A 50,360-nucleotide genomic window follows, 5' to 3' on the forward strand; every position below is an offset into this window, starting at 1 on the left:
GGAGTGCGCGTATGCGTCGTGTCGTCGTCACCGGCTTGGGGATTGTGAGTTCAATCGGAAACAACGCAGAAGAAGTTGTTGCCAGCTTACGTGCGGGCAAGTCCGGGATCGAAGCCAGCCCAGAGATGGTCGAGCACGGGTTCCGCAGCCAGATCGCGGGTACGTTGAAGATTGATGTCTCTGAACATGTCGACAAACGCACCCTGCGCTTTATGGGGCCGGGCGCGGCCTATGCGCATATCGCGATGAGCCAAGCGATTGCCGATGCTGGGCTGTCAGATGATCTGGTTGTGAACGAACGCACGGGATTGGTTGCGGGGTCTGGTGGCCCGTCCACCTCTGCCATGCTGACGGCGCATCAGACGGTGCTGAAATCTGGCGCAACAAAGCGTATTGGGCCTTTCGCTGTGCCTAAATGTATGAGTTCAACGATCTCCGCGAACCTTGCGACAGCCTTTAAGATCAAGGGCATCAACTATTCGATCACCTCGGCCTGTTCGACCTCGTTGCACTGCATCGGCAATGCGGCAGAGCAGATCATGATGGGCAAGCAAGACGTAATGTTCGCGGGCGGCGGTGAAGAGTTGGACTGGACTTTGTCTTGCCTCTTTGACGCGATGGGCGCGATGTCCTCGAAGAAAAACGACGAGCCCACCAAAGCATCTCGCGCGTTTGACCAAGATCGCGATGGCTTTGTGATCACTGGCGGTGGCGGCATTGTGGTGCTGGAAGATCTGGACCACGCGCTTGCACGCGGCGCGAAGATTTACGCCGAAGTCACCGGCTTTGCAGCAACATCTGACGGGCATGACATGGTTGCGCCCTCTGGCGAAGGCGGCGAACGCGCAATGCGTCTGGCACTGCAGACCCTGCCCGAAGGCCGCAAGGTCAGCTATATCAACGCACATGGCACCTCGACCCCAGTGGGTGATGTCGGAGAAGTCCAAGCTGTGCGCCGCGTCTTTGGCGAGGGCAATGTGCCTCCGATCAGCTCGACAAAATCCATGACCGGGCACGGTCAGGGGGCCGCAGGCGCGATGGAAGCCATCTTCTGCCTTCTAATGCTGGACAATGATTTCATTACCCCATCGATCAACGTCGACAATCTGGCCGAGGGCATCCTGCCCGGCGAGATTGCGACCGACTATGTTGAAAACGCAGGGCTTGATAGCGTCATGACCAATAGCTTTGGCTTTGGTGGCACCAACGGGTCGATGATCCTTTCAAAGTATAACGGCTAAGCGGGGAAGACCGAGATGTCTGGACAGCTTCAGGGAAAACGCGGCCTGATTATGGGCGTGGCCAACGAACGCTCTATCGCTTGGGGCATTGCCAAAGCCATGGCCGAGGCCGGGGCGGAATTGGCGTTCACCCATCAGGGTGAGGCCTTTGGCAAGCGGCTTGAACCGCTGGCGCAATCGGTTGGCAGCGACTTTATGGTCGATGTTGACGTCACCAACGATGACAGTCTGGATCATGCCTTTGCCGAATTGCAGGACCGCTGGGAAACGTTGGATTTCGTTGTGCACGCGATTGCATTTTCCGACAAAAACGAACTCACGGGCCGGTTCCTTAATACGTCGCGTGCGAACTTCAAAAACTCGCTCGATATCTCGGCTTATTCGTTTATCGAGGTCGCTCGTCGCGCCTATCCAATGATGAAGGAGAACGGCGGCACCTTGCTGACGTTGACGTATCAAGGGTCCAATCGCGTGACGCCGTTCTACAACGTGATGGGCGTGGCAAAGGCGGCTTTGGAATCAACTACACGCTATCTGGCCAACGATCTTGGCCCCGACGGTATCCGCGTGAATGCGATTTCTCCGGGTCCGATGAAAACTTTGGCCGGCGCGGCCATTGGTGGCGGGCGCAAGACATATCGTCAGACCGAAGCGAACGCGCCATTGCGGGCCAATGCGACTTTGGAAGCGGTTGGTGGCACGGCGGTTTACCTTGCCTCTGATGCCGGTGCCTGCACGACCGGAGAGATCATCCGCGTTGACGGCGGCTATCACGTCCTAGGGATGCCTCAGCCAGAAAACCTCTGAAACGGGCTGGGAAACCTATCAAGAAGCCCGGTCTGTACCGGGCTTTTTTGTTTCTTGTGCGGGCCGCCCGCTGAGGGAAAACTAAGCAAATTCTGGCGCTGACACGGGGGTGTTCATCGCTTCCGCCAATGTCTGCCTCCACTTCATCACGCGGTAGGATTTGCGCAGCCCCGTCGGCCAATAGGGATCAGCGCGCACACAATCGATAACTTCGGCTTCGTCTTCCGCGTTCACGACCCAAAGCCCGCCCGCTTCGTTGTTGTGCAAGTCCGACAGGTCGCCCGCTGCGGCGATCCTGCCAGAGTTTCGCTGCAGGAACTGCACGTGCAAAGGGAGATAGCTGAGGCGCAACGATTTCTCGGTCCCCAAATTGTTCTCAAACAACACGACATATTTCACAGCCTATCCTCCCAAATTTTGCCTGTCGCTTTGATAGCACAGCATATTTGAAGCTTGTTCCGGCATTTATGCTATGTCATTCTGCAAAAATGCAGGAATTTGACTGGAACGACCTTCGTCACCTCCTCGCCGTGCATCGCACAGGGTCCTACTCAGAAGCTGGGCGCAGGTTAGGCGTCAGCGAGACCACGGTCTCGCGTCGCATCGCGGCAATCGAGGCGGCTTTGCGTGTGAAGCTGATTCAGAAACGCGGTAGTGCCGGATATGAGATGACGGACATTGGCCACTTGGTTCTGGAACATGCGGAAGCCATCGAACAGCAATCCGGGAAAATTCTTGAGCTTTCTGGTGGCCAAGCCGCGACAGTGGGAACAGTGCGGCTAAGCGCGGTACCGCTGGTGATTAACCGCATTCTTGTTCCTGAACTGCATAGGCTGCACCGTCGACATCCAGAACTTGTGCTGGAACTGATCCCGGACACACGCAATATCGATCTGACCAAACGCGAAGCGGATTTGGCCATTCGCCTTGCCCGTCCCCAAACGGGTGGATTGAAAACCTCCGCACGCCGGATCGGACAGCTACAATATGCCGTTTTTGGTCGAGCGGGATTGGAAAGCGATAAATCCAATCGCTCTGACTGGATCATTTACGACGACAGTCAAGCGTCTTTTCCTCAGGCCATCTGGCTGAACACTGCGCTTGGTTTGGGAAAAGATGCGGCCTCTCCACTGCGCGTTGGCAATGCGGAAACCGCAATTGAAGCCATTGCTGCCGGCGTTGGAAAATCCATTCTACCGCGACGGGTGGCCGCGATGGACGCCCGCCTTCGGGAATTGGTGCGCCCCACTGGAACGCCCCCTTTACCAACACGGGATGTCTGGCTTTTGTCACACAGCAGCCAGACAGGCTCTGTCGCCGTGAGTGCCGTCAAGGATTGGCTTGACGACATCCCATGGTCGTAATTAGGCGATCGACACAAGTTCCAAAGCGAACGTCAGGTCTTTGCCAGCCAAGTCGTGGTTCGCGTCCAGCGTGACGGTTTCCTCGTCAAACTGTGCGACTTTCACGGGCAGCACATGCCCATCTGGCGACTGCATTTGCAGCGTCATGCCTTGCTCCAGCGGAATCTCGGCAGGGATCTGCGCGCGCGGCACGTCCTGACGCATTTCTTCGCGGACCGGGCCATAGGCATCGGCACAGGGGATGTTGACGGTTTTCTTTTCGCCAACGGCCATACCTGTCACGCCGTCATCAAAGCCTTTGATGACCTGACCTGATCCAAGGGTGAATTCCAGCGGCTCGCGTCCCTCTGAACTGTCAAAAACGCTCCCGTCGTCCAGAGTGCCCGTGTAGTGAATGCGGATGGTATCGCCCGATTTTGCCGCTGTCATTGTCTTTCCTATCTTTGGTTTCGCCCGCGTCGGTCGGGCACAAGAAGGGCCACCCTACTCTGACGTGGGGTCATTGCCAACCGGGCGATTGACTTTGGGATTTGCGCCTCCAAACTGCACGAGGGCCGTTGCGAAGGAAGAGGTCATGCCAATCACAACTTGCGTTTTTGACGCCTATGGTACGCTGTTTGACGTGGCTGCGGCGGCGCGCATTGCGGCGGGTGAGCCTGGGATGGAAGCCTTGCAAGAGCGCTGGCCCCAGATAGCAAGGGACTGGCGGTTGAAGCAGTTGCAATATTCTTGGCTGCGCGCAATCACCGGGGACCACACTGAATTTTGGCAAGTGACGCAGGACGGGCTGGATTGGGCGCTAGAGGCAGCGGGGCTAACAGACGAAAGCATTCGCGCTCGTCTTTTGCAGCTTTATTGGGAGTTGCCCGCCTACCCCGAGGTACCGCAGATGCTCACCACGCTGAAAGACAAGGGTTTGCAGACAGCGATCCTGTCTAATGGTGACCCTAAGATGCTGGGCGCAGCAATCCAAAGCGCCCAGCTTGGACCGCTTTTGGACGACAGTCTTAGTGTCGAAGAGGTTGGTATCTTCAAACCCGACGCGCGCGTTTATGACATTGTCCTCAAACGGTTCTCCTGCCAGCCAGACGAGGTGCTTTTTGTCTCCTCCAACGGTTGGGATGTTGCGGGTGCCGCGGGGTTTGGTTTTGTCACAACCTGGGTCAATCGCGCACAGGAACCAGTTGATCGCTTGCCACACCGGCCCCATCATCTATTGTCCGACCTCAGCGACATCCCTGCCCTGACGGAGACCTAATGCCCAACTTTAAGACCTCTGACGGATTGACGTTGTATTATTCGGATCAGGGGGACGGCATCCCTGTCTTGTGTCTTGCTGGTCTCAGCCGAAATTCCAGCGATTTCAGCTATATCGATGGGCTGCTTGATGGCGTGCGCCTGATCAAGATGGACTACCGCGGGCGCGGGCGTTCGGACTGGGCGAATGATCACAGCAGCTATAACATTCCGCGCGAAAGCATGGATGCGATCGAATTGATGGATCATCTGGAGATCGAGAAATTTGCCGTGCTTGGAACCTCTCGTGGCGGGCTGTGCGCGATCACCATTGGCGCCCTCACAAAGGACAGGCTGCTGGGGGTTGCGTTCAACGATATCGGCCCCGTGGTTGAGGCGGAAGGACTTGCCTATATCGACGACTACCTTGGTCTCCCGCCGGACTGGGAAACCATTGCCGAGGCCGCGATCAAAAGGCCAAAGACAATGCCCGGCTTTGTGAATGTACCTAAAGCGCGCTGGCGTGAAGAGGCAGAAAAACACTATCGCCAAACCGAAAACGGGCTAGCGCTGAGCTATGACCCCAAGTTGCGCGACGCCATTATGGAAGCAAAGCAGCTTGAAGTGCCCGACCTGTGGCCATTTTTCAAGTCGCTTGAAGATATCCCATTGGCCTTCCTGCACGCGGAAAACTCGAACCTTCTAAGTGCGGAAACCTTTGCGGAACTGGCCGAGGCCTTTCCCGCTGCGATCATGGCAGAAGTCAAAGACCGCGGGCATATCCCCTTCTTGGATGAACCAGAATCGTTGGCTGCGTTGCGCGATTGGATCATGCGCTTACCTAAGGCCTAAGCGCCAAGTCTTGGCAGCAGGCGCCTATCGCACGGTTTGTAAATCACATTGCCTGCATTAGGTTGAGGGTATTGGATTTATGACAAGGTGCCGGATGACCCGTTTCACGATTGCCTCTTTCAACGTCAAAAACCTGATCGGCGCTGACACCGAATACTACCGTTTCCAAAGCTACACGCCCGAGGAATACGCGTGGAAAGTCGATTGGATGGCCGACCAGCTTTTGACGATGGATGCCGATATCGTCGGCTTTCAGGAGATTTTCGAAGAAGCGGCCCTGCGAGATGTCATTGCCGAAGCGGACCGGCGTGGGGCGGAATTGAATGCGTCAGTTCTGCCGGGGCGCGACAAACGTTACCACCGGAAGGCTATTTTCAAGAAACTCGGTTCCAAGGGTTATGCCGATGCCGCCTTGGCCTTTGCGCCGAATATACATGACACGGGCCTGCCCGGAAACCGCCGCCCCGGTGTTGCAATCCTCAGCCGCTATGGCTTTGCTGAAGCACCGGAGATCATTCAGGACTTGGACAGCCCAGTGAACATCCCCTTCCAGCAACTTGGCGGGAATGAGGCAGGAGGGATCACGATATCCACCCTCAGCCGCCCTATCCTGAAAGTGCGCATTCCGGTCGGCGATCAGGTAATCACGCTGTTCAATTGCCACCTCAAATCCAAACTCGGAGAGTTCATCACACCAGAAGGAGCGGACTTCGCGCCAGAGGCCGACTTGACCCACTATGATCCCATTGGCCGCGCCATGGGGGCAATGCGTGCGGCCGTGCGGCGAATGGCTGAGGCTTGGGTGCTGCGTCGAGAGATTGTTGCAGAACTGACGGCAGGCCATCCCGTCATGGTCACGGGCGACTTTAACGATGGCGAGCATGCTGTCAGTTCTGAAATCATTTCGGGCGAGACACCATTTAAGAACTATGCTTGGATGCTGCGCCACGATGCCGAAACGCCAAGAGATCGGTATTCTGAAGAGGAAGACGCACAAATCCGCGCGGATATCCTGAAGCTGCAATTGACGCCTGCCGAAAAATTCTTTGCCCGCAAAAGCCTGCGCGACATGGTTTACACCACGGCCTTTGGCGGCGTGCATGAAAGCATTGATCAGATCTACCTCAGCCGCCATTTCCACCCGGATAATGACAGTCGCATTGGCGAGATGGAGTATTTTAGTGTCTTCAATGACCATTTGACGGATGGCAGTCACCCCGAAGCGCCGTATAACAAGCTCGCGTCCGATCACGGTCAGATCATGGCGCATATGCGAATGAATGAGACAAGCGCCTAGGCAGATATGACTTTTCCCAGCGGAGATATTGTCCTGAACACAGAGGTGTCGGGGCCAAAAATCGGTGCGCCTGTGGTGCTGTTGCATTGTATGGGCGGCGACCTGCGTGTTTGGGACAAGGTGCTGCCGCTGCTGCCAGAAACCAACCATGTGATCCGTGTCGATCTGCGGGGGCACGGCCTGTCGTCCTGCCCGCCTGCGCCCTATTCGATGGGCGGTATGATCCGCGATGTTGAACAGGTTTTAGAGCGCCTTCGGGTGCGCGATGCCGTGGTGGTTGGCATCGGTCTTGGCGGCATGATCGCGCAGGGTTTGGCCGTGAAGCGGCTGGATCAGGTGCGCGGGCTGGTGTTGTGCAACACCGCTGCAAAAATGGGCCATCCGCCGCATTGGCAGGCTATGATTGAAGACATTAAAGCCGGGCGACAGGATGATCTGGCGCAGCGCTTTATGCAGATCTGGTTTCATCGAGCGGCACGCGCGGAAGGCTTGCATCACGACATCCAAAAGACCTTTCAGTCCACGGCGGCCGATGCTCTGATGGGCGCATTTCAGGCGCTGATGGGCAGCGATTTCTACACACCGACCAGCGGCTTGCGCTTGCAAAGCTTGGGCATCTCTGGAGCAGAGGATCGCTTTGTGCCACCGGACCTGATGCGCGAAACCATCGACCTTATTCCCGGCTCAGAATTCGCGCTTTTGCACAAGTCCGGCCACCTGCCCCCTGTTGACCAACCCGATGCCTTTGCAAAGACACTGACGGGTTTCCTAAAACGCATCGGGCACGTCTAAGCCCATTTCACACAGAAAAGAACTGAGACCCCATGGCCGCATCTGTTTTCGACAGCCCCCTTTATGCCAAATCCTTCCCCTGCGGCGACGCCCGTCAGTTGTTTACAGACAGCGCCGCCGTGCGCGCTGTGTTACTGGTGGCGGGAACGGCGGCCAAAGCGCAGGGCGAACTGGGGCTGATCCCGCAAGACAGCGCCTTTTTCATCCACAGAAGCGCGATGGAAGTGCAGATCGACCCGGCTGGCTTGGCGCAAGCGCTGCCTTCCAAAGGGTTCGCACCCGCCGTGCTTGAAGCCTTTGAAAAAGCCATGGAATCGCCGGAGCATGCGAAGTTCATCGGGTTTGAAGTCGATTTGATTGCGCTTGAGGCCATCGCGCTAACACTGCGCTTGCGCCAGTACCTCAGCTATTGTGCGGGCAAGCTAGACGCGCTTCAACCAACTTGTCCAACGGTGGCGACGCGTTTGGACGAGCTCAAAACCGCCAAGGACGTCTGCATCGGTTTCGCATTTCCGGGTGACGCAGACGCACAGGTGGCCCCAGCAGTTGCAGCGGCGCTGAACCTGCCTTTGAAAGATGCCATGCCCTCACCGCTACCCATCCTTCACCTCTGTGCAAACATCAGCGCTGACCTCGCGCAGGATGCCCCGGACCACCCGACGCTCCGGCAGTTAGCGGGGCTGACGCGCGGTCTGTTTGCTGCGACCGAAGACGCACCTAGTTTGATGGAGCCCGTGACATTGCCACAAATCTGCCTCGCGGCGGCATCATCGCTTGAAATCGCAATCGCCAACGGCCAAGCTTAGACAGAGGCCCGTTCTGGCCAAATCCGAAAGGCCCCGATGACGTCTCGCCTGTCCAATACCTTTGTGCTTTTCACCGTGGTGATTGACGCCATGGGCATCGGTTTGATGATGCCGATCATGCCGGACCTGATCCGCGAGATCGAAGGCGGCGACATCGCAGGGGCTGCGATTTGGGGCGGCGTGTTGGCGACAGTCTTTGCGACAATGCTTTTTTTGTTTGGCCCCCTGGTCGGCAGTCTGTCTGACAGGTTTGGCCGTAGGCCGGTCTTGTTGACCGCCTTGATCGCAATGGGTTGTGCCAAGCTGCTGATGGCCCTTGCTGGCACGATCTGGATGCTGCTAGCGGGGCGCATTGTGGCGGGGGTTGCCGCGGCCACGCAATCAACGGCGTCTGCCTATATGGCCGATATTTCCCACCCCGACGAAAAGGCCAAAAACTTTGGTCGCATTGGCGCGGCTTTTGGCGTTGGATTTGTGTTTGGCCCTGCCCTTGGCGGCGCGCTGGCCGAATTTGGCACCCGCGCGCCATTCTACGCTGCTGCCTTCCTTGCGTTTTCCAACGCCCTATTGGGCCTGTTCGTGATGCAGGAAACCGTCGACCAAAGCCGCCGTCGACGCTTTGAATGGCGGCGGGCGAACCCGCTTGGGGCGCTGATTGCCATGTCGCGTCTGAAAGGGTTGAAAGAGCTTTTGTGGGTCTTTTTCCTCTATCAGGTTGCTTTGGCGGTCTACCCGGCAACTTGGTCCTTTTTCACCGCTGAAAGATATGGCTGGTCGCCGCAAACCATCGGCATTTCGCTGGCGTTTTTTGGCCTGACCTATGCGCTTGTGCAGGGCACTTTGGTGCAGCCCTCCATAAAGCAGTTCGGGCATCGGGGTACGGTTATGTTGGGCCTGTTGCTTGAGGTTGGTGTTTTGGTGATCTTGTCGCTGATCACCGTGGGGTGGATCGCGCTTATCTTCACACCGATGGCGGCGGTGGCGGCCATTGGGCACCCCGCCATTCAGGGCATCATGTCACGCAAAATACCCGACGACGCGCAGGGCGAGTTGCAGGGCGTTTTGGCCTCTTTAGGGGCCATTTCGATGATCGTTGCGCCAATCGCAATGACCCGCGTCTTTGCGCATTTCTCTGGCCCCGGCGCGCCAGTTTATTTCCCCGGTGCCGCCTTTTTGCTTGCGGCCGCGCTGATGCTGATCGCGACGGTCGTGTTTTTGCTGCGGCCACGCGGCAACGTCGCGGCACGCTCGAACTAGGGTAATGCTCTCTCGCGCTCTGCGTGCACCCATGCTATGACAGAGAGCGAACAAGACGACGAGACCCCGATGCAGAAAGCAGATATCCCGATCTCCGAAATGGAGCGCAACGCAGAAGCTGCGGCGAGCTACCTTAAGGCGCTGGCCCATGGCGGGCGCTTGATGATCCTCTGCCACCTGTGCAGCGGTGAGAAGTCTGTGGGGGAGCTGGAACAACTGCTGGATATGCGGCAGGCCGCCGTCAGCCAGATGTTGGCGCGTCTGCGCGATCAGGGTTTTGTGACAGCGCGTCGTGACGGCAAAACCATCTATTACACCCTGACCGATGACCGCACGGCCGAGGTGATAGGCATGATGTATCGCCTGTTCTGCGCCCCGTCAGAGGACTGAACGCGCGGCCATGAGGTCCCTTCCAGACGCATTTGAAAATTGGTTCCGCCAAAAGGGCTGGCAGGTTCACGATCATCAATTGCAGATGCTAAAGCGATCCCAGGACTCGGCGCTTTTGTTGATTGCGCCGACCGGTGGCGGAAAAACCCTAGCGGGGTTTCTCCCCACATTGGTGGACTTGGCTGAGAACCCGCACGACGGGCTGCACACGCTCTATGTCTCTCCGCTTAAGGCTTTGGCAGCAGACATCAAACGCAACCTGCGCACGCCGGTCGACGAACTGGGGCTGGACATACGGATTGAGGACCGCACCGGAGACACGTCGAATTTTCGCAAAAAACGCCAACGCGCCGACCCGCCGCATATTCTGCTGACGACGCCCGAAAGCCTTGTGCTGATGACCAGCTATGAGGATGCGGCGCGCACGTTTCGCGGCCTCAAACGCGTGGTCGTCGATGAAATCCACGCCTTGGCGGAAAGCAAGCGCGGTGATCAGCTGATGTTGGCCCTGGCCCGGTTGCAAAGCCTCTGTCCTGATCTGAAACGCGTCGGCTTGTCGGCTACTGTGGACCGCCCAGAAGACATCGCTGCGCTGCTGGCGCGCCATCCAGACCCTTGTGACATTCTGCAGGCAGACCCCGGCCCGGCGCCGGATATTGCCATGTTGGAAACCGAAGAGGCCCCGCCGTGGTCTGGCGGCGGCGCGGCCTATGCGATCCCGGCGGTTCTGGAAACCATCAATCAGCACCGCACCACTTTGATCTTTCATAACACCCGCGCGCAGGCCGAGATTTTCTTTCACAAGCTTTGGTTGGCCAATGATGAAGGGCTCCCTATTGGTATTCACCACGGCAGCCTTGATCGGGAACAGCGCCAAAAGGTCGAAGCGGCCATGGTGCGCGGTGACCTGCGCGCGATTGTCTGCACAGGCAGTCTTGATCTGGGCATCGATTGGGGGGATGTGGATCTGGTGGTGCAGATCGGCGCGCCCAAGAACGTCAAACGTTTGGTGCAGCGGATAGGCCGCGCCAACCACCGCTACAATGCGCCGTCGAAGGCGCTGCTTGTGCCCGCGAACCGTTTTGAGGTGATCGAATGCCAAGCCGCGCTGGATGCGGTGTTGGAGCGAGACCTTGATGGCGACCCGTGCGGCGAGGGGCCATTGGACGTGCTCTGCCAACATATCTTGCTGCGGGCTGCCTCTGGTCCGTTTCTAGCCGATGAACTTTATGCCGAGATGTCTTCCGTTGGCGCGTTCGCTGATCTGACCCGCGCGACTTTTGAGGCCTGCCTCGATTTCTGCGCCACCGGTGGCTATGCGCTGCGCGCCTATGATCAATGGCAGCGCCTTCAGCAGCGTCCCGATGGCGCGTGGCAGCTTCGTGACCCACGCACGGCCGCCAAAATCCGCATGAACGCAGGCACCATACAGGACGCCGACCTCCTGAAAGTGCGCATGAAACGTAGCCGCGGCGGCAAGCCCTTGGGCGAGGTCGAAGAGGCTTTCGCAGCTTCCCTTTTGCCCGGTGACACCTTTCTGATTGGCGGGCAAATCGTGAAATACGAAGGTCTGCGCGAGATGACGGTTGAGGTCAGCAAGGACTCTCGCAAAAAGCCCAGGGTGGCGGTCTTTGGTGGCACAAAATTTTCAACGTCAACGCAACTTTCGCACCGTATCCTGCGCTTGCTACAACAGCCGGAATGGCCGGACCTGCCACAACACACTGTCGATTGGCTGACCTTGCAGCGTCAGGTCTCGCGCCTGCCAGAACCCGGGCGGCTCCTAATTGAGACTTTTCCGCATGACGGGCGGCAGCACCTTTGTGTTTACGGCTTTGCGGGGCGCAACGCCCAGCAAACGCTTGGGTTGCTCCTGACCAAACGCATGGAAGACCTTGGGCTTGCGCCGCTTGGGTTTGTCTCAACCGACTACGCGACCTTGATCTGGGGGCTTGATCCGGTCACCGACGCCGCGCCGCTTTTGGATCGCAACGCGCTGCGGTCGGGGTTGGACGGCTGGCTTGCGGGCAACGCCCTGATGAAACGCACGTTTCGGGGTGTCGCGACTATTGCCGGGCTGATTGAGCGCAATATCAAAGGGCAACGCAAATCCGGGCGTCAGGCGACGTTTTCCAGCGACATCCTGTACGACACATTGCTGAAATATGACCCGGATCATCTGCTGATGAAAATCACGCGCACGCAGGCTATGCGCGGTCTGGTCGATTTCGAACGCATCGACGAGATGTTGGACCGCGTCGGCCCTCGCATTGATTTGCTGGCATTGGATCGGGTGACACCCTTTGCCGCGCCGCTTTTGCTGGAGGTCGGCAAGGTCTATGTCGGCGGCAGCGCCGAAGAGCGTTTGCTGGCCGAAGAAGAAGCTGCTTTGATGGCGGCGGCGGGGCTGACTGACCCCTTGCCTCAGACCACGAATAAGGCCACCAAGAGCGCATGAAATCCGTGGAATTCACACTGGCCGGTGCACAGCTGACGGCGCTTGGGTCTGGCGCGCTTTGGTGGCGCGCGCAAGACCTGTTGTGCGTCTCTGACCTCCACTTAGGAAAATCAGAGCGCATTTTGCGTCGAGGCGGCACTGCCCTGCCCCCCTATGATACGCGCGACACGCTGATCCGCTTGGAACAGGACCTGCGGCTCACCAATGCAAAAACGGTTGTTTGCCTTGGCGACAGCTTTGACGACCTTGCGGTTCTGGACGCCCTGCCCGACAGCGAAAGCGATTGGATCAATCGGTTGCAGGCCGGGCGGCGTTGGGTCTGGATCGAAGGCAACCACGATCCCGGCCCGGTTGACCTGCCGGGCAGCCACCTTGCGGAACTACCATTGCCGCCCCTGACATTTCGGCACATCGCCGAACCCGGACAAAGCGGCGAGATTTCGGGGCACTATCACCCAAAGGTGCTACTCCAGACGCGGCTGCGCGGGATATCCCGCCCGGCCTTTCTGTTTGATTCAGATCGGGTGATCATGCCCGCCTATGGCACCTATACCGGCGGCTTGCGCAGTTCGGATGAGGTGCTGCAAAGCCTCTTGCGCCCAGAGGCGCGGGCCATAGTCACCGGCCAGACACCGCGCATGGTTGCGCTTCCGCGTCCGAAACGGGGCTAAGGTTCATGTCTTCGAGTGTGGATCGGTAGTTGCGGCTGACTGGCACATGGTCGCCGTTCTTTAGGACAACAAAGGCCTTGGACCCTTCTGTCCGCAGCCCCTGCATCGCGGCGCAGGCAACCCAATGAGAGCGATGCACCATTGCGCCCGCCACGTCGTCCATTTCGGCCACCGCGTCCCGCATCCGCATGCGCAGCACATGTTCACCTGTATCGGCCATAACGTGCACAAAGTGGTCATTGGCAGAAAGGCGCAGAACCTCATGATGGTGCCCATCTGGCAGACGGCTGATCAAACGTGGGACCATGGGTTGCTCTGCTGGCGAAGGCACCTGCGGCGCTTGTTCCTCAATCTCAGACTGAACGCTTGATGAGATTGCTTCAGACAGCATGGCCCGGGCAGCGATCACCGCGAAAAAGACAAAACCGACCCAGACAAGCAGGTTGGCAAAGGTCACGGCTTCGGGACGTTCTGGATGGAACAAGCGCGCTAATAGGTAGACATCCGTGGCAATCAGAACGGTCCCGACGATGCCGAATATAAACTTACCCTGCAGGTCATGACGGTCGCCTATGACGATGCGGCACAACGCTTGCGCGACGTAACCTAGGATAATCGATGTGGTTGTGATCGTTGTCCAATAAAAGAAACGTTCCGCCAATGACATTGTTGCGAAGGTTCCAAAGGGACCTGCCAAAGTGCTCCCTGCGGTTGCGATGCACCAAATCGTCAGGGTCAGCTTGGAAAACAGCGTCTTGAAAGTGTCTTTAACAGTTTCCGTCATGTGCCTTGTCGTTCGGTCCTTTCGCATATGGCATCTCATACTCAATTAGGTCTCAATTTGCTATGTCTTATACAACATTGATTTCTACGCGTTTTGGCGGTCCGCGTCGCGGGCCGAGGCCTGAAAAGAAACAAAAAAACGCCGGTGAGGTTCACCGGCGCTTTTAAAAGCAATCTGGGCTGTTGTTTAGGCCGTCAGACCTTCGGGCTCTGCCAAACCATTTGCGCGGCAGCAGGCCGTCACTGTGTTTGCCAGCAGGCAGGCGATGGTCATTGGGCCGACGCCGCCTGGAACCGGGGTGATTGCGCCCGCGCGTTCGGCACAGGACGCGAAGTCAACATCGCCAACCAGTTTGTTCTTGCCGTCGCGTTCGATGCGGTTGATGCCCACGTCGATCACGGTCGCGCCTTCTTTGATCCAGTCGCCCGGCACCATTTCAGGGCGGCCAACAGCGGCGACAACGATATCAGCGCGGCGCACAACCTCTGGCAGGTCCTTGGTGCGGGAATGCGCGATGGTCACGGTGCAGCTGTCACCCAGCAGCAACTGCGCCATGGGCTTGCCCACGATATTGGAACGGCCAATGACAACCGCGTCCATGCCCGAAAGGGAACCGTGGTAGTCGCGCAGCATCATCAAACAGCCCAGCGGCGTGCAAGGCACCATGGATTTCTGACCTGTGCCCAGAAGACCCACGTTGGAAATGTGGAAACCGTCGACGTCCTTTTCAGGCGCGATGGAGTTGATGATCAGGTCTTCGTTCAAATGGCCCGGCAAGGGCAATTGCACCAAAATACCATGCACGTTTGGATCGTTGTTCAACTGATCCACAACCGCCAGCAGGTCCGCCTCGGATGTGGCGGCGTCCAGCTTGTGTTCATAGCTGTTCATGCCCACTTCAACGGTCTGCTTACCCTTGGAGCGCACATAAACCTGAGACGCCGGGTCCTCGCCCACCAGAACGACCGCCAGACCAGGGGTGATGCCGTGTTCTTCTTTCAAGCGCGCCACATGGCCCGCGACCTTTTCGCGAACGGTTGCCGCAAAGGCCTTACCGTCGATGATGTTTGCCGCCATTTTCGTCTCCTGCGATTCTTTTGGGGTCAGCGTCATTTGCGCGCCAGACCAACCTCTTCTCGGTCAATCGACCAATCAATCAACTGTCGCCAAAGCCGTTCGATCAGGTCCGGGTCAAGCCCCGTCGCCTCCGCGGCTTGGCGTGCATTGTGGACCACCTCTTCGACGCGCTCAGGAATGCGGGCTGGCCAGCCATTTCCCTGCTTCAATTCGGTCGCCCGATCTATGAACGCTGCCCTTAAAGTCAAAAGGTCCACAAGCTGCCTGTCCAATGTATCGATCCCTTCGCGGACCTCTGCCATTGTGCTGCATTCTTGTGGGTTTTTTGCGACGCTCATCTTGATCTCCTGCGGCCCGAAAGCTCTCGGACCGCAGTAGCTTTTCTGGTGGCTTAGAACAAGCCTTCGATCTGACCTTCTGCGTTCAGACGGATCGATTCCGACGCAGGAACACGTGGCAGACCTGGCATGGTCATGATCTCACCGCAGACAACCACGATGAAGCCTGCACCGGCGGAAAGGCGGACTTCACGCACTGGAACAGAGTGGCCAGTCGGCGCACCGCGCAGGTTTGGATCGGTGGAGAAGCTGTATTGGGTTTTCGCCATACAGACTGGCAGGTTGCCGTAGCCAGCTTCTTCCCATTCTTTCAGCTGATTGCGGATCTTCTTGTCGGCCAGAACCTCGTCGGCGCGGTAGATGCGCTTGGCGATGGTTTCGACTTTCTCAAAGAGCGGCATATCGTCTGGATAGATCGGCGCGAAAGATGCCGCGCCGGAATCCGCCAGTTCCACAACTTTTTCCGCCAGAGGTGCAGAACCTTCAGAGCCCAGCTCCCAGTGGCGGGACAGAATGGCTTCGACACCGTGTGTTGCACAGTAGTCTTTAACAGCTTGTACTTCTGCATCTGTGTCTGTCACGAAGTGGTTGATCGCAACCACAACAGGCACGCCGAAGGACTTCACGTTTTCGATGTGGCGACCAAGGTTCGCGCAACCGTTTTTCACGGCATCAACGTTTTCTGCACCCAAGTCAGCTTTGGCAATGCCACCGTTCATCTTCATCGCGCGTACAGTCGCAACCAGAACAACCGCGGATGGTGCGATGCCTGCTTTGCGGCATTTGATGTTCATGAACTTCTCGGCACCAAGGTCAGCACCAAAGCCCGCTTCGGTCACAACGTAGTCTGCCACTTTCAACGCAGTCTTTGTCGCGATGACAGAGTTACAGCCGTGCGCGATGTTCGCGAATGGGCCGCCGTGTACGAAGGCTGGGTTGTTTTCCAGAGTTTGCACCAAGTTTGGCTGCATCGCGTCTTTCAGCAGAACGGTCATAGCGCCTTCGGCTTTGATGTCGCGGCAGTAAACCGGGGTTTTGTCGCGGCGGTAGGCAACGATGATGTCGCCCAGACGCTTTTCAAGGTCTTGCAAATCGTTTGCCAGGCAAAGGATCGCCATAACTTCGGACGCCACAGTGATGTCAAAGCCGGTTTCGCGTGGGAAGCCGTTGGATACGCCGCCAAGGGAGGCTGTGATCTGACGCAAGGCGCGGTCGTTCATGTCGACCACACGACGCCATGCAACGCGGCGGATGTCGATTTCCTGCTCGTTGCCCCAGTAGATGTGGTTGTCGATCATCGCAGACAGAAGTGAGTGCGCAGAGGTGATCGCGTGGAAGTCACCTGTGAAGTGCAGGTTCATCTCTTCCATTGGCACAACCTGTGCCATGCCGCCCCCGGCTGCGCCGCCCTTCATGCCGAAGTTCGGGCCGAGGGACGCTTCGCGAATACAGATCATCGCGTTTTTGCCGATGCGGTTCAAACCGTCACCCAGACCAACAGTGGTGGTGGTCTTACCTTCACCCGCAGGCGTTGGGTTGATCGCGGTCACGAGGATCAGCTTGCCATCTTCTTTGTCTTTAACAGAGTTGATGAAGTCTTGGCTGACCTTCGCCTTGTCGTGGCCGTAGGGCAGCAGGTCATCATTTGAGATGCCGATCTTTGCGCCGATCTCTTGGATCGGCAGCTTGTTTGCCTCGCGGGCAATTTCAATGTCAGATTTATAGGCCATAACCGCATTACTCCTTCGGTGCGCCGAAACTTAGCCAAGGATTACCCTGCGATTCCACCCGACCTAGTCGCAAATCCGACATTTCGCGCTGAACTTGCGTCTCCGATAATCTCCGATGACGCGCATTGGAAACTTCTGGAAAGCCAATGAGCGCTGGAAAATCCTTAAATGAGAAAACCCCGGCGCAGGATGTCGCCGGGGTCTTGGAAGTGTCGCTTTTTACGCATCAGGAGGTTGGTTCAGGTTCCATCCCACCATCAGATTTTCCGCGAGGCTTGGTTTTTGGGATCGCGGTCAAAGACGGTTTGTCCTCTTTTTCCGGCGCACCGTCGTCATCGTCACCCGCCTGCGGAGGTTCGCCACGCATAACGCGTTTGATCTCTTCTCCGGTGAGGGTTTCATATTCCAACAGCCCCTGCGCAAGGCGTTCCCATTCGTCCTTGTGATCCGTCAAAATCTGCACCGCACGTTCGTATCCAGTTTGGATGAAGCGCTTCACTTCTTCTTCGATCAGGACTTTGGTGTCCGCTGAAACCGAGAACCCACCGGTGTTGCCCTGATATCCCTCGTGGGCCTCGGCGTAGTCGATATTGCCGACTTTGTCCGACATGCCCCAACGCATCACCATCGCGCGCGCCAATTGGCTGGCTTGTTGGATGTCACCGGCTGGGCCGTTTGACACGTGGTCTTCGCCATATTTAAGGATTTCCGCAGCTTTGCCAGCCATGGTCATCGCGAGCTTTTGTTCGCACTCATCACGGTGCCAGTTCAGACGGTCCATTTCAGGCAGCGAAACAACCATACCCAAGGCACCACCGCGTGGAATGATTGTGGCCTTATAGACCGGATCACATTCTGGCAGCTTCAAGCCAACCACAGCGTGGCCCGCCTCGTGGTAAGCCGTCTTTTCCTTCTGGTCCTGCGTCAGCACCATAGAGCGACGTTCGGCCCCCATCATCACCTTGTCTTTGGCGGATTCAAAATCCTCCATCGTGACAAACCGGCGTCCCACGCGGGCGGCCATCAGCGCGGCCTCGTTCACAAGGTTCGCAAGGTCAGCACCAGAGAAGCCCGGCGTGCCGCGCGCGATAATGCGCAGGTCAACATCTGGCCCCAACGGTGTCTTGCGTGCGTGCACGGCGAGGATTTTCTCGCGGCCTTTGATGTCAGGGTTGCCAACCGTCACATTGCGATCAAAGCGGCCCGGACGCAGCAGCGCTGGGTCGAGCACGTCTTTACGGTTGGTGGCCGCAAGGATGATCACACCTTCGTTGGCTTCAAAGCCGTCCATCTCAACCAGCAATTGGTTCAGCGTTTGCTCACGTTCGTCGTTGCCACCGCCGTAGCCTGCACCACGGTGACGACCGACGGCGTCGATTTCATCGATAAAGACGATACAAGGCGCGTTCTTTTTGGCTTGTTCGAACATGTCGCGGACACGGGACGCACCCACACCAACAAACATTTCAACAAAGTCAGAACCAGAAATTGTGAAGAACGGCACACCTGCTTCGCCCGCAATGGCACGCGCCAGCAAGGTTTTACCAGTCCCCGGAGGGCCCACCAGCAGCGCACCCTTCGGGATTTTGCCGCCGAGGCGAGAGAACTTCTGCGGGTTGCGCAGGAATTCGACAATCTCTTCCAGCTCTTCCTTGGCTTCATCGATGCCGGCCACGTCATCAAAAGTCACGCGGCCATGCTTTTCGGTCAGCATCTTGGCTTTGGATTTGCCAAAGCCCATCGCGCCGCCTTTGCCGCCGCCCTGCATGCGGTTCATAAAGTAGATCCACACACCGATCAGCAGCAGGAAGGGCAGAAGGGACAGGATAAAGGCCTGTAGGCCAGACTGTTCCTGTGATTTCGCCTGAACGTTCACGTCGTTTGCCAACAGAAGGTCAGTCACACGCGCATCCTCAGGGGCGATGGTGACATAGTCATTGCCATCTGATCCACGATAGATCACCTGCTCTCCGTCCAAGGTCACATTGGTGACGGTGCCATCTTCGACGGCAGTTACGAAGTCAGAATATGGAATATCGCGGTTCTGTAGTGCGCTGTTGTTGCCGCTGAACAGATTGAACAGAGCCAAAATCAGCACAATGAGCACAACCCAAAATGCTATATTGCGTGCGTTGCCCAAGGCAAGTCTCCTCAAAGTCAATTGCAGCCGGTCCTAGCACAGCTGTCATCTGTGATAAATAGACATCAATCCGGCAGGTTCAATGCGATAATGGCCACCAGTCAAAAGCAGTCCATGAAATCTGGCGATTTCAGTTTGACCTGCCAATGTTCTGAACGGTCTGCAAGCGGCGCGGCGATCAATGTGTCGCCTTTCCAAACGCTGGGCGTCGCCATCAAGGACTTGCGCGGCAAATCCGATTCCCGCCAGTTCTCCAGCCCGGCAAGGCTTGGCTCACCCAAAGCGCGCACCTGCATGCCCATCTCCCACGGGCCTTGCAGAACCCAGCGATCCCAGCCGGGGGAATGTTCGACCAGATCCCGCACGGCATTATATTCGCGTGTTAAGCGGATGCGCGTTTTTGTGACGGTCACAAGGCAACCGCCCAACGCATAGTTTCGCGTCGCTTCGATCGCCTGATCAAGTTCCTGCAAGGACGACCGGCGCGGGGCGTACTCCGCTTGCGACACCCAATTGATGGCCGCCACCAACAAGCGTCTGCGTAGCTCATGCGGGGCCTCTAGATATATGTCCCGAGAGATCAGCAAGTCACCGTGGAACTGGATGGCGCCGCGTTCTGCAAGGGCTGTTGTGTCCCGCTCCAGCACATCGCGCGCATCGCGCAGATTGCGTGCTACGCGGGCAAGGCTTTGCGGCGTGATGCCCAGACCTTCGAGGTGCTCTAGCGTGCGACGCGCACGCACGCGCTGGAACATCTCGTTTTCATTACTGGGGTCTTCGCGCCAGTTGCGACGGTGTCGGGTCAGGAAGGCGCGCAGGTCTTCGCGTGACACAGTCAGTAAGGGGCGCAGAAACAACAGGCCGTCGCGGGAAAAGCGGCTGTCCATTTCGGCCAACCCATCGACACCCGCTTCACGACCCAGTCGGATCAGGAAATTTTCGGCAACGTCATCTTGGGTATGGCCCAACAGAACCGCATGCAATTTACGCCGCTTGGCCCATTCCAGCAACAAGCCATAGCGCGCACGGCGGGCATTGTCTTGCAGGTTGCCCTCGCCTTTCCAGCCGCGCCAGCGGGCGGTCGCGTGACGAATGTTTTGGCCCGCGCAGGCTTTTTGAACGAACTCCGCCTCACTCGCAGAACCGCTGCGTAGCCCGTGGTCAACAGTAATGGCCTCTACCGTGTAGCGTTCGCCAAGCGCTGCCGCGAGATAAAGCAGCGCCATGGAATCACCGCCGCCGGAAACAGCCACGCCAATCCGAGTGGCACCGGCGCGTTTTACTTCGGTCTTGAGAATCGTAAGCAGGTCATTGTCTGACCGTTCTAGCTGCATCCCAGGCTCTGCATTTGGCTCTGCGCCTCAAAGGCAAATTCATGCCCCGGATGGCGGAGGCCAACTTCGTTCAGGGTCACGCAGGCCTCGTTGGTTTGCCCCAGCAGGCCCAATGCGCGGCCCAAACGGTAAAGCGCTTCGGGCGCGACGGCGTCCTGCGGATAGCCTGAATAGCTTTCCAGATAGGCCCGCGCGGCGTCGGGTTGATTGCCAAGCCCCTCCAGCGCTTCCCCACGGCGCAACAGCGCCTCGGCTTCAAGCGGGCTGCCGGGATAGGACAGCGTGAAGGACGCGAATTGATCCGCTGCTGCTTGGAAATCCTGCGCTTCAAGCGCCGCAATCGCACGCTGGAAATCGGCCTCTTCGCCCACGGCGAGTTCACTGCCGGGTGTCTCTGGAGTTGGGTTCACCGGTGCAGGCAGTTCGCCAAAGTCGCCGCCCAAGGTGGTGGTCTTGCCCAACTGGCTGACGTCGCCGCCTTCCAGTTCGACCAGACGAAACTCAAGATCGCCGATCCGGTTGGTGCCATCGCGCACGATCTCTTCGATGCGGAATTCCAGTTGCTCGGTTTTGCCGGTCAACCTTTGCACTTCACTTTCGATGGCATCCAGCCGTTCTAGGACGGACCCGCCCGACACGCCCACCTGCGGTGTGCCTGTCGTCGACAGTTCCCGTCTGAGGCGCTGCACCTCGACATAAAGCACCGAAAGCTGCTGGCGGATGTCCGCCAGCGTTTCATTGGACTGCGCGGCCACCGCAATCGGCGAGAGGCTGCCCATCAAAGCAACAACAAGTGCTATTGCCCGCATATTAAGGCTCCTTAGCTCAGTAGGCCTGCAGAAATCACCGTCACCGCGCGGCGGTTCTGGGTATAGCAGGCTTCGGCGGAACAGATCTCAATCGGGCGTTCTTTGCCATATGTGATGGTTTTCAAACGATTGCTGGCGATGCCTTGGCTGACAAGGAATTCCTTGACCGCATTGGCGCGGCGCGCACCAAGGGCAAGGTTATATTCACGGGTGCCCTGCTCATCGGCGTGTCCTTCGATCACAGCCATGTAGTCCGAATTTGTGATCAGCCAGTTGGCCTGTGCGGTCAAAACGGCGCGGCCTTGATCTGTCAGCGTGGACTGATCCACGGCAAAGAGCACGCGGTCACCAATGGTCTGCTGGAAATAGGCCGGGCTGCGCGGGTCGCTTGCGCTGCCGGGCTGGAAGTCTCCCGCCGCTGCGCCAGAGCCACCACCGCCAAACAGGCCGCCACCCGCCGCATTGGGATTGGTGCAGGCGCTGACGGCCAAAAAGGCCAGAAGAAGGGCAGATTTTCCTAGATGTTTTTTCACGATAATGCTCCCGACGATGTCGCCTCTAATATGTTCTTTGTGTTGGTCTTAACATAGGTGACGACGGATTGATATTCACTGTTGCAGCGGTGACCAGCTGGGGTCCGACCCCCCGCCCTGCGTGCGCACAGGCTTGAGGTTGCGGCCGGAAACATCGACCGAATAAAGCGATGCCGCCCCATTGGCCCCCTGCGTTTCCCGCGTGAACATGATCACACGGCCATTGGGGGCCCATGTTGGGCCTTCATCAAGGAAACTGGCGGTCAGCAGGCGCTCCTCAGAGCCATCGGTGCGCATGACACCAATGTGGAAACGCCCTTTGTTCTGCTTGGTAAAGGCAATCAGGTCGCCGCGCGGGCTCCAGACCGGGGTGCCATAGCGCCCTTGGCCAAAGCTGATGCGCTGCGCCTCGCCTCCGGTCGCTGACATCACGTACAGCTGCTGCGTGCCCGACCGGTCGCTTTCAAACACAATCTTTGTGCCATCCGGGCTGAAACTTGGCGCTGTCTCAATCGACGGGGCAGAGGTTAACCGAGTGCGGGTGCCAGTGGCGATTTCCATGCGGTAGATATCGGTATTGCCGCCATCGGTGATCGAATAGACCACAGACCGGCCATCTGGCGAAAAGCGTGGTGCGAAGCTCATGTCGCCAGACTGCGCTTCAAGAACACGGCGCGTCACCGAGCCGATGTCCAAGATGAACACACGCGGGAAGCCCGTTTCATACGACGTATAAAGCACCCGGTCGCCCGAGGGTGAAAACCGCGGTGCCAGCACGATGCTGTTACTGTCTGTCAGGAACTTCAGGTTCGCGCCGTCATAATCCATAATCGCCAGACGTTTCTTGCGGTCATCTTTGGGGCCGGTTTCCGACACATAGACCACGCGGCTGTCAAAATAACCGCTTTCGCCGGTGATGCGGCTATAGACGGCATCGGCCACCTTATGCGCCATCCGCCGCCAGCCTTCCTGCGTGCCACGGAAGCGCAGCCCATTGCCCAACTCCTGCCCGGCAAAGACGTCATAGACGCGGAACTTCACCGCGATATTGCCCGACGCATCGACGCTGACAGCCCCCGAGATCAGCGCCTGCGCGTTGATGGCTTTCCAGTCGGCGAATTGCACGGGGGACTCAAAGTTCGTAATCGAGCTGATAAAAGCGTCTTTGGAAATCTCACGAAACAGGCCGGTGCCTGAAAGATCTGCCGCCACAACCCGCGCGATATCACGCGCAAGCTGACCAGCGCCGGCGCTTTCTGCAACAAAGTCCGGTACTGCATAGGGCAAGGGTTCGATCACGCCATCGGTGATTTCAATCCGCAAGGGGCCGCTTTGGGCCACCGCCAATGTCGGAGCCAAAGACAGGCTGGTCAGCACCAGCGTTAGGGCCAGGACTAGGTTTTTCATCTGCGCCTCATTTTTTCTGGATTAAACGTGATTTCCACGTTTCGCCAATGATCATATTTCTCTATCGGCAACTTATAGCCACCTTCTTGGCAACGCAAAATCGCGCGTCGCGCCGCCTCATAAGCTGCGCGGGCTGCATTTTCATCGCCGCCACTCGCCCCGAGCTGCTTCAGAGAGCCGCCTACCACCCTTCCGTCACGATCAAGTGACATGCCAACGGTCACGATGACATTCGCGGCTTGGCTGCCGACATCCACGGTCCAGCATTCCTGCACGGAAATACGCAGCGCGTCCTTTTCGCCCTGCGTCATGGGCGGGCCTGACGGAGCTGCAGGCGTCTCGGCTTGTGCCTCTGCCAGTGCATCGGCAATGCTGTCGCTGCTGGCTGTACGGGGTACTTCGGCTGTCGGCTGTGTTGGAGACGGTCGCTCTGTCGGTGTCGGACGGTTCGGGCGCGCTTTGGGGCGCACGGAGCTTGTGACTGCACCGGTTTTCGGCTCGGTCGGAATTTCGGGCGCCGCCTCCTGCCGTGCAGTTTCTTCGCGCGTTTCAACCACTTCGGTTTCGGTCTCGGCTTCTGCGGTTGGGGCCTGATCCACGTCAGCAATCCGCACATCCGGCTGCGGTGTCGGAACGGCCTCTGGCGCGACGCGTGTTACAGGGGCTGCGTTTGGACGGACAGAGGTTTCCGGCGCGGCCTCAGGCGGCGCGGGTGGTGTGATCTCTGGCACGGTTTCGGCGACATCAACCGGCGGCGTGATTGGCGCGGGCGTTTCAGGGTCGGCCTCAGTGTCAGGTGTTTCGGCGACCTCGGGCGCGTTTTGCTCTGGAGTCGGATCAGAATCGATCACGATGGCAGGCGGCGCATCAGAAATTTCGGGGGCAACAGGCACTTCGACCTCATTGGCCGCACTTGGAGGTCGCTCCGAGGTGAATAGCGCGTCGAACTGTTCGCTGGTGATAATGTCAACGCCAGTCACCACCGGCGGCTCTGGTTCAGAGCTGAACACGCCACCAAACAACGCGTAGCCAATGAGCAGCGCATGTGCCCCACCCGAGATATAATGACCAATGTTCAAGCGACTGTCCAAACGACCTGACCTCAGCCGTCGCCGCCATCAAGCGTCGGTCCGCCAATATCCGTGACCAGCCCAATGTCGGAAAACCCGCCCGCATTCAGCGCGCCCATGATCTGCACCACCGTTTCATAGGGGATGCTGCCATCCGCCCTCAAATAGACCCGGTCCGAGGATCGCTCCACCGCAATCGCGCGCAGCTTAGGCACAAGATCGGCCACAGCGGTTTCTGTGGTTTGAATAAGTACAGCCCCCTCTGCCGTGATTGTCACCGTCAAAGGTTCTTCCTGTTCCCCCGGCAATGGATTGGCAGCGGTTTTGGGCAATTCGACCGGTACACCGACCGTCAGCAAGGGGGCTGCCACCATAAAGATGATCAGAAGCACCAACATCACGTCCACAAATGGCGTGACGTTGATTTCCGCCATCGGCTGGCTGCGCGTCCGGCGGCTGCGGCGCCCCCGGCCCTGTTTCTTGATGACACCCGCGCCCATCGATCAGCTGTCCAACTGGCGGCTTAGGATTGTGCCGAATTCATCTGCAAAGGCTTCGTAGCCTGCCAGAATGCGATCACTATCCGCGCTAAGCTTGTTGTAGAAAATCACTGCCGGGATGGCAGCCAAAAGGCCCAACCCCGTGGCCAAAAGCGCCTCGGCAATGCCCGGCGCAACCACGGCGAGGTTGGTGTTCTGCTGTTCTGCGATTTCGATAAAGGCATTCATAATGCCCCAAACGGTCCCGAAAAGACCGACAAAGGGCGCGGTGGAGCCGATGGTTGCCAGTACCGGCAGACCCTTCTGCAATTCCTCGGCTTCTTTGGCGACAGCAACATCCATCGAGCGATCAATCCGGCTGGTGGCATTGGCGATCAAGCCGCCGTCTTGGCGATGACTGCGCCGCCATTCCATCATGCCCGCCGCGAATATCCGTGCGGACCGGCCCGAAGGTTCGGCCCCGATCTCATCAAACAGACCATCCAGCGGCTCTCCAGACCAGAACGCCCGGTCAAACTGCGCCGCTTCGCGACGTGCCGCGCGGTAGGCGATGATTTTCTGAATAATGACCGACCATGACCAGAAGGACGCGATGACCAGCACCACCATCACAAGTTTCACGGTTAACGTGGCGCGCGCGAACAACGCCCACATCGAGAAATCGACTGCTGCTTCCATATGCCTGCTCGTATCTGACGGCCTTTCCCGGCCCCTTTTGTCAGAAAACTAGCGTGTTTCGAAACGGAAAGCCAATGAAACAGGGGCTTTCACGGAAAATTGCCTGCTTTAATGCAGCATTAAGCGAATATTCGCCGGAAGCCGCACCGGCTGACCTGTTTCATTGATGCAAACCAAGGTGACAATGGCCTGAAACAGAAGTTCGCTGTCGCGTTTGACGATCTGTTCCATCACCAAACGCGCACCCGTGACCGTCACAGGACGAGTCTCGACAATCAGTTCTTCGTCAAAATGCGCCGGAGCAAGGTAATCCGCCTCTACCCGACGCACGGCAAACACCAATCCGTCGCTTTCCTTCAATTCCGCCTGATTGATCCCCTTGCCACGCACCCAATCGCTGCGCGCTCGTTCGATGTATTTCAGGTAGTTCGCATAAAACACGATGCCCGCCATATCAGTGTCTTCGTAATAGACGCGGATTGGAAAGTTATGTTGCATCGTGGCCTGCCCTCTTTTTTTGGTCACAGACGGCTACGAAACCTGCGGTTAAAATTCAACAAACGCGCAGATTACCCCTGCAGACGTGCAAAGATGCGGTAGGCATGACTCGGATCAACCGCAGAGGGCGGCATCATGCGATCATAGGCCGCCGCGATAATGCCTGCCACATCCGGCCGCAGGATTGTTGCGCCCGTCTCGGGCAGTTTTGCCAAAGGTGAAGACGCTGCAAATGCACGATCTCCCCACATCAGGATCACTTGAACCGCCTGCCCAAGCGCCAATGTCTCGGCTGGCAGCTTCTGCAATTCGGATTCCATCTTGAGAAACACGAAGGCCGCGCGGATGGCGCCATCCTTTTCGAACCGGAACACGCGGTATTGATTGGCCCCGGCCGCATCCAGCTTCGCGACAAGATCACCCAACCCCGGGATCAAGCGATCCAAATCGGGCACCTCTAACAGCTCCGCCCAATCCCGAAAGAAAAAGAACATGAGGTTACTGCCCAGCTCCGGGTCTGTTTCCGCCATCTGATGCCCTGCCAAGGTCACAACAGCCTCAAGCGCGCCTTTGACCGTGGCAAGCGTCTCGTCCGCCACGCCAAACACAATCGGCGCGATGGGCCGCCCCCAACGTGCGAAGACATAACGACCATCCGCGCGCGTAAAAAACTCTTGAATGGCTTCAGGTGTTGTGACGCTCATATTGAACCCGAGTGCTGCAATTTCAAACGCGCCCTAAATGCCGCCTGACCTTTCAAACAGCAACCCCCGCATTCACCTTTGCAAAAATACTCCCGCCGGAGGCATCCGGCAGATCATTCAAACAAATCGCTCTGATTTTTGCGCGGATCAGGGGCTGCCAGCCCCAAATGCTGCCAAGCTTTTCGCGCCAACATACGCCCACGCGGAGTGCGCTGGATCAGACCTTGTTGCAACAGGAAGGGTTCAATGACTTCTTCGATGGCATCCCGACTTTCACTGAGCGCAGCAGAGATGGTCTCCACCCCAACCGGACCACCGGCATAGTTTTCGGCAATGAATGTCAAATAGCGACGGTCAGCCCCATCAAGACCCAGATGATCCACGCCCAATCGGGTCAGAGCACCGTCAGCGAGTTTTTTGGTGATGACCCCGTCGCCTTCGATCAGCGCAAAATCCACCACCCGGCGCAACAAACGACCTGCAATTCGGGGCGTCCCCCGCGAGCGCCGCGCAATTTCGCGCGCGCCGCCTTCTTCCTGCGCAACGCCCAACTTGCGGGCATTCCGCGTCACGATCTCATTCAACTCATTTTCCGTATAGAACTGCAGCCGCGTCGGAATCCCGAAACGGTCCCGCAAAGGCGTGGTCAGCAATCCCAAACGTGTCGTGGCCCCGACAAGCGTGAAGGGTTGCAGTTCAATTCGAACCGTGCGTGCAGCGGGGCCTTCGCCGATCACAAGGTCCAGTTCAAAATCCTCCATCGCGGGATAAAGGATTTCTTCGACAACCGGGTTTAGGCGGTGAATTTCGTCGATAAACAGCACATCGCGCGCTTCGAGGTTGGTGAGGATCGCTGCCAAATCCCCAGCCTTGGCCAGCACAGGACCAGAGGTCATACGAAAGTTCACCCCCAACTCGCGCGCCATGATTTGTGCAAGCGTGGTTTTCCCCAAGCCAGGAGGACCATGAAACAGCGTGTGATCCATGGCCTCGCCGCGCTGTTTTGCAGACTCGATAAAGACGCGCAGATTGGCACGGGCTTCGGCCTGACCAATGAACTCACCAAGGCCCTGCGGGCGCAGGGCGCGGTCGGCATCCTCGGGGCGCGGTTCCGGTCGGAGGGTCGGATCAGGGCTTTCCATCGATTATCCCTTCGGCGCGAGCAAGCGCAGAGCCGCGCGGATCAGGCCCGCAGTGTCCAGATCAGGATCTGTACCCGAAGCTTCAGCGACGGCAGCGGCGGCATCGCCCGGCCCATAACCGAGATTAGAGAGCGCAGATAGTGCCTCTGCCTGAGCTGCGATACCCTGCCCCTTCGCTGCAGACGCTTTGGGTGCAGACGCCGGCACAACCGGCACCTCCTCAAGCACGTCCTCTGATGCCGGCGCGTCGCCTTGGGCCGCAGCAAGCGATCCGCCCAAAGCCATGACAGCGGGGGCTTTGTCTTTCAATTCATGCACCACACGCTGCGCGGTCTTGGGACCAATACCTTTGGCAGCTTTAATGGCGTTGATATCGCCCAAGGCGATCGCCCGCCCGACGCCTTCTGGTCCAAGCGTGCCAAGGATCGCCAGGGAGGCCTTTGCCCCAATGCCCTGCACCGAAATCAACAGGCGATGCCATTCTTTTTCAAGTAAGGTGGTAAAGCCAAAAAGCTGCAAAATGTCTTCGCGCACCAGCATCTCTGTAAACAGGGCGACAACCTCTCCGTTGCCCGGCAGTTCCATCAGGGTACGGTCAGAGCAATAAACGATATAGCCGACACCCCGCACATCGATCAGCACGTGGTCGGTTGCCCGGTACTCAATGCGGCCTGTGATTTTCCCGATCATGCGCTAGCTTTCTTCAGGGCGGCTTCCCAGCTGCTGCTGGCGCGCGCGTAATGGGCGTGGCACATGGCGATGGCTAAGGCATCTGCCGCGTCGGCCCCCGCGATTTTCACACCGGGCAGTTGCAGTTTCACCATATGCTCAATCTGGTGCTTTTCAGCGTGGCCCACACCCACGATTGTCTTCTTGACCTTGTTGGGCGCATATTCCCCGATCACCAAACCCGCCTGCGCGGGCACCAGCAGCGCGATCCCGCGCGCTTGACCAAGTTTCAGGGTGGCAACACCGTCTTTGTTCACGAAAGTTTGTTCGATGGCGGCATGGTCGGGTTGGAACCGGTGCACCACATCGGTCAGCTGTTCATGCAAAGACAAAAGCCGCACCGCGAGGTCGCTTCCGACCGAATGACATATCCCGTTGGCCACATGGCTAATACGGCTGCCTGCAACATCGATGATCCCCCATCCCATGTTGCGCAAGCCTGGATCAATCCCCAATACACGCATATCTGCTCCTGCCTTTGCGGCCTTTTGCAAGCCCTAGCACAAAACAAGAACGTTCGCCAAGCGACTTCGCAACTTGGGCCGCAGCACAATACGGGTTCGGTGCAAATTTGCGTCATGCAGAGAGCGCAAGCACAAAACCCAGCCTTCGCGGGACGATCATAGGATTTGCACAACTTTCGCCCTAAACGCCCAAAATTAAGGCATGCAAAAAACGCAGGGCGGGCATGAAATCTTGTCGATTGTGGCGCGCGGTCAGTCCTCCTAAATGCAGGTCAAGACACCGACCATGACCAAATAGAAGGATTATCGATATGGCCGCATTTGAAACCACTCGTGTGCACCAAGCTTCCGCTGGCCAATTTGGCCAGTTCTTCTCTGCACTCATCTCCAACGTCATCAGCTGGTACGAAGTGCGCAAAACTCGCGCTGCTCTGTCCAAACTGTCTGACCGTGAGCTGGAAGACATCGGTCTGCTGCGCCGCGACATTCATTCCATCACCTAAGCCTTAGGCAAAAGGTGATTGATCAGCGTCAAAGCTGATCGCAACAAAAAAGCCGCGATACCCCTCGCGGCTTTTTTGCAATCTACATACGGGTTCAGCGCTGAACAAATACGCGTCATTGCGCCATTCACCCGCGTCACTTGTTACATACTCGTTAATATACCAATGCAGCTCTAAGAAATTGTGGCAGTGCCTTTCGGCAAACGCATCACAGCATATCGCGCAGGTGTGCCGCGACCAGAACCGAGACCGGATCAGGCTGCATCGTCCAGGCACCAATGGCAGAGACTGTCGTTTCGGACTGGTGCAGCTTATCGAGCTTGGCGGCATAAACGCCATCGCCCAGCTGGGCCATCAAGGCCCCTTTTAGGCCAAAAAACCCAACGAGTAGGACCATCAAGCCAGTGTAAGGCACACCCCGCTTTTCGCGGTAGCCGCGGACAATCACGTAGCCGTCGTTGTCAACAAATGCGGAGCGGGTGCGTCTGAGAGACGTCTTGCGCTTTGCGTTCAGTCGACGCAGGCGCAGTGAGAATTCATCACGTGGATCAGCCATGGCAGCACACTTCGTTTGGCCCCCACCAAACAAGGCTACATTGCCCCTAAATTGTGGCAAAAATTGGGCAAACATGCGCAATTTTCACAAAAGCGCCTCATTCCAACCGTGTTTGAGGCCTAATTCCGCGCAAGGGAGCAAAAAAGGCGGCCCATGGCCGCCTTGTGGTTTTCTCAAACTGATGATTCGCCTTAGCGGCGCTGCAACGTCAGCGTTGTCCAATCCCCGATTTCTTCGCGCGTATGGACCGCAAAGCCATTTGCGTCATAAGCCGCAACAACTTCATCTGCCTGCTCATTCAAGATGCCTGACAGAATGGCGTAGCCGCCTGTCGCGATGTTTGCGCCCATCTCTGGAGCGAGGCCTATAAGCGGAGCTTTTAGGATATTGGCAAAGACCAGATCATAGGGCGCTTTGGCTGCGAGATCAGGATGGCTGAACCCTGCGGCTTCAAGACAGATCACGCGCCCGGTCAGATAATTGGCTTTCACGTTGGCCTCTGCCACATCGACAGCCACCTCATCAATATCGCTCGCCAAAACAGGGTTCGGCCAGATTCGCGCAGCCGCCATGCCAAGAACCGCTGTCCCGCATCCGATGTCCGCCACGTTCTGACCTACAAATCCTTCGTTCGCCAGCCGGTCCAAGGCCTTCAGGCAGCCCAAAGTCGTCCCGTGATGCCCGGTGCCAAAGGCCATCGCAGCCTCAATCAACAGGGGTTCGCAATTTTCTGGCACCTGATCCGCATCATGGCCGCCGTAGACAAAAAAGCGCCCCGCCTGAACGGGCGAGAGTTCTCGTTTGACATGCGCAACCCAGTCTGTTTCGGGCAGTTCAGAAACGGCAAAAGGCTTGATGTCAAAGGCCGCTTCCAGCAACGCCAAAGACGCTGCATCTGGTTCCTCGGTGAAATAGGCGCCGACTTCCCAAAGCCCAGACCCATCTTCGATCTCAAAGACGCCGACACCCGTTGGTTCCGGGTCAAGATTCTCCATCGCGGTGCCAAGCCGGTCTGCTTGGTCTTTGCCATTTACGGTGGTCAGGGCGGTGAAGGTCGGCATCTGTAGATCCTTGTTATAGGTTCCTGCGGCCTATGCGGGGGCCGCCCAAAGGTCAAGCGTCGAGATCATTCCGCCGGGATTGGCACAACGCTTTGCAGACGTGTTTCATTGCCCTTGTAGGGATGCCGCGGGATCAAAAGTGCCAGAAGGAAAGAGACCATCGCCATCGCGGCCGCGGCCGCAAAAACCGCCTCTGGAGAGTGCAACCACATGATCCCCAACAGGACGGGCAAGAACACCGCTGCAATATGATTGATGGTAAAGGCGACCGCCGCCGTCGGCGCGATGTCTTCTGGGTCGGCGATTTTTTGGAAATAGGTTTTCAGCGCCAGCGCCATTGAGAACAACAGGTGGTCCACAACATAGAGCACCATGGCCAGCATCACACCCCAGCCAAAATAGTAGATGCCACCATAGGCAAGAAAGACAACGACCAGTCCAAAATACTCAAACAGCAGCGTGCGCTGTTCGCCAAAGCGGCTGACGACCCCGCCGATCAGGGGGCCAAACAGCATGTTGGCGACCAAGTTGATCAGATAAAGGCTTGTCAGTTCATGCACATCAAAGCCGAATTTCTCGACCATCATAAAGCCCGCAAAGACCACAAAAATTTGACGCCGTGCCCCCGCCATGAACTGGAGCGCATAGTAAAGCCAATAGCGCTTTTTCAGCACCATCCTTTTGACCTGTGGCGTCGCGCTTTCAAATTGCGGATATGCCAGCAAAGCGACAACAGCAATTATCAGCGTCGCACCGCCAGACAACAGAAAGACCTTGTTGAAGCTGAGCCCAAAAGTCTCCCATGTCATAATCAACGCCACGTAGACGACCAAAGTCGCGGCCGAACCCATCGCCGTCAGCCAACCCAGCACCTTTGGCGCGTGCTTTTTGTCGAGCCATTGCAATTGTAGGCTTTGATTGACGGTCTCGTAGTAGTGAAACCCGATCGAACTTAGCAACGTGATCATCATTATGCCGCCAAGCGTCGGGAACCACGCGGTGACGGCTGTTGCAGCGCCCAGCAGGGCCAGTGACAATAGGCCCAAGATTTGCTCTCGGATAAAAATGATAAGGAAGATGACCCCAACAGCAAGGAATCCGGGGATCTCACGCACCGTGTGCAAAAGGCCGATGTCAGCCCCGTCAAATGCGGCGACTTCGATGACGAAATTATTGAGCAGCGCAAGCCAAGTTGAAAATGCCACAGGCATGCCCGCCGCCATCAAAAACAGCAGGACAATTGGCTGTCGCCACCAAGGCAAATGCCTCGTGTCTCCTAGGTTGATCCTTTTCATCATGCGCCCTCTTTACGCATCATTCTGGGGCTTGGCGAGAGGATAGAACGCGCAATTCTGCACAGATTGGTCTGCAAATCTGCCTTGTGCTGAGATCAGTAAAACGACTGGGGATCGATATCGACGGCCAGACGTATGTCTCCTTTGATTTGGAACTGCCCAATCCATTTCGCGACAGCGGCTTGAAGCGGCGCGGCTTTGTCCGCTTTGACCAAAAGCCGAACGCGATGACGCCCCCTAATCCGAGCAATCGGCGCGGGCGCTGGCCCGTAGACCTGCGCCCCGATCTGGCGCAGCGCACCATCATTGCGCGCCAGTGCGTTGCCAAGATCAAAGACCTGCCCCACGTCTGTGGACGACAGGATGATCCCCGCCATACGCCCATATGGCGGCACACCGGCATGGCGGCGCTCATTGGCTTCGGCTTGCCAAAAAGCGTCTTCATCGCCTGCCAAGATGGCGCGGATCACAGGGTGGTCTGGCTGATGGGATTGTAACAGGGCCACGCCCTTGCGTTCTGATCGCCCAGCGCGACCTGCAACCTGCCGGATCAATTGGAACGTCCGCTCTGCCGCCCGTAGGTCTGACCCCTGCAACCCAAGGTCGGCATCTATCACCCCCACCAACGTCAGCAGTGGAAAGTTGTGCCCTTTTGCCACCAATTGCGTGCCGATAATGACATCCGCTGCCCCATCCGCGATGGCCTTGATGCCTTCTTTCAACGCGCGTGCCGATCCGAAGAGGTCCGACGACAAAACCGCCAGCCGGGCCTCGGGGAAAGCGGCCTTGGCCTCTTCGGCCAAACGTTCCACACCCGGCCCGACGGCGGCAAGTTTGCCTTCGACCTCACAACTGGGGCAGGCTTCGGGCATAGGTTTGCTTTCGCCACATTGGTGGCAGAGCAACCGCTTGAGAAAACGGTGTTCAACCATGCGCGCATCGCAATTGTCGCAGCCAATCTGATGGCCACATGCCCGGCAGATCGTGACCGGTGCATAGCCACGGCGGTTGATGAACAAAAGCGACTGTTCGCCCTTGGCGATCCGCGCTTCGACCTCAGACCGCAGACTTGGCGAAATCCAAGTGCCTGATGGCAGGTCCTCCACCCGCATATCGATCGCCCGCATCTCTGGCATCACCGCAGGACCATAGCGCGACGTCAGCTCGATCCGATGATACTTTCCGGCATCTGCATTGGCCCAGCTTTCAAGGCTTGGGGTGGCAGAGGCCAAAACCACGCTTGCCCCCACAAGACTGGCGCGCAGCACGGCCATGTCGCGCGCATTATAAAGCACGCCATCATCTTGCTTATATGATGTGTCATGTTCCTCATCGACGACAATCAGGCCGAGGTTCTGAAACGGCAGGAATAAGGCCGAGCGTGCGCCAATCACAATCTGCGCACCACCCTGCCCGACCATTTTCCAAATGCGCCGCCGTTCGGTCATCGTCACGCCTGAGTGCCATTCTGCCGGTTTTGCGCCAAACCGCGCTTCGACACGGTCCAAAAACTCGGCCGTCAGGGCAATTTCCGGCAAAAGGACAAGCGCCTGTCTTCCGACGCGTAGACATTCGGCGATGGCCTCAAGGTAAACTTCGGTTTTGCCCGACCCTGTGACACCGCGCAAAAGGGTCGTGCCATAGGCCTCGCGCCGGATTTCCGCCACCATATGGGCGGCGGCCTCGGCTTGGTCGGGCGTCAGGGTTTTCGCGCCATAGTCCGGGTCCATGCGCGCAAAGGGCAGATCGCGCGGCGTGTTTTCCTCGACCACAGCGCCCAATTTCACAAGGCCCTTAACGACGGATGAGGTCACCCCCGCCATATCCGACAGTTCTTTCAGCGTGAAAGACAAGCCGCCATAATCCCGCAGGGTTTCCAAGACGCGCGTGCGGGCGTCTGTCTTGCGATCAGGTTCCACATCCCCCAAACGGTAGACCTTTTGCATTGACGGCGGATTTGACAAGCCTGGTGCACGGGTCGCCAGCCGCAGCATATTAGGCATGGAGGTCAGCGTATATTGCGAGGCCCGCTCCAAGAAAGACCGCATCTCCCCCCGCATCGGTGCCACGTCCAGAACCTTTATGACAGAGCGCACCTTTGCCGGGTCCCAATCTCCACGACCCTTGCCCCAAACCACACCCAAAACTTTGCGCGGTCCCAATGGCACTTCGACAAACGCGCCCAACCAACACCCGCCCACCGGCGCTTTGTAATCCAAAACGCGATCCAGCGGCTGCGTGGTCAGCACCCCGACCAGGGCACCTTCGTCAAAGAAATCTGTCTGCTCCAAATTCACCATCCAAAGGGGTTCCAGCACCTCTTACTATGAGGTAAACGAGAGCCAATTGAAGGCCAACCCATCAAAGGACCTGCCCTATGAAATTCTTCGTTGATACCGCTGAAATCGACGCCATTGCTGAACTGAACGATCTGGGCATGGTGGACGGTGTGACCACAAACCCATCGCTGATCAAGAAATCTGGCCGTGACATTATCGAAGTCACCAAGGAAATCTGTGATCTGGTCGACGGTCCGGTTTCTGCCGAGGTCACCGCAACAGACGCTGAAACCATGATTGCCGAAGGCCGCAAGCTGGTTGAGATCGCCGAAAATATCGCCGTCAAAGTGCCATTGACTTGGGACGGCCTAAAAGCCTGCAAAGCGCTGTCAGATGACGGTCACATGGTCAACGTAACGCTGTGTTTCTCGGCCAATCAGGCGCTTTTGGCGGCCAAAGCGGGCGCGACGTTCATTTCCCCGTTTATTGGGCGTTTGGATGATATCAACCTGGATGGCATGGACTTGATCGCGGACATCCGCGACATCTATGACAACTACGGCTTCGAAACCCAGATCCTTGCGGCTTCCATTCGTTCCGTAAACCACGTTCTGGAAAGCGCGCGCATTGGCGCAGACGTGATGACAGCGCCGCCTGCTGTGATCAAATCCATGATCAACCACCCGCTGACTGACAAAGGCCTGGATGCCTTCCTGAAAGACATCGCTGCAGCGGATATCAAAATCCTCTAAGCAACGGCCTTCACCTTTGCAAAAATACTCTGGGGTGAATGCGCATCGCGCAGAGGGGCAAGGCCCCTCCCCCAACCCGCGCAATTAACCGCGCCTTTGCCAAAAAAATGCAGAAATCCTGGGCACCTTCTGCTAAGGTCCCAGAAAATAAAATTGGCACGAGCATGACCAAACAAGCACAGATCGAAGAGACCCTTCGGGAGAAAATCATTTCCACGCCGGAACTGATCCTGGATGACCAAGACTTGATGACCGCGTTGATCGCGGCAAATGAAAAGGCCATGGGCGGCAATATCGTCGACCTGCGTGGCATCGCCATGGATCGGCTTGAGGCGCGGTTGGACCGGTTGGAAGACACCCACCGCAGCGTGATCGCGGCGGCCTATGAAAACCTGGCAGGCACCAATCAGGTGCATCGCGCCATCCTACGTATGATGGACCCGTTGGAGTTCGAAACCTTCCTCAAGGACCTAGATGGCGAAGTCGCTGACATTTTGCGTGTCGATGCGGTACGGCTGGTGCTGGAAACCGAACAGACCGAAGACGACCCGAGCGTCCGCAAACTTGGCGCGGTGCTGTCGGTGGCGGAGCCCGGTTTTGTCGAGGCTTACCTGACATTCGGGCGCAATGTGCCTGCGCGGCAAGTAACTCTGCGCCAGATTGAATCAGGCGCGCATGAAATCTTTGGCGACAAAGCGCCTTATGTTCGGTCTGAAGCCTGTCTGAAGCTTGACCTTGGCAAGGGCCGGCTGCCCGGCATGCTGGTCATGGGCGCCGAAGACCCGCACCACTTCACGCCGCAACAGGGTACAGACCTTTTGTCGTTCTTCGGTGGCGTCTTTGAACGCGCGATGCGGCGCTGGCTCTCGTGATATCGGCCGCCGCAGCCAATGCCCGCGATAAGTGGCTGGAGGCTGAAAAGGCCCTGAAAGGCGCGTCGGAAAACACGCTGAACGCCTATTTCATTGATGTTACTGAATTCCTTGCATTTATTTCCTCCTATCAGGGCGACCAACAGGGCATCGCGCCCCTGTCACGCCTGACAATCCGGGACATGCGGGCCTGGATGGCAGAGATGCGCAAGGGCGATCTTTCTGCCCGCTCGTTGGCGCGGAAACTTTCTGCCGTCAAAAGCTTCTTCCGCTGGCTTGCGGAACGCGAAGGCTTTGATCCAACCGCAGTGCTATCGACCCGCGCGCCGAAGTTTCAGAAAAAACTCCCCCGTCCCTTGGCGCCAGAGGCTGCGCAGGCCGTGATTGACACGGTTGAGTTGCAGTCGCGACATGCTTGGGTCGGGGCACGCGACACGGCGGTTGTCACGCTGCTTTATGGCTGCGGCCTACGCATTTCCGAAGCATTGGGACTTGATCGGCGTGACGCGCCGCTGCCCGAGGTGCTGCGCATTCTGGGCAAAGGCGGCAAAGAGCGGCTGGTTCCCGTTCTGCCTGCCGCGCAGGAGGCCGTTGACGAATACTTGCGGCAATGCCCCTACGCTCTGGCTGAGGATGGTCCCTTGTTTATTGGGGTTCGTGGACGGCGGTTGAGCGCGCGACAAATTCAGGCCGTGATGCAAAATGTACGCATGCAGCTGGGTCTACCGGCGACGGCCACCCCGCACGCGATGCGCCACAGCTTTGCAACACACCTGCTAGAGGCGAGCGGCGACCTGCGGTCTATTCAGGAACTTTTGGGGCATGCGTCTTTGTCGACTACGCAGGCCTACACCGCTGTCGACACGGCGCGGCTGATGGATGTCTATCAGAAGGCACACCCCAAAGCCTGAGGCGATTCCCCCTGAAGGCCCCGGCATGCAGCCTTTGTTTGGCTGAGGGTCATCACGATTTGGGCAGCGCGTTGCAACGACTGTTTCAATTTGTGAGCGACGCATAAAAAATAATCACGCCAATTGTCGCCATGAATCGCAGGCTTCTCAGGTTGGGAACGAAAGCCGCACCTTGGCAGTTGATCCTTTAAACCCGCGTTCCACGCCCACCCGAATATCCCAAATAAGCGCAAAGAAATATGCCATTCGCGCACTAAGTCTCAGAATTCGCCGGACATGGATTGCGTGAACGTAAACCGACCGTTCGCTGCGTTAAAGCCATCCAAAGAGATTTCAGCGCACCGTGATCGGGAACACGATTTATTGAGCATCTCTGGCAAATCACAAGATGTGCCACAGATTAATATAGAAAGATCAGAGTTTTTCGTGTACCCTGAGGGTATAAACATCGACCGAAAAGCATAATGGCTTCAATAACTTCCCGGAAATTCGGGTGGTGAAACCGGTCGGCCCAAAGTGGCAACATCGAGCTAACTCTGAACAATCTCGCAGTCTGCGGTTGCCACAAATGTTCGGCACCACTGACCTACGCAGGCTGCATTGACACCATAACCCGAGGAGGACTCCGGGCTTAACTCGTAATCAGAGGGGAATTCACATGAAGGATATCGTCGAGCTTTTTGCGGAACAGTACTCCGGCGCACGCGATGAAGAGATGCCTTTGCAGGACTATTTGCTGGCTTGTCGCGATGACCCGGGCATGTACGCGAATGTCGCAGAGCGCATGCTGACTGCGATTGGCGAGGAACAGCTTGTTGATACCTCCAAGGATTCCCGATTGGGTCCCATTTTCCAAAACCGGACCATCAAACAATACGCGGCCTTCAAAGATTTCTACGGGATGGAAGACACGATTGAACGGATCGTGGGTTACTTCCGCTACGCTGCGCAGGGTTTGGAAGAACGCAAGCAGATCCTCTACCTTTTGGGGCCTGTAGGCGGCGGCAAATCTTCACTTGCAGAACGCCTGAAACGGTTGGTCGAAGAGCAACCTGTCTATGTGCTTAAGGCTGGCGATACGCTTTCCCCGATCTTTGAAAGCCCGCTGGGCCTGTTTGACCCTCTGAAAATGGGCGACCTGCTGGCAGAGGAATACGGGATCGCCAAACACCGGCTGCCCGGCCTGATGTCCCCATGGGCCGTGCGTCGGTTGGATGAGTTTGGCGGCGATATCTCCAAATTCTCGGTTCAGAAAATCTACCCATCTCGTTTGCGCCGTATCGCCGTTGCCAAGGTGGAACCGGGCGATGAGAACAATCAGGACATTTCGACCCTTGTGGGTAAGGTCGATATTCGGATGCTGGAACACTTCAGTCAGGACAACCCAGATGCCTATAGCTTCTCTGGCGGGTTGAACCGCGCGAACCAAGGTATTCTTGAGTTTGTTGAGATGTTCAAAGCCCCGATCAAGATGTTGCACCCGCTGCTGACGGCGACGCAAGAAGGCAACTATATGGGCACGGAAAGCTTTGGCGCGATCCCGTTTAGTGGCTTGATCCTTGCCCATTCGAACGAAAGCGAATGGCAGCAGTTCAAGAACAACAAAAACAACGAAGCCTTCATTGACCGCGTCAGCATCGTCAAAGTGCCCTATTGTTTGCGGGTCAGCGATGAGGCGCAAATCTACCATAAACTGTTGGAGAACTCAGAACTCAGCGAAGCACCCTGCGCACCTGAGACGCTGAAAATCCTGTCTCGATTTGCGGTCCTCAGCCGGTTGAAACCGCATGAGAATTCAAACCTTTACAGCAAGATGCGTGTCTATGACGGTGAGAGTCTGAAAGACACGGACCCGAAGGCAAAAACCGTTCAGGAATATCAGGACACGGCAGGCGTGGACGAAGGCATGAACGGCATCTCAACTCGTTTTGCTTTTAAGGTGCTGTCAAACGTCTTCAACTACGACACGCAAGAGGTTGCCGCTGATCCGGTGCACCTGATGTATATCCTTGAGCAGATGATCAAGCGCGAGCAGTTCCCGAAAGAGACCGAGGCGCAGTATCTGGAATTCATCAAAACCGAACTTGCGCCGCGCTATGAGGAATTCATCGGTAATGAAATCCAGAAAGCCTACCTAGAAAGCTACACGGAATACGGACAGAACGTCTTTGATCGCTACATCGCCTATGCGGACGCGTGGATCGAAGAGCAGGACTATAAAGACACCGACACCGGCCAGCTTTACAACCGCGAGATTTTGGATGCCGAACTGTCCAAGATCGAAAAGCCCGTCGGCATCGCGAACCCCAAGGACTTCCGCAACGAGGTTGTGAAATTTGCGCTGCGTCACCGGGCCAACACCGGTCAGAACCCTCCGTGGAACTCTTACGAGAAACTGCGCGATGTGATCGAGAAGCACATGTTCAGTCAGGTCGAAGAACTGCTGCCTGTCATCAGCTTTGGCAGCAAGAAAGACAGCGACACGGAAAGCAAACACATGGAATTTGTCCAGCGGATGAAGACCCATGGCTACACAGAGCGGCAGGTCCGTCGCCTTGTTGAATGGTACATGCGTGTGAACAAAGCGGGGTGATCGCGGACAATGCATCATTTCATCGACAGACGCGCCAACCCCAAGGGCAAAAGCCTCGGAAATCGGCAACGGTTTCTAAGGCGTGCGCGTGAAAACATCAAGAAGATGGTCGACAAATCCGTGCGGGACAAATCTGTTACGGGTGCCGATCAAGCCGATGGTGAGAAGGTCACAATCCCCGCAAAGGGCATCAAAGAGCCGTTCTTTGCCAATTCTCCCAAAGGCGGGTTTCGCCAGCATGTCTTGCCGGGCAACAAAGAATTTGTCGTCGGCGACACGATCCCCCGCCCCAAAGGTGGCGCGGGCGGAACGGGAAAAAAGGGATCAGAGGATGGCGAAGGCGAAGACGGGTTCTCCTTTACGCTGACCCGCGATGAATACCTTGAGATATTGTTTGAGGGTCTGGAACTCCCTGACTTGGTGAAGAAAAACACGGTTGAGACAGAAACCGTCGGCACGCGCCGTGCCGGGCTGACGACGGCCGGGACGCCAAACAATCTGAACCTTGTGCGCACCATGCGTAACTCTTTGGGGCGGCGCATTGCGCTACAACGCCCGTCTTCCTTGGCGTTCAAAGCGCTGCAGGACGAATTGGCAAGCCTTGAGAGCATCGAAGACGAAAGCGAGGATCACACAGCCCGCATTATGGAGTTGAAGGAAAAGCTGGCAATTATGGATCGCCGCCGCAAACTTGTCGGATATATTGACCCGATTGACCTGCGCTTTGACACGACCGTGCCTGAAAAAATCCGCAGCTCTCGGGCGGTGGTTTTTTGTTTGATGGACGTCTCAGGCTCTATGCAGGAACGCGAAAAGGACCTCGCGAAACGCTTTTTCATGCTGCTGCATCTGTTTCTGGAACGCGCCTATGAGCACACGGAAATTGTGTTCATTCGCCACACGCACCAAGCGCAGGAAGTGGACGAAGACACGTTTTTCTATGCACGTGAAACCGGCGGCACGATTGTCAGCACCGCTTTGACCAAAATGCGCGAAATCATTGATGAGCGATATCCGACAGATGAGTGGAACATCTATGGCGCGCAGGCCTCTGACGGGGAGAACTTTGGCAACGACAGCGTGAAATGCAAAGACCTGCTGTTTGATGCGCTGATCCCGGTTTGCCAGTATTACGCCTATGTCGAAATCGTGGGTGAGAACGACGAAAAGCTGCTGAACAACCGCGAAGAAGGGGCTGACCTGTGGCAGAACCTGCGCGAAGTCGATCAGACTTTCCCACAGTTTGAAATGCGTCGTGTGGCGGAGCCGGGGCACATTTACCCGATCTTCCGCGATCTTTTTGCTGCGAATAAGGAGAAGGCCGTATGAGCAAACTCTTATTTGATGGTCCGGAATGGACGTTTGAGTTGCTCTCTAAGGCCCATGACGCAATCGAAGAAATTGCAATCGAGGATTTGGGCTTAGACGTTTACCCAAATCAGATTGAGATCATCAGCTCCGAGCAGATGCTGGACGCCTATAGCGCGGTCGGCATGCCGTTGATGTATCAGCATTGGTCCTATGGCAAACGCTTTGCCCGCGACGAGGCACTGTACCGCACCGGGCGTCAGGGGTTGGCCTATGAAATCGTCATCAACTCGAACCCCTGCATCAGCTACAATATGGAAGAAAACACCATGGCGATGCAGACCTTGGTGATGGCGCATGCGGCCTTTGGGCATAACCATTTCTTCAAGAAAAATTACCTCTTCCAGCAATGGACGGATGCGGCGGGCATTCACGACTATTTGGCCTTTGCCAAAAATTTCGTCGCCAATTGCGAAGAGCGCTATGGCATTGATGCGGTTGAGGAAATCCTTGATGCGGCCCATGCCCTGCAAAGCCAGGGGGTCTTTCGCTATGGGCGCCCTCCCCGCCCGAGCAAAGAAGAACTTCAGGCGATGCAGCGGCAGCGGGATGGTTATGAAAGCCAACAGAGCGTGTTGGAGCTTTGGGCAGACAACACCCGCCGAGCGCGTAGCGATGACCCCTCTGGCGAGGACATCGGTTTGTCAGAGCGTCGTGGTAAGATGAACCTGCCGCAAGAGAACCTGCTTTATTTCTTGGAAAAACATAGCCCGATCTTGCAAAGCTGGCAGCGCGAGTTGCTGCGGATTGTGCGCTATATCGCTCAATATATGTACCCGCAGAAACAGACCAAAGTGATGAACGAGGGCTGTGCGACTTTCACCCATTACTACATCATCAATCGGCTGCTGGAAAAAGGTCTGATCAGCCAAGGCGCCTATATGGAAATGATGCACAGCCACACCAATGTGGTGCTGCAGCCGGAATACGATGATCCACGCTACGGCGGGCTGAACCCCTATGCGCTTGGCTTTGCGATGATGCAGGATATCAGGCGCATCTGCGAAGAGCCGACCGACGAAGACCGGGAGTGGTTCCCAGAGATCGCGGGCAATCCCGACTGGAAGACTGTGATGCGAGATGCCTGGGCAAACTACCGGGATGAAAGTTTCATCCTGCAGTTCCTGTCGCCCCACCTTATTCGCAAGTTCAAACTGTTCATGCTGTCTGACGACGCGAAACAGCCCAATCTGGTGGTCAGCAATATCCACAACCGGCAGGGCTATCGCAATATCCGCTCGGCTTTGGCGCGATCTTATGATCTAGCCTATCTGGAGCCGGACATTCAGGTCGAGGATGCCGATCTGTCAGGCGATCGGGAATTGAAGCTGACCCATGTGGTCAGAAACGGCATCAACCTTGATCCAGCCAACCGTGATGAGGTGCTGAGACACCTGCGTCGTCTATGGGGCTATGACGTCAGTATTACCGCCCGCGACAGCGGCAGCGGGGCGAGGATTTCACATGCATCAACCGCAGCATAGCTAAAGGAGGCGCGATGGCGGCTAGAACGGGATATCAGTTGAAGCAGTTACGAATTTGGCCACGACCTTTTTTTCACCGGCCTTGTCAAATTCAATCACGAGTTTATCACCCTCGATTTCCATGATTTCACCATAGCCAAACTTCTGGTGAAACACGCGGTCCCCCACCGAATAGCTTGAGACCGCTTCGAGATCGATAATGGTGTTTTTGCTTTCCTTCGGTTGGCTTAGCCCCCGTTGCCCTGCCCGATCTTGCATCCGTTTCCAACCCGGCGAGTTATAGGTATTGGCCGATTGCACCCGGTCCTGAATGCCACTGCCGAAATCCCCCGCCGCACCGCTATGACCGCCACCGTAGATACCGGGTGCCGTCAGCACCTCGACATCTTCTTCCGAGAGTTCATCAATAAATCGGCTTGGCATCTGCGATTGCCATTGCCCAAAGACGCGCCGGTTCCCCGCAAAGCTGATCGTACAGACCTCTTCGGCGCGGGTGATGCCCACATAGGCCAAGCGCCGTTCTTCTTCGAGGCCCTTAAGCCCGCTTTCATCCATTGACCGTTGCGAGGGGAACAGGCCGTCTTCCCAGCCCGGAAGGAACACAACCGGGAATTCCAAACCTTTGGCCGCGTGCAGCGTCATGATGGAAATCTTGGCGTCCGCGTCGTCGCTTTCATTGTCCATGACAAGGCTAACGTGCTCCAGAAAACCCTGCAGGTTGTCGAAATTGGCCAATTGCCCGACAAGCTCCTTGAGGTTTTCAAGCCGTCCCGGAGCCTCGGGTGTTTTGTCGTTTTGCCACATCGAAGTGTAGCCTGATTCATCAAGGATGATCTCGGCGAGTTCCGTGTGGGGCATGTTGTCCCCAGCCGGTGCAAAGCGCGTTGCCGATTGTGTTGTGCCTTCGTCGATGACTTCATCGTCATTCAGTGGTATTTCCACCTCGCGCTGGATGCCAAGGCCACGCCAGCGGTCGATGCCGTCGATCAGAATGCGCAGTTCCTTGGCCCCCTTGCCACCGATCCCTTTGCTGTCGAGCAGTAGCCGCGCACCTTCGACCAACGACACACCATTTTCACGCGCAGCCGTTTGGATTTTCTGTACGGCCACATTGCCCAACCCACGTTTCGGGGTGTTCACAATGCGCTCAAAGGCAAGGTCATCCTCGGGGCTGGTGACCACGCGAAAATAAGCCATGGCATCGCGGATTTCCATCCGCTCATAAAAGCGCGGGCCGCCGATGACGCGGTATGGCAGGCCAATGGTGAGAAAGCGATCTTCGAACGCGCGCATTTGGTGGGAGGCGCGGACGAGGATGGCCATATCTTCCAAACCGTAAGGCTTCATGCCGCGCGTGCCGGTTTGCAGCGCTTCGACTTCTTCGCCGATCCAACGCGCTTCGACCTCGCCGTCCCAATGGCCGATCAGACGAACCTTTTCGCCCTCTTCCTGCTGGGTCCAAAGCGTTTTGCCCAACCGGTTTTCATTGCCGGAAATCACCGAGGACGCGGCGGCGAGGATATGGGGGGTTGAGCGATAGTTCTGTTCCAGCCGCACCACATGCGCGCCGGGGAAATCTTTTTCGAACTTCAGGATATTGCCCACTTCTGCCCCACGCCAGCCGTAGATCGACTGGTCATCATCGCCGACGCAGCAGATGTTTTTGTGTTCTTTTGCCAAAAGGCGCAGCCAAAGGTACTGGGCGACGTTGGTATCTTGGTATTCGTCCACAAGGATGTAGCGGAACCAACGTTGGTATTGCTGCAGAATGTCCGGGTAGTTTTGGAAGATGACCACAACGTGCAGCAAGAGGTCGCCGAAATCGACGGCATTCAACTCACGCAGGCGGGTTTGGTACTGTGCATAGAGTTCCCCGCCCCGATTGTTAAACGCCCCCGCATCTGCGGCGGGCAAACGTTCCGGCGTCAGGGCTTTGTTTTTCCAAGCATCAATGAGTGAAGCCAGTTGGCGCGGCGGCCAGCGCTTTTCATCGATATTGGCCGCTTGGATCAATTGCTTCAAAAGCCTGACCTGATCATCGGTGTCCAAAATGGTGAAATTAGATTTCAACCCAACCAGTTCCGCATGACGGCGCAGCAGTTTTACGCAGATCGAGTGGAACGTCCCAAGCCAAGGCATCCCCTCAACCGTTTGACCCAACATCCGACCCACGCGATTTTTCATCTCACGTGCGGCTTTATTGGTAAAGGTCACGGCCAGAATTTCGTTGGGGCGCGCGCGGCTTGTGTTCAGCAGGTGCACAATCCGAGACGTCAGCGCCTTGGTTTTCCCAGTGCCCGCCCCGGCCAGCATCAGAACCGGTCCATCCAGCCTCTCAACCGCTTCGCGTTGGGCTGGGTTCAATTCGTCCAGATAAGGCGACGGGCGCGCTGCCATTGCGCGGGCCGCCAAAGAAGCCCCTTCAAAGGCATCGAATTCATCAAAACTGCTCATGCGCAGACATTACAGCGAACGCGCAGCTAGGAAAAGCCATGTTCTGGTCTTGTTCTCAGCAACAGGTATGAAATCTTTTGCGATCGGGCTCAGATGTCGGGAAACCTAGGCGCAGGGTCGATTTGGACACCTTGCGGGACTGCACTGCCAATAGATTTTGAGGGGAACGCAGCTTGATCAACGCAGAGTCATGCGCTTTAGATTGTTCACAAGCCGCTTGCCCGAGAAGGCGCACGGAAACCCGTGGAAAGTGAGTTGACATTTAAGTCAGCATAGCTGCCTTAATTTTTGACGCCGCGCCGCAGAAAATTGCAAAAATTCGGAATTTATTTCGCCGATGACGTTTTTTGGGTAGCAAACCGGACAAAATACCTGACTATCCGTGCAAATTCCGTACTCCTTGGTATTGATTCAGCGTGTTTTCGCGGTTTAACCAAGGCACACAAACGCGCTTACTCTGGAAAGGCCCCATTCTGATGGCAGACTTCAAGAAAATTCTGGTTGCAAACCGAGGCGAGATTGCGATCCGCGTGATGCGCGCGGCGAACGAAATGGGAAAGCAAACCGTCGCGGTCTATGCCGAGGAAGACAAGCTAAGCCTGCACCGCTTTAAAGCGGACGAAGCCTATCGCATTGGCAAGGGCATGGGGCCGGTGGCCGCTTACCTGAGTATTGACGAAATCATCCGCGTCGCCCGCGAGTGCGGCGCAGATGCGATCCACCCCGGCTACGGCCTTTTGTCAGAGAACCCTGATTTCGTCGATGCCTGCGCATCGAACGGCATCACCTTCATCGGCCCAAAAGCAGAGACGATGCGTGCCCTAGGCGACAAAGCATCGGCCCGCAAGGTAGCGATTGAAGCAGGTGTGCCCGTCATCCCAGCGACCGAGGTGCTGGGCGATGACATGAAGGCCATCAAGAAAGAAGCGGCTGAGATTGGCTACCCGTTGATGCTGAAAGCGTCTTGGGGCGGCGGCGGTCGCGGCATGCGTCCGATCATGGACGAAAGCGAAGTCGAAGAGAAAGTTCTGGAAGGTCGCCGCGAAGCGGAAGCCGCCTTTGGCAATGGCGAGGGTTACCTCGAAAAAATGATCACCCGCGCGCGCCACGTTGAGGTGCAAATCCTCGGCGACAAGCACGGCGGCATGTATCACCTGTTTGAACGGGATTGTTCCGTTCAGCGCCGCAACCAGAAAGTGGTTGAACGCGCGCCTGCCCCCTACCTGACCGAAGAACAGCGCGCCGAAATCTGCGAGCTGGGCTACAAGATCTGTAAGCACGTGAACTATGAATGTGCGGGCACGGTCGAATTCCTGATGGATATGGAAAGCGGCAATTTCTACTTCATCGAGGTGAACCCCCGCGTTCAGGTGGAACACACTGTGACCGAAGAGGTCACCGGCATTGACATCGTGCAATCACAAATCCTGATTGCCGAGGGCAAAACCATCGCCGAGGCAACCGGCAAAGCCAGCCAAGAAGACATTTTCCTGAACGGACACGCTCTACAGACACGTGTGACGACCGAAGACCCGCTGAACAACTTCATCCCGGACTATGGCCGCATCACTGCCTATCGTTCGGCGACCGGCATGGGCATCCGCCTGGATGGCGGCACCGCTTACGCTGGCGGCGTGATCACGCGTTACTACGACTCGTTGTTGACCAAGGTTACCGCCTGGGCACCGACGCCAGAGAAAGCCATCAAACGTATGGACCGCGCGCTGCGTGAATTCCGTATTCGCGGCGTTTCGACCAATATTGCGTTTGTGGAAAACCTGCTGAAGCACCCGACCTTCCTTGATTATTCCTACACCACGAAGTTCATCGACAACACGCCAGAGCTCTTCAACTTCAAAAAGCGCCGTGACCGCGGCACCAAGGTTCTGACCTATATCGCGGATATTACCGTGAACGGGCACCCGGAAACCGAAGGCCGTGCTGCGCCTGCGGCGGACCTGAAAATCCCTGTCCCACCGGCGAAAAAAGCAGAGCCAGCCTATGGCACGCGCAATCTTCTGGAACAAAAGGGACCGAAGGCAGTCGCTGACTGGATGAAGCAACAGAAACAGTTGCTGCTGACCGACACCACCATGCGCGATGGTCACCAGTCTTTGTTGGCTACGCGCATGCGCTCGATTGATATGCTGCGTGTCGCGCCAACCTATGCCGCGAACATGCCGCAGCTTTTCTCGATGGAGTGCTGGGGCGGCGCCACCTTTGACGTGGCCTATCGCTTCTTGCAGGAGTGCCCGTGGCAGCGCCTGCGCGACCTGCGCGCAGCCATGCCAAACCTGATGACGCAGATGTTGCTGCGTGCGTCCAACGGCGTTGGCTACACGAACTACCCTGACAACGTTGTGCAATCTTTTGTGGCCGAAGCCGCCAAGGGCATCGACGTCTTCCGCGTGTTTGACAGCCTGAACTGGGTCGAAAACATGCGCGTCGCGATGGATGCTGTCATCGAGGCCAACAAGGTCTGCGAAGGCACCATTTGCTACACCGGCGATATTCTGGACCCGAACCGCGCCAAATATGACGTGAAATACTACGTCAATATGGCGAAGGAACTGGAAGCCGCCGGTGCGCATGTTCTGGGCCTGAAAGACATGGCGGGTCTCTTGAAGCCGGCGTCGGCCAAGGTGCTGATCCGTGCCCTGAAAGAAGAGGTCGGCCTGCCGATCCACTTCCACACACATGACACCTCTGGCATCTCTGGCGCGACCGTTTTGGCCGCAGCAGACGCCGGTGTGGACGCCGTGGATGCGGCGATGGACGCCTTCTCTGGCAGCACTTCGCAGCCGTGCTTGGGCTCCATTGTCGAAGCGCTGCGCAACACAGACCGCGACACCGGCATCGACATCGCGGCAGTGCGGGAGATCAGCGAATACTGGGAAGGTGTGCGCGCGCAATACGTGGCGTTTGAAAGCGGCACCCCGGCCCCCGCGTCCGAGGTCTACTTGCACGAAATGCCCGGCGGTCAGTTCACCAACCTGAAGGCGCAAGCGCGCTCAATGGGGCTAGAAGAGCGCTGGCATGAGGTGGCGCAGACCTATGCGGATGTGAACCAGATGTTTGGTGACATCGTTAAAGTGACGCCATCTTCCAAAGTGGTCGGTGACATGGCGCTGATGATGGTTAGTCAGGGCCTGAGCCGTGCGGATGTGGAAAACCCCAAGAAAGACGTGGCCTTCCCGGATTCTGTTGTCGACATGATGAAGGGCAATCTTGGTCAGCCAGCAGGCGGTTTCCCGGAAGGGATCGTTGCCAAGGCTTTGAAAGGGGAAAAGCCAAACACCGAACGTCCGGGTAAACATTTGGAGCCTGTTGATCTGGAAGCCACCCGTGCCGATCTGTCGAAGCAACTCGAAGGCTTGAAGATCGATAATGAGGACCTGAACGGTTACCTGATGTATCCAAAGGTCTATTTGGATTATATGGGGCGTCATCGTCAGTATGGCCCGGTCCGTGTTCTGCCCACCAAGACGTTCTTCTACGGGATGGAACCAGGCGAAGAGATCTCGGCAGAGATTGATCCGGGCAAGACGCTGGAAATCCGTCTGCAGGCCGTCGGTGAAACCAATGAGGACGGTGAAGTCAAGGTCTTCTTCGAACTCAACGGTCAGCCCCGCGTCATCCGCGTGCCAAACCGTCTGGTGAAATCAGCGACGGCGGCGCGTCCAAAGGCCGAAATCGGCAACGCCAACCACATCGGTGCGCCGATGCCGGGTGTTGTGGCCTCTATCGGCGTCACCGCTGGCCAGAAAGTGCACGAAGGCGATCTGCTGCTGACCATCGAAGCCATGAAGATGGAAACCGGCATCCACGCCGAGCGTGATGCGGTCGTCAAAGCCGTGCACGTCACACCGGGCGGTCAGATTGATGCGAAGGACTTGCTGGTCGAACTGGAGTAAGCCAAAGTCCATGCTATGAATAAGCTACGGTTCCAGCGAATGGGCCGTAGCTTTTTTTATGGAAATTTCGCAATGACGCAAAATGAAGAAACACCCAAAACTTTATGGCATTACACCACTGCAAATACACTTGCGGATATTCTAAGGTCCCAATGTTTGTTGGCGACTGACTTTAGAGATCTCAATGACGCAAAAGAGATCGTTCATGCGATCGAAATCATAGAAGGTTTTGACAAGCTCCGAAGACACGGTCCAACGAATGCGTTTATTTTTTCTGAGAACGTGGAAGCCGCCTACAAATCAATTGTTGAAGATTTCAAGACGCGCTTTGCGTACGGTCAAGTTATTTGCTTTTCCAGCAAACCTGACGACCTGACAATGTGGCGCGGCTATGGGAGGGTTGTGAGCGGCGTCCCGAGTGACAGCGTGGCGATAGGCTTTGATGTTTCTGATCTGCGGCGGCTCTGCGGCGAAGGCATCAAAGTAGAGGAATCTCTCGAATCCAATATCCTGAAGAACAAAATGCTGGGCTTCTCTGGTCCACATGAGGTCAATTATCGCGGAGGATCAGGTCCTGAAATTATGAACAAACTAATCGATGCGGAGCGCAACGAAACATCTCCGTTCGAACTGCACAATGAGTTAGTACGTAAACTATCGCATTTTGCGATGACCCATAAAGATTCAGGCTTCGAAGCAGAAAACGAGTTCCGTATCTTCACAAATCAAACCGCAAATTCTTCAAACATCCGAATGGATAATTGCGAATTGATTGGGCCTGAATACAGGCTAAAGTTTCAACTTAGCCCAAGCCAAAACGCAATTTCTCAGGATTTGAATTCTCCGCTCGCTATACGGGAAATAATAACCGGCCCCGGCGCAAATCACGACAAGATCAAACGGTTCTGCGAGGCCTATTTTTTCACTTTGACACCCAGCCCACCGACCGTGATTAAATCCAAAGTCCCTTTCCGATAAGCAATTGCTGTACACCAGTGCTTTTGCAACGTTCTTTTGGTGTTGCCGCGTGATATCGAACTAGCTGTGCCTAATTCTTCGGGGATTTTTTGATCAGCTACGTTTTTTCCCTTGCAGCTGCGCGAGGGATTGCCTAAATCACGCCTCACTCAACGGTGCGGGCGTAGCTCAGGGGTAGAGCATAACCTTGCCAAGGTTAGGGTCGGGCGTTCGAATCGCCTCGCCCGCTCCA

Annotated in this window: 45 protein-coding genes and 1 tRNA gene; 22 read left to right on the forward strand and 24 right to left on the reverse strand. The window is 56.9% G+C overall.

Annotation, left to right across the window (positions count from 1 at the left end; genetic code table 11):
• Window positions 1–11: 11 nt before the first annotated feature.
• Both fabB and BUA39_RS03800 read left to right on the forward strand, forming a co-directional pair.
• Entirely contained in the window at window positions 12–1,241 is a 1,230-nt protein-coding gene (gene fabB / locus BUA39_RS03795; RefSeq protein WP_072791108.1) for a beta-ketoacyl-ACP synthase I, read from the forward strand.
• A 15-nt stretch (window positions 1,242–1,256) separates the two neighbouring features.
• Entirely contained in the window at window positions 1,257–2,048 is a 792-nt protein-coding gene (locus BUA39_RS03800; RefSeq protein ID WP_072791111.1) for an enoyl-ACP reductase FabI, read from the forward strand.
• An 81-nt stretch (window positions 2,049–2,129) separates the two neighbouring features.
• On the opposite strand, the gene BUA39_RS03805 is transcribed toward BUA39_RS03800, so the two are convergent.
• Entirely contained in the window at window positions 2,130–2,447 is a 318-nt protein-coding gene (locus BUA39_RS03805) for a YciI family protein (RefSeq protein ID WP_072791113.1), read from the reverse strand.
• Window positions 2,448–2,536: 89 nt separating this feature from the next.
• Between BUA39_RS03805 and BUA39_RS03810 the strand changes: the two genes are divergently transcribed.
• Window positions 2,537–3,412, forward strand: coding sequence for a LysR family transcriptional regulator (locus BUA39_RS03810; RefSeq protein WP_072791116.1), 876 nt, complete (start codon window positions 2,537–2,539; stop codon window positions 3,410–3,412).
• Here the strand turns inward: BUA39_RS03810 and BUA39_RS03815 are convergent, their stop codons facing one another.
• Window positions 3,413–3,841: an FKBP-type peptidyl-prolyl cis-trans isomerase gene (locus BUA39_RS03815; RefSeq protein ID WP_072791119.1), complete on the reverse strand. Its 429-nt coding sequence runs from the start codon at window positions 3,839–3,841 to the stop codon at window positions 3,413–3,415.
• Window positions 3,842–3,986: 145 nt separating this feature from the next.
• On the opposite strand from BUA39_RS03815, the gene BUA39_RS03820 reads away from it, so the two are divergent.
• From BUA39_RS03820 to pdeM, 9 genes are all read left to right on the forward strand, one after another.
• Window positions 3,987–4,670 carry a haloacid dehalogenase type II gene (locus tag BUA39_RS03820; RefSeq protein WP_072791121.1) on the forward strand — a complete coding sequence of 228 codons (684 nt, stop codon included), beginning with the start codon at window positions 3,987–3,989 and terminating at the stop codon, window positions 4,668–4,670.
• Window positions 4,670–5,500: an alpha/beta fold hydrolase gene (locus BUA39_RS03825; protein ID WP_072791124.1), complete on the forward strand. Its 831-nt coding sequence runs from the start codon at window positions 4,670–4,672 to the stop codon at window positions 5,498–5,500. Before BUA39_RS03820 ends, BUA39_RS03825 begins: the two co-directional genes overlap by 1 nt.
• A gap of 94 nt (window positions 5,501–5,594) precedes the next feature.
• On the forward strand, window positions 5,595–6,797 hold the full coding sequence (locus BUA39_RS03830; protein ID WP_072791127.1) for an endonuclease/exonuclease/phosphatase family protein: 1,203 nt from the start codon (window positions 5,595–5,597) through the stop codon (window positions 6,795–6,797).
• 6 nt (window positions 6,798–6,803) lie between these two features.
• A complete protein-coding gene (locus BUA39_RS03835) occupies window positions 6,804–7,589 on the forward strand; it encodes an alpha/beta fold hydrolase (RefSeq protein WP_072791130.1) in 786 nt (261 codons plus the stop codon).
• Between the two features lie 32 nt (window positions 7,590–7,621).
• Complete coding sequence (locus BUA39_RS03840; RefSeq protein ID WP_072791131.1) at window positions 7,622–8,395, forward strand: lyase family protein; 774 nt, start codon at window positions 7,622–7,624, stop codon at window positions 8,393–8,395.
• A gap of 36 nt (window positions 8,396–8,431) precedes the next feature.
• The gene (locus BUA39_RS03845) at window positions 8,432–9,652 is read left to right on the forward strand and encodes a TCR/Tet family MFS transporter (RefSeq protein ID WP_072791134.1); all 1,221 of its coding nucleotides are present in this window, start codon (window positions 8,432–8,434) and stop codon (window positions 9,650–9,652) included.
• A gap of 69 nt (window positions 9,653–9,721) precedes the next feature.
• A complete protein-coding gene (locus BUA39_RS03850) occupies window positions 9,722–10,042 on the forward strand; it encodes an ArsR/SmtB family transcription factor (RefSeq protein ID WP_242648530.1) in 321 nt (106 codons plus the stop codon).
• Between the two features lie 10 nt (window positions 10,043–10,052).
• Window positions 10,053–12,500, forward strand: a complete 2,448-nt coding sequence (locus tag BUA39_RS03855; RefSeq protein ID WP_072791137.1) for a ligase-associated DNA damage response DEXH box helicase — start codon at window positions 10,053–10,055, stop codon at window positions 12,498–12,500.
• A complete protein-coding gene (pdeM, locus tag BUA39_RS03860) occupies window positions 12,497–13,171 on the forward strand; it encodes a ligase-associated DNA damage response endonuclease PdeM (RefSeq protein ID WP_072791139.1) in 675 nt (224 codons plus the stop codon). The genes BUA39_RS03855 and pdeM overlap by 4 nt, the downstream gene beginning before the upstream one ends.
• On the opposite strand, the gene BUA39_RS03865 is transcribed toward pdeM, so the two are convergent.
• From BUA39_RS03865 to ruvC, 17 genes are all read right to left on the reverse strand, one after another.
• Window positions 13,119–13,955: a LytTR family DNA-binding domain-containing protein gene (locus BUA39_RS03865; protein ID WP_072791143.1), complete on the reverse strand. Its 837-nt coding sequence runs from the start codon at window positions 13,953–13,955 to the stop codon at window positions 13,119–13,121. The genes pdeM and BUA39_RS03865 overlap by 53 nt on opposite strands.
• 186 nt (window positions 13,956–14,141) lie before the next feature.
• Window positions 14,142–15,032, reverse strand: coding sequence for a bifunctional methylenetetrahydrofolate dehydrogenase/methenyltetrahydrofolate cyclohydrolase FolD (gene folD, locus BUA39_RS03870; protein WP_072791723.1), 891 nt, complete (start codon window positions 15,030–15,032; stop codon window positions 14,142–14,144).
• Window positions 15,033–15,064: 32 nt separating this feature from the next.
• Entirely contained in the window at window positions 15,065–15,370 is a 306-nt protein-coding gene (locus tag BUA39_RS03875; protein ID WP_072791146.1) for a chorismate mutase, read from the reverse strand.
• 53 nt (window positions 15,371–15,423) lie between these two features.
• Complete coding sequence (locus BUA39_RS03880) at window positions 15,424–17,100, reverse strand: formate--tetrahydrofolate ligase (protein ID WP_072791149.1); 1,677 nt, start codon at window positions 17,098–17,100, stop codon at window positions 15,424–15,426.
• Between the two features lie 226 nt (window positions 17,101–17,326).
• Entirely contained in the window at window positions 17,327–19,240 is a 1,914-nt protein-coding gene (gene ftsH, locus BUA39_RS03885; RefSeq protein ID WP_072791152.1) for an ATP-dependent zinc metalloprotease FtsH, read from the reverse strand.
• A 101-nt stretch (window positions 19,241–19,341) separates the two neighbouring features.
• Entirely contained in the window at window positions 19,342–20,574 is a 1,233-nt protein-coding gene (gene tilS, locus BUA39_RS03890; protein WP_084604696.1) for a tRNA lysidine(34) synthetase TilS, read from the reverse strand.
• Window positions 20,565–21,383 (reverse strand): tol-pal system protein YbgF, encoded by an 819-nt coding sequence (ybgF, locus tag BUA39_RS03895; RefSeq protein ID WP_072791154.1) that lies wholly within the window; start codon window positions 21,381–21,383, stop codon window positions 20,565–20,567. Before ybgF ends, tilS begins: the two co-directional genes overlap by 10 nt.
• A gap of 11 nt (window positions 21,384–21,394) precedes the next feature.
• Entirely contained in the window at window positions 21,395–21,916 is a 522-nt protein-coding gene (gene pal / locus BUA39_RS03900; RefSeq protein WP_072791157.1) for a peptidoglycan-associated lipoprotein Pal, read from the reverse strand.
• Between the two features lie 75 nt (window positions 21,917–21,991).
• Complete coding sequence (gene tolB / locus BUA39_RS03905; RefSeq protein ID WP_072791160.1) at window positions 21,992–23,323, reverse strand: Tol-Pal system beta propeller repeat protein TolB; 1,332 nt, start codon at window positions 23,321–23,323, stop codon at window positions 21,992–21,994.
• Window positions 23,320–24,402, reverse strand: coding sequence for a hypothetical protein (locus tag BUA39_RS03910; RefSeq protein ID WP_072791163.1), 1,083 nt, complete (start codon window positions 24,400–24,402; stop codon window positions 23,320–23,322). The genes tolB and BUA39_RS03910 overlap by 4 nt, the downstream gene beginning before the upstream one ends.
• Window positions 24,403–24,425: 23 nt before the next feature.
• Window positions 24,426–24,893: a protein TolR gene (gene tolR / locus BUA39_RS03915; RefSeq protein WP_072791166.1), complete on the reverse strand. Its 468-nt coding sequence runs from the start codon at window positions 24,891–24,893 to the stop codon at window positions 24,426–24,428.
• 3 nt (window positions 24,894–24,896) lie between these two features.
• On the reverse strand, window positions 24,897–25,571 hold the full coding sequence (tolQ, locus tag BUA39_RS03920) for a protein TolQ (RefSeq protein WP_072791167.1): 675 nt from the start codon (window positions 25,569–25,571) through the stop codon (window positions 24,897–24,899).
• A gap of 108 nt (window positions 25,572–25,679) precedes the next feature.
• Complete coding sequence (gene ybgC, locus BUA39_RS03925; protein ID WP_072791170.1) at window positions 25,680–26,069, reverse strand: tol-pal system-associated acyl-CoA thioesterase; 390 nt, start codon at window positions 26,067–26,069, stop codon at window positions 25,680–25,682.
• A gap of 71 nt (window positions 26,070–26,140) precedes the next feature.
• Window positions 26,141–26,773: a hypothetical protein gene (locus BUA39_RS03930; RefSeq protein ID WP_072791172.1), complete on the reverse strand. Its 633-nt coding sequence runs from the start codon at window positions 26,771–26,773 to the stop codon at window positions 26,141–26,143.
• A 113-nt stretch (window positions 26,774–26,886) separates the two neighbouring features.
• Window positions 26,887–27,915 carry a Holliday junction branch migration DNA helicase RuvB gene (ruvB, locus tag BUA39_RS03935; protein WP_072791173.1) on the reverse strand — a complete coding sequence of 343 codons (1,029 nt, stop codon included), beginning with the start codon at window positions 27,913–27,915 and terminating at the stop codon, window positions 26,887–26,889.
• Window positions 27,916–27,918: 3 nt separating this feature from the next.
• The gene (ruvA, locus tag BUA39_RS03940; protein WP_072791174.1) at window positions 27,919–28,605 is read right to left on the reverse strand and encodes a Holliday junction branch migration protein RuvA; all 687 of its coding nucleotides are present in this window, start codon (window positions 28,603–28,605) and stop codon (window positions 27,919–27,921) included.
• Complete coding sequence (gene ruvC / locus BUA39_RS03945; RefSeq protein ID WP_072791175.1) at window positions 28,602–29,108, reverse strand: crossover junction endodeoxyribonuclease RuvC; 507 nt, start codon at window positions 29,106–29,108, stop codon at window positions 28,602–28,604. The genes ruvA and ruvC overlap by 4 nt, the downstream gene beginning before the upstream one ends.
• Window positions 29,109–29,419: 311 nt before the next feature.
• Here ruvC and BUA39_RS03950 point away from each other — a divergent pair, with 311 nt between their 5' ends.
• Window positions 29,420–29,611, forward strand: coding sequence for a DUF1127 domain-containing protein (locus BUA39_RS03950; RefSeq protein WP_072791177.1), 192 nt, complete (start codon window positions 29,420–29,422; stop codon window positions 29,609–29,611).
• A 208-nt stretch (window positions 29,612–29,819) separates the two neighbouring features.
• Here the strand turns inward: BUA39_RS03950 and BUA39_RS03955 are convergent, their stop codons facing one another.
• From BUA39_RS03955 to BUA39_RS03970, 4 genes are all read right to left on the reverse strand, one after another.
• The gene (locus BUA39_RS03955) at window positions 29,820–30,167 is read right to left on the reverse strand and encodes a hypothetical protein (protein ID WP_131814562.1); all 348 of its coding nucleotides are present in this window, start codon (window positions 30,165–30,167) and stop codon (window positions 29,820–29,822) included.
• A 191-nt stretch (window positions 30,168–30,358) separates the two neighbouring features.
• On the reverse strand, window positions 30,359–31,228 hold the full coding sequence (locus tag BUA39_RS03960; protein WP_072791181.1) for a 50S ribosomal protein L11 methyltransferase: 870 nt from the start codon (window positions 31,226–31,228) through the stop codon (window positions 30,359–30,361).
• A gap of 65 nt (window positions 31,229–31,293) precedes the next feature.
• A complete protein-coding gene (locus BUA39_RS03965; protein ID WP_072791182.1) occupies window positions 31,294–32,526 on the reverse strand; it encodes an MFS transporter in 1,233 nt (410 codons plus the stop codon).
• Window positions 32,527–32,618: 92 nt separating this feature from the next.
• The gene (locus BUA39_RS03970) at window positions 32,619–34,814 is read right to left on the reverse strand and encodes a primosomal protein N' (RefSeq protein ID WP_423219925.1); all 2,196 of its coding nucleotides are present in this window, start codon (window positions 34,812–34,814) and stop codon (window positions 32,619–32,621) included.
• Between the two features lie 86 nt (window positions 34,815–34,900).
• Here BUA39_RS03970 and fsa point away from each other — a divergent pair, with 86 nt between their 5' ends.
• From fsa to BUA39_RS04000, 6 genes are all read left to right on the forward strand, one after another.
• Window positions 34,901–35,554 carry a fructose-6-phosphate aldolase gene (gene fsa / locus BUA39_RS03975; protein ID WP_072791186.1) on the forward strand — a complete coding sequence of 218 codons (654 nt, stop codon included), beginning with the start codon at window positions 34,901–34,903 and terminating at the stop codon, window positions 35,552–35,554.
• A gap of 164 nt (window positions 35,555–35,718) precedes the next feature.
• Window positions 35,719–36,426, forward strand: coding sequence for a DUF484 family protein (locus tag BUA39_RS03980; RefSeq protein WP_072791726.1), 708 nt, complete (start codon window positions 35,719–35,721; stop codon window positions 36,424–36,426).
• Window positions 36,423–37,337, forward strand: a complete 915-nt coding sequence (locus tag BUA39_RS03985) for a tyrosine recombinase XerC (RefSeq protein WP_072791189.1) — start codon at window positions 36,423–36,425, stop codon at window positions 37,335–37,337. The genes BUA39_RS03980 and BUA39_RS03985 overlap by 4 nt, the downstream gene beginning before the upstream one ends.
• A gap of 658 nt (window positions 37,338–37,995) precedes the next feature.
• Entirely contained in the window at window positions 37,996–39,930 is a 1,935-nt protein-coding gene (locus BUA39_RS03990) for a PrkA family serine protein kinase (RefSeq protein WP_072791191.1), read from the forward strand.
• 9 nt (window positions 39,931–39,939) lie between these two features.
• Complete coding sequence (locus tag BUA39_RS03995) at window positions 39,940–41,259, forward strand: YeaH/YhbH family protein (RefSeq protein ID WP_072791193.1); 1,320 nt, start codon at window positions 39,940–39,942, stop codon at window positions 41,257–41,259.
• Window positions 41,256–42,782, forward strand: coding sequence for a SpoVR family protein (locus BUA39_RS04000; RefSeq protein ID WP_072791195.1), 1,527 nt, complete (start codon window positions 41,256–41,258; stop codon window positions 42,780–42,782). Before BUA39_RS03995 ends, BUA39_RS04000 begins: the two co-directional genes overlap by 4 nt.
• A gap of 21 nt (window positions 42,783–42,803) precedes the next feature.
• On the opposite strand, the gene BUA39_RS04005 is transcribed toward BUA39_RS04000, so the two are convergent.
• Window positions 42,804–45,236, reverse strand: a complete 2,433-nt coding sequence (locus tag BUA39_RS04005) for an ATP-dependent helicase (RefSeq protein ID WP_072791196.1) — start codon at window positions 45,234–45,236, stop codon at window positions 42,804–42,806.
• 476 nt (window positions 45,237–45,712) lie between these two features.
• On the opposite strand from BUA39_RS04005, the gene BUA39_RS04010 reads away from it, so the two are divergent.
• The 3 genes from BUA39_RS04010 to BUA39_RS04020 all read left to right on the forward strand — a co-directional run bounded on the left by BUA39_RS04010 (window position 45,713) and on the right by BUA39_RS04020 (window position 50,360).
• Entirely contained in the window at window positions 45,713–49,150 is a 3,438-nt protein-coding gene (locus BUA39_RS04010; protein WP_072791198.1) for a pyruvate carboxylase, read from the forward strand.
• A 72-nt stretch (window positions 49,151–49,222) separates the two neighbouring features.
• On the forward strand, window positions 49,223–50,128 hold the full coding sequence (locus BUA39_RS04015) for a DUF2971 domain-containing protein (protein ID WP_072791200.1): 906 nt from the start codon (window positions 49,223–49,225) through the stop codon (window positions 50,126–50,128).
• 157 nt (window positions 50,129–50,285) lie between these two features.
• Window positions 50,286–50,360 (forward strand) — tRNA-Gly (locus tag BUA39_RS04020).

Origin of the sequence: Cognatishimia maritima, assembly GCF_900129685.1 — a bacterium.
GTDB classification, from domain to species: domain Bacteria; phylum Pseudomonadota; class Alphaproteobacteria; order Rhodobacterales; family Rhodobacteraceae; genus Cognatishimia; species Cognatishimia maritima.

Excerpts from the sequence above, each read along its gene's own strand:
- fabB (WP_072791108.1), top strand. The coding sequence starts at position 12 with ATGCGTCGTGTCGTCGTCACCGGCTTGGGGATTGTGAGTTCAATCGGA.
- BUA39_RS03800 (WP_072791111.1), top strand. The coding sequence starts at position 1,257 with ATGTCTGGACAGCTTCAGGGAAAACGCGGCCTGATTATGGGCGTGGCC.
- BUA39_RS03810 (WP_072791116.1), top strand. The coding sequence starts at position 2,537 with ATGCAGGAATTTGACTGGAACGACCTTCGTCACCTCCTCGCCGTGCAT.
- BUA39_RS03815 (WP_072791119.1), bottom strand. The coding sequence starts at position 3,841 with ATGACAGCGGCAAAATCGGGCGATACCATCCGCATTCACTACACGGGC.
- BUA39_RS03820 (WP_072791121.1), top strand. The coding sequence starts at position 3,987 with ATGCCAATCACAACTTGCGTTTTTGACGCCTATGGTACGCTGTTTGAC.
- BUA39_RS03825 (WP_072791124.1), top strand. The coding sequence starts at position 4,670 with ATGCCCAACTTTAAGACCTCTGACGGATTGACGTTGTATTATTCGGAT.
- BUA39_RS03830 (WP_072791127.1), top strand. The coding sequence starts at position 5,595 with ATGACCCGTTTCACGATTGCCTCTTTCAACGTCAAAAACCTGATCGGC.
- BUA39_RS03835 (WP_072791130.1), top strand. The coding sequence starts at position 6,804 with ATGACTTTTCCCAGCGGAGATATTGTCCTGAACACAGAGGTGTCGGGG.
- BUA39_RS03840 (WP_072791131.1), top strand. The coding sequence starts at position 7,622 with ATGGCCGCATCTGTTTTCGACAGCCCCCTTTATGCCAAATCCTTCCCC.
- BUA39_RS03845 (WP_072791134.1), top strand. The coding sequence starts at position 8,432 with ATGACGTCTCGCCTGTCCAATACCTTTGTGCTTTTCACCGTGGTGATT.
- BUA39_RS03850 (WP_242648530.1), top strand. The coding sequence starts at position 9,722 with ATGCAGAAAGCAGATATCCCGATCTCCGAAATGGAGCGCAACGCAGAA.
- BUA39_RS03855 (WP_072791137.1), top strand. The coding sequence starts at position 10,053 with ATGAGGTCCCTTCCAGACGCATTTGAAAATTGGTTCCGCCAAAAGGGC.
- pdeM (WP_072791139.1), top strand. The coding sequence starts at position 12,497 with ATGAAATCCGTGGAATTCACACTGGCCGGTGCACAGCTGACGGCGCTT.
- BUA39_RS03865 (WP_072791143.1), bottom strand. The coding sequence starts at position 13,955 with ATGACGGAAACTGTTAAAGACACTTTCAAGACGCTGTTTTCCAAGCTG.
- folD (WP_072791723.1), bottom strand. The coding sequence starts at position 15,032 with ATGGCGGCAAACATCATCGACGGTAAGGCCTTTGCGGCAACCGTTCGC.
- BUA39_RS03875 (WP_072791146.1), bottom strand. The coding sequence starts at position 15,370 with ATGAGCGTCGCAAAAAACCCACAAGAATGCAGCACAATGGCAGAGGTC.
- BUA39_RS03880 (WP_072791149.1), bottom strand. The coding sequence starts at position 17,100 with ATGGCCTATAAATCTGACATTGAAATTGCCCGCGAGGCAAACAAGCTG.
- tilS (WP_084604696.1), bottom strand. The coding sequence starts at position 20,574 with ATGCAGCTAGAACGGTCAGACAATGACCTGCTTACGATTCTCAAGACC.
- ybgF (WP_072791154.1), bottom strand. The coding sequence starts at position 21,383 with ATGCGGGCAATAGCACTTGTTGTTGCTTTGATGGGCAGCCTCTCGCCG.
- tolB (WP_072791160.1), bottom strand. The coding sequence starts at position 23,323 with ATGAAAAACCTAGTCCTGGCCCTAACGCTGGTGCTGACCAGCCTGTCT.
- tolR (WP_072791166.1), bottom strand. The coding sequence starts at position 24,893 with ATGGGCGCGGGTGTCATCAAGAAACAGGGCCGGGGGCGCCGCAGCCGC.
- tolQ (WP_072791167.1), bottom strand. The coding sequence starts at position 25,571 with ATGGAAGCAGCAGTCGATTTCTCGATGTGGGCGTTGTTCGCGCGCGCC.
- ybgC (WP_072791170.1), bottom strand. The coding sequence starts at position 26,069 with ATGCAACATAACTTTCCAATCCGCGTCTATTACGAAGACACTGATATG.
- BUA39_RS03930 (WP_072791172.1), bottom strand. The coding sequence starts at position 26,773 with ATGAGCGTCACAACACCTGAAGCCATTCAAGAGTTTTTTACGCGCGCG.
- ruvB (WP_072791173.1), bottom strand. The coding sequence starts at position 27,915 with ATGGAAAGCCCTGATCCGACCCTCCGACCGGAACCGCGCCCCGAGGAT.
- ruvA (WP_072791174.1), bottom strand. The coding sequence starts at position 28,605 with ATGATCGGGAAAATCACAGGCCGCATTGAGTACCGGGCAACCGACCAC.
- ruvC (WP_072791175.1), bottom strand. The coding sequence starts at position 29,108 with ATGCGTGTATTGGGGATTGATCCAGGCTTGCGCAACATGGGATGGGGG.
- BUA39_RS03950 (WP_072791177.1), top strand. The coding sequence starts at position 29,420 with ATGGCCGCATTTGAAACCACTCGTGTGCACCAAGCTTCCGCTGGCCAA.
- BUA39_RS03955 (WP_131814562.1), bottom strand. The coding sequence starts at position 30,167 with ATGGCTGATCCACGTGATGAATTCTCACTGCGCCTGCGTCGACTGAAC.
- BUA39_RS03960 (WP_072791181.1), bottom strand. The coding sequence starts at position 31,228 with ATGCCGACCTTCACCGCCCTGACCACCGTAAATGGCAAAGACCAAGCA.
- BUA39_RS03965 (WP_072791182.1), bottom strand. The coding sequence starts at position 32,526 with ATGATGAAAAGGATCAACCTAGGAGACACGAGGCATTTGCCTTGGTGG.
- fsa (WP_072791186.1), top strand. The coding sequence starts at position 34,901 with ATGAAATTCTTCGTTGATACCGCTGAAATCGACGCCATTGCTGAACTG.
- BUA39_RS03980 (WP_072791726.1), top strand. The coding sequence starts at position 35,719 with ATGACCAAACAAGCACAGATCGAAGAGACCCTTCGGGAGAAAATCATT.
- BUA39_RS03990 (WP_072791191.1), top strand. The coding sequence starts at position 37,996 with ATGAAGGATATCGTCGAGCTTTTTGCGGAACAGTACTCCGGCGCACGC.
- BUA39_RS03995 (WP_072791193.1), top strand. The coding sequence starts at position 39,940 with ATGCATCATTTCATCGACAGACGCGCCAACCCCAAGGGCAAAAGCCTC.
- BUA39_RS04000 (WP_072791195.1), top strand. The coding sequence starts at position 41,256 with ATGAGCAAACTCTTATTTGATGGTCCGGAATGGACGTTTGAGTTGCTC.
- BUA39_RS04005 (WP_072791196.1), bottom strand. The coding sequence starts at position 45,236 with ATGAGCAGTTTTGATGAATTCGATGCCTTTGAAGGGGCTTCTTTGGCG.
- BUA39_RS04010 (WP_072791198.1), top strand. The coding sequence starts at position 45,713 with ATGGCAGACTTCAAGAAAATTCTGGTTGCAAACCGAGGCGAGATTGCG.
- BUA39_RS04015 (WP_072791200.1), top strand. The coding sequence starts at position 49,223 with ATGACGCAAAATGAAGAAACACCCAAAACTTTATGGCATTACACCACT.